The 53,610-nt window shown below is 74.3% G+C and carries 54 protein-coding genes (1 of these 54 running past the window's edge); 21 read left to right on the forward strand and 33 right to left on the reverse strand.

Features of this window, described 5'->3' with window-relative positions; genetic code table 11:
* Positions 1–327: the 3' end of a polynucleotide kinase-phosphatase gene (locus GA0070558_RS20205; RefSeq protein ID WP_091282607.1), read on the forward strand. Its footprint begins 2,196 nt before the window's first position; the window shows 327 of its 2,523 coding nt (coding positions 2,197–2,523); the start codon falls outside the window, past its left edge; the stop codon is at positions 325–327.
* A 97-nt stretch (positions 328–424) separates the two neighbouring features.
* Complete coding sequence (locus GA0070558_RS20210; protein ID WP_091282610.1) at positions 425–1,300, forward strand: DedA family protein; 876 nt, start codon at positions 425–427, stop codon at positions 1,298–1,300.
* A gap of 182 nt (positions 1,301–1,482) precedes the next feature.
* Here GA0070558_RS20210 and GA0070558_RS20215 read toward each other — a convergent pair whose 3' ends face one another.
* The 15 genes from GA0070558_RS20215 to GA0070558_RS20285 all read right to left on the reverse strand — a co-directional run bounded on the left by GA0070558_RS20215 (position 1,483) and on the right by GA0070558_RS20285 (position 14,893).
* Positions 1,483–1,860, reverse strand: coding sequence for an ArsR/SmtB family transcription factor (locus GA0070558_RS20215; protein WP_007073957.1), 378 nt, complete (start codon positions 1,858–1,860; stop codon positions 1,483–1,485).
* 57 nt (positions 1,861–1,917) lie between these two features.
* Entirely contained in the window at positions 1,918–2,457 is a 540-nt protein-coding gene (gene pyrE / locus GA0070558_RS20220; protein WP_091282749.1) for an orotate phosphoribosyltransferase, read from the reverse strand.
* A 168-nt stretch (positions 2,458–2,625) separates the two neighbouring features.
* Positions 2,626–3,411, reverse strand: a complete 786-nt coding sequence (locus GA0070558_RS20225; RefSeq protein WP_091282613.1) for an SDR family NAD(P)-dependent oxidoreductase — start codon at positions 3,409–3,411, stop codon at positions 2,626–2,628.
* A gap of 33 nt (positions 3,412–3,444) precedes the next feature.
* On the reverse strand, positions 3,445–4,056 hold the full coding sequence (locus tag GA0070558_RS20230) for a hypothetical protein (RefSeq protein WP_091282616.1): 612 nt from the start codon (positions 4,054–4,056) through the stop codon (positions 3,445–3,447).
* 111 nt (positions 4,057–4,167) lie between these two features.
* Complete coding sequence (locus GA0070558_RS20235) at positions 4,168–5,052, reverse strand: hypothetical protein (RefSeq protein ID WP_091282619.1); 885 nt, start codon at positions 5,050–5,052, stop codon at positions 4,168–4,170.
* Positions 5,053–5,109: 57 nt separating this feature from the next.
* On the reverse strand, positions 5,110–6,093 hold the full coding sequence (locus GA0070558_RS20240) for a hypothetical protein (protein WP_091282622.1): 984 nt from the start codon (positions 6,091–6,093) through the stop codon (positions 5,110–5,112).
* A gap of 40 nt (positions 6,094–6,133) precedes the next feature.
* The gene (locus GA0070558_RS20245) at positions 6,134–7,732 is read right to left on the reverse strand and encodes a polyamine aminopropyltransferase (protein WP_256092036.1); all 1,599 of its coding nucleotides are present in this window, start codon (positions 7,730–7,732) and stop codon (positions 6,134–6,136) included.
* Positions 7,729–8,511 carry a hypothetical protein gene (locus GA0070558_RS20250; RefSeq protein ID WP_256092037.1) on the reverse strand — a complete coding sequence of 261 codons (783 nt, stop codon included), beginning with the start codon at positions 8,509–8,511 and terminating at the stop codon, positions 7,729–7,731. The genes GA0070558_RS20245 and GA0070558_RS20250 overlap by 4 nt, the downstream gene beginning before the upstream one ends.
* Entirely contained in the window at positions 8,511–8,933 is a 423-nt protein-coding gene (locus GA0070558_RS20255; protein WP_043961148.1) for a DUF350 domain-containing protein, read from the reverse strand. The genes GA0070558_RS20250 and GA0070558_RS20255 overlap by 1 nt, the downstream gene beginning before the upstream one ends.
* A 34-nt stretch (positions 8,934–8,967) precedes the next feature.
* Entirely contained in the window at positions 8,968–9,393 is a 426-nt protein-coding gene (locus GA0070558_RS20260; protein WP_091282625.1) for a DUF4247 domain-containing protein, read from the reverse strand.
* Positions 9,390–9,893: a DUF2617 family protein gene (locus GA0070558_RS20265; protein WP_091282628.1), complete on the reverse strand. Its 504-nt coding sequence runs from the start codon at positions 9,891–9,893 to the stop codon at positions 9,390–9,392. Before GA0070558_RS20265 ends, GA0070558_RS20260 begins: the two co-directional genes overlap by 4 nt.
* A gap of 4 nt (positions 9,894–9,897) precedes the next feature.
* Positions 9,898–10,530, reverse strand: a complete 633-nt coding sequence (locus tag GA0070558_RS20270; RefSeq protein ID WP_091282632.1) for a DUF4178 domain-containing protein — start codon at positions 10,528–10,530, stop codon at positions 9,898–9,900.
* An 88-nt stretch (positions 10,531–10,618) separates the two neighbouring features.
* Positions 10,619–10,990 (reverse strand): hypothetical protein, encoded by a 372-nt coding sequence (locus GA0070558_RS20275; RefSeq protein ID WP_091282635.1) that lies wholly within the window; start codon positions 10,988–10,990, stop codon positions 10,619–10,621.
* 82 nt (positions 10,991–11,072) lie between these two features.
* Positions 11,073–13,664 carry an ATP-dependent chaperone ClpB gene (gene clpB, locus GA0070558_RS20280; RefSeq protein WP_091282638.1) on the reverse strand — a complete coding sequence of 864 codons (2,592 nt, stop codon included), beginning with the start codon at positions 13,662–13,664 and terminating at the stop codon, positions 11,073–11,075.
* 131 nt (positions 13,665–13,795) lie between these two features.
* A complete protein-coding gene (locus GA0070558_RS20285) occupies positions 13,796–14,893 on the reverse strand; it encodes a hypothetical protein (protein WP_141722268.1) in 1,098 nt (365 codons plus the stop codon).
* A 31-nt stretch (positions 14,894–14,924) separates the two neighbouring features.
* On the opposite strand from GA0070558_RS20285, the gene GA0070558_RS20290 reads away from it, so the two are divergent.
* The 3 genes from GA0070558_RS20290 (at position 14,925) to GA0070558_RS20300 (ending at position 17,264) form a co-directional block, all read left to right on the forward strand.
* Positions 14,925–15,425 carry a cation:proton antiporter regulatory subunit gene (locus GA0070558_RS20290; RefSeq protein ID WP_043961139.1) on the forward strand — a complete coding sequence of 167 codons (501 nt, stop codon included), beginning with the start codon at positions 14,925–14,927 and terminating at the stop codon, positions 15,423–15,425.
* Between the two features lie 7 nt (positions 15,426–15,432).
* Complete coding sequence (locus GA0070558_RS20295) at positions 15,433–16,641, forward strand: cation:proton antiporter (protein WP_043961138.1); 1,209 nt, start codon at positions 15,433–15,435, stop codon at positions 16,639–16,641.
* A 191-nt stretch (positions 16,642–16,832) separates the two neighbouring features.
* On the forward strand, positions 16,833–17,264 hold the full coding sequence (locus GA0070558_RS20300; protein ID WP_074475634.1) for a hypothetical protein: 432 nt from the start codon (positions 16,833–16,835) through the stop codon (positions 17,262–17,264).
* A gap of 13 nt (positions 17,265–17,277) precedes the next feature.
* Here GA0070558_RS20300 and GA0070558_RS20305 read toward each other — a convergent pair whose 3' ends face one another.
* The 5 genes from GA0070558_RS20305 to dnaK form a co-directional block, all read right to left on the reverse strand.
* The gene (locus GA0070558_RS20305) at positions 17,278–17,553 is read right to left on the reverse strand and encodes a hypothetical protein (RefSeq protein ID WP_077935469.1); all 276 of its coding nucleotides are present in this window, start codon (positions 17,551–17,553) and stop codon (positions 17,278–17,280) included.
* A 137-nt stretch (positions 17,554–17,690) separates the two neighbouring features.
* Positions 17,691–18,125 carry a heat shock protein transcriptional repressor HspR gene (locus GA0070558_RS20310; RefSeq protein ID WP_043961133.1) on the reverse strand — a complete coding sequence of 145 codons (435 nt, stop codon included), beginning with the start codon at positions 18,123–18,125 and terminating at the stop codon, positions 17,691–17,693.
* Positions 18,126–18,157: 32 nt separating this feature from the next.
* Entirely contained in the window at positions 18,158–19,345 is a 1,188-nt protein-coding gene (gene dnaJ / locus GA0070558_RS20315) for a molecular chaperone DnaJ (RefSeq protein ID WP_091282643.1), read from the reverse strand.
* Between the two features lie 79 nt (positions 19,346–19,424).
* A complete protein-coding gene (gene grpE / locus GA0070558_RS20320; protein WP_091282647.1) occupies positions 19,425–20,156 on the reverse strand; it encodes a nucleotide exchange factor GrpE in 732 nt (243 codons plus the stop codon).
* Between the two features lie 47 nt (positions 20,157–20,203).
* The gene (gene dnaK, locus GA0070558_RS20325) at positions 20,204–22,060 is read right to left on the reverse strand and encodes a molecular chaperone DnaK (RefSeq protein WP_077935467.1); all 1,857 of its coding nucleotides are present in this window, start codon (positions 22,058–22,060) and stop codon (positions 20,204–20,206) included.
* Positions 22,061–22,272: 212 nt separating this feature from the next.
* Between dnaK and GA0070558_RS20330 the strand changes: the two genes are divergently transcribed.
* Genes GA0070558_RS20330 through GA0070558_RS20340 form a run of 3 tightly spaced genes read left to right on the forward strand, consistent with a single transcriptional unit; the run spans position 22,273 to position 27,090 of the window.
* Positions 22,273–24,120 (forward strand): GTPase domain-containing protein, encoded by a 1,848-nt coding sequence (locus tag GA0070558_RS20330; RefSeq protein WP_091282650.1) that lies wholly within the window; start codon positions 22,273–22,275, stop codon positions 24,118–24,120.
* A complete protein-coding gene (locus GA0070558_RS20335) occupies positions 24,117–25,814 on the forward strand; it encodes a GTPase (protein ID WP_077935465.1) in 1,698 nt (565 codons plus the stop codon). Before GA0070558_RS20330 ends, GA0070558_RS20335 begins: the two co-directional genes overlap by 4 nt.
* Before the next feature lie 55 nt (positions 25,815–25,869).
* Entirely contained in the window at positions 25,870–27,090 is a 1,221-nt protein-coding gene (locus GA0070558_RS20340; RefSeq protein ID WP_077935464.1) for a hypothetical protein, read from the forward strand.
* Positions 27,091–27,174: 84 nt separating this feature from the next.
* Here the strand turns inward: GA0070558_RS20340 and GA0070558_RS20345 are convergent, their stop codons facing one another.
* The gene (locus GA0070558_RS20345; RefSeq protein WP_141722269.1) at positions 27,175–27,762 is read right to left on the reverse strand and encodes a phosphatase PAP2 family protein; all 588 of its coding nucleotides are present in this window, start codon (positions 27,760–27,762) and stop codon (positions 27,175–27,177) included.
* A 211-nt stretch (positions 27,763–27,973) separates the two neighbouring features.
* Complete coding sequence (locus GA0070558_RS20350; RefSeq protein ID WP_141722270.1) at positions 27,974–28,885, reverse strand: hypothetical protein; 912 nt, start codon at positions 28,883–28,885, stop codon at positions 27,974–27,976.
* A 511-nt stretch (positions 28,886–29,396) separates the two neighbouring features.
* On the opposite strand from GA0070558_RS20350, the gene pdhA reads away from it, so the two are divergent.
* The 6 genes from pdhA to GA0070558_RS20375 all read left to right on the forward strand — a co-directional run bounded on the left by pdhA (position 29,397) and on the right by GA0070558_RS20375 (position 38,807).
* The gene (gene pdhA / locus GA0070558_RS20355) at positions 29,397–30,584 is read left to right on the forward strand and encodes a pyruvate dehydrogenase (acetyl-transferring) E1 component subunit alpha (protein WP_091282658.1); all 1,188 of its coding nucleotides are present in this window, start codon (positions 29,397–29,399) and stop codon (positions 30,582–30,584) included.
* Entirely contained in the window at positions 30,584–31,573 is a 990-nt protein-coding gene (locus GA0070558_RS20360) for an alpha-ketoacid dehydrogenase subunit beta (protein WP_091282661.1), read from the forward strand. Before pdhA ends, GA0070558_RS20360 begins: the two co-directional genes overlap by 1 nt.
* Positions 31,570–33,072, forward strand: coding sequence for a dihydrolipoamide acetyltransferase family protein (locus GA0070558_RS20365; RefSeq protein ID WP_176734284.1), 1,503 nt, complete (start codon positions 31,570–31,572; stop codon positions 33,070–33,072). The genes GA0070558_RS20360 and GA0070558_RS20365 overlap by 4 nt, the downstream gene beginning before the upstream one ends.
* A 221-nt stretch (positions 33,073–33,293) precedes the next feature.
* On the forward strand, positions 33,294–33,431 hold the full coding sequence (locus GA0070558_RS33480; RefSeq protein WP_165823299.1) for a hypothetical protein: 138 nt from the start codon (positions 33,294–33,296) through the stop codon (positions 33,429–33,431).
* A gap of 343 nt (positions 33,432–33,774) precedes the next feature.
* Positions 33,775–36,855, forward strand: a complete 3,081-nt coding sequence (locus tag GA0070558_RS20370; protein ID WP_176734285.1) for a hypothetical protein — start codon at positions 33,775–33,777, stop codon at positions 36,853–36,855.
* A 119-nt stretch (positions 36,856–36,974) separates the two neighbouring features.
* Positions 36,975–38,807, forward strand: a complete 1,833-nt coding sequence (locus tag GA0070558_RS20375; protein ID WP_091282759.1) for an NHL domain-containing thioredoxin family protein — start codon at positions 36,975–36,977, stop codon at positions 38,805–38,807.
* A gap of 127 nt (positions 38,808–38,934) precedes the next feature.
* Here the strand turns inward: GA0070558_RS20375 and GA0070558_RS20380 are convergent, their stop codons facing one another.
* The 3 genes from GA0070558_RS20380 to GA0070558_RS20390 are packed head-to-tail and all read right to left on the reverse strand — an operon-like array spanning position 38,935 to position 41,274.
* Positions 38,935–39,684, reverse strand: coding sequence for a LamB/YcsF family protein (locus tag GA0070558_RS20380; RefSeq protein ID WP_091282664.1), 750 nt, complete (start codon positions 39,682–39,684; stop codon positions 38,935–38,937).
* Positions 39,668–40,636, reverse strand: a complete 969-nt coding sequence (locus GA0070558_RS20385; protein ID WP_256092038.1) for a 5-oxoprolinase subunit C family protein — start codon at positions 40,634–40,636, stop codon at positions 39,668–39,670. The genes GA0070558_RS20380 and GA0070558_RS20385 overlap by 17 nt, the downstream gene beginning before the upstream one ends.
* Entirely contained in the window at positions 40,633–41,274 is a 642-nt protein-coding gene (locus tag GA0070558_RS20390; protein WP_091282667.1) for a 5-oxoprolinase subunit B family protein, read from the reverse strand. Before GA0070558_RS20390 ends, GA0070558_RS20385 begins: the two co-directional genes overlap by 4 nt.
* A 106-nt stretch (positions 41,275–41,380) precedes the next feature.
* On the opposite strand from GA0070558_RS20390, the gene trhA reads away from it, so the two are divergent.
* The gene (trhA, locus tag GA0070558_RS20395) at positions 41,381–42,058 is read left to right on the forward strand and encodes a PAQR family membrane homeostasis protein TrhA (protein WP_091282670.1); all 678 of its coding nucleotides are present in this window, start codon (positions 41,381–41,383) and stop codon (positions 42,056–42,058) included.
* A gap of 115 nt (positions 42,059–42,173) precedes the next feature.
* Here the strand turns inward: trhA and GA0070558_RS20400 are convergent, their stop codons facing one another.
* Complete coding sequence (locus GA0070558_RS20400; RefSeq protein ID WP_077935456.1) at positions 42,174–42,461, reverse strand: DUF6458 family protein; 288 nt, start codon at positions 42,459–42,461, stop codon at positions 42,174–42,176.
* Positions 42,462–42,577: 116 nt separating this feature from the next.
* Between GA0070558_RS20400 and GA0070558_RS20405 the strand changes: the two genes are divergently transcribed.
* Positions 42,578–43,108: a SixA phosphatase family protein gene (locus tag GA0070558_RS20405; RefSeq protein WP_091282675.1), complete on the forward strand. Its 531-nt coding sequence runs from the start codon at positions 42,578–42,580 to the stop codon at positions 43,106–43,108.
* Positions 43,109–43,284: 176 nt separating this feature from the next.
* On the opposite strand, the gene GA0070558_RS20410 is transcribed toward GA0070558_RS20405, so the two are convergent.
* The 4 genes from GA0070558_RS20410 to GA0070558_RS20425 all read right to left on the reverse strand — a co-directional run bounded on the left by GA0070558_RS20410 (position 43,285) and on the right by GA0070558_RS20425 (position 47,741).
* On the reverse strand, positions 43,285–43,554 hold the full coding sequence (locus tag GA0070558_RS20410; RefSeq protein WP_091282679.1) for a DUF6458 family protein: 270 nt from the start codon (positions 43,552–43,554) through the stop codon (positions 43,285–43,287).
* A 250-nt stretch (positions 43,555–43,804) separates the two neighbouring features.
* Complete coding sequence (locus GA0070558_RS20415) at positions 43,805–45,661, reverse strand: acyl-CoA dehydrogenase (RefSeq protein ID WP_091282683.1); 1,857 nt, start codon at positions 45,659–45,661, stop codon at positions 43,805–43,807.
* Positions 45,662–45,847: 186 nt separating this feature from the next.
* Complete coding sequence (locus GA0070558_RS20420; RefSeq protein ID WP_091282687.1) at positions 45,848–46,975, reverse strand: PP2C family protein-serine/threonine phosphatase; 1,128 nt, start codon at positions 46,973–46,975, stop codon at positions 45,848–45,850.
* A gap of 121 nt (positions 46,976–47,096) precedes the next feature.
* Entirely contained in the window at positions 47,097–47,741 is a 645-nt protein-coding gene (locus GA0070558_RS20425; protein WP_091282695.1) for a septal ring lytic transglycosylase RlpA family protein, read from the reverse strand.
* A 230-nt stretch (positions 47,742–47,971) separates the two neighbouring features.
* On the opposite strand from GA0070558_RS20425, the gene GA0070558_RS20430 reads away from it, so the two are divergent.
* Entirely contained in the window at positions 47,972–48,532 is a 561-nt protein-coding gene (locus GA0070558_RS20430; RefSeq protein WP_091282763.1) for a phosphoribosyltransferase family protein, read from the forward strand.
* A gap of 34 nt (positions 48,533–48,566) precedes the next feature.
* Positions 48,567–49,637: a questin oxidase family protein gene (locus tag GA0070558_RS20435; RefSeq protein ID WP_091282698.1), complete on the forward strand. Its 1,071-nt coding sequence runs from the start codon at positions 48,567–48,569 to the stop codon at positions 49,635–49,637.
* A 76-nt stretch (positions 49,638–49,713) separates the two neighbouring features.
* On the opposite strand, the gene GA0070558_RS20440 is transcribed toward GA0070558_RS20435, so the two are convergent.
* Entirely contained in the window at positions 49,714–50,247 is a 534-nt protein-coding gene (locus GA0070558_RS20440; RefSeq protein ID WP_091282701.1) for an alpha/beta fold hydrolase, read from the reverse strand.
* A 196-nt stretch (positions 50,248–50,443) separates the two neighbouring features.
* Here GA0070558_RS20440 and GA0070558_RS20445 point away from each other — a divergent pair, with 196 nt between their 5' ends.
* Positions 50,444–50,845: an ASCH domain-containing protein gene (locus GA0070558_RS20445; protein WP_091282705.1), complete on the forward strand. Its 402-nt coding sequence runs from the start codon at positions 50,444–50,446 to the stop codon at positions 50,843–50,845.
* A gap of 54 nt (positions 50,846–50,899) precedes the next feature.
* On the opposite strand, the gene GA0070558_RS20450 is transcribed toward GA0070558_RS20445, so the two are convergent.
* Positions 50,900–51,811, reverse strand: coding sequence for an LLM class flavin-dependent oxidoreductase (locus GA0070558_RS20450; protein ID WP_077935445.1), 912 nt, complete (start codon positions 51,809–51,811; stop codon positions 50,900–50,902).
* Positions 51,812–52,003: 192 nt separating this feature from the next.
* On the opposite strand from GA0070558_RS20450, the gene GA0070558_RS20455 reads away from it, so the two are divergent.
* On the forward strand, positions 52,004–52,648 hold the full coding sequence (locus tag GA0070558_RS20455) for a class I SAM-dependent methyltransferase family protein (protein WP_091282709.1): 645 nt from the start codon (positions 52,004–52,006) through the stop codon (positions 52,646–52,648).
* Between the two features lie 97 nt (positions 52,649–52,745).
* On the opposite strand, the gene GA0070558_RS20460 is transcribed toward GA0070558_RS20455, so the two are convergent.
* Positions 52,746–52,997: a bacteriocin immunity protein gene (locus GA0070558_RS20460; protein WP_091282765.1), complete on the reverse strand. Its 252-nt coding sequence runs from the start codon at positions 52,995–52,997 to the stop codon at positions 52,746–52,748.
* 385 nt (positions 52,998–53,382) lie between these two features.
* Here GA0070558_RS20460 and GA0070558_RS20465 point away from each other — a divergent pair.
* Positions 53,383–53,610: transposase domain-containing protein (locus GA0070558_RS20465; protein WP_176734286.1), on the forward strand; the 228-nt coding region annotated here is incomplete at its 3' end.

The raw sequence follows: 53,610 nt of genomic DNA on the forward strand, positions 1-53,610 counted from the left end.
GCCGCCGGCGGGGAGGGCATGGTCGTCAAGCCGTACGCGGGGCTGGCCGCCCGGTCGCCGAAGGGGTCGCTGCTCCAGCCGGGCATCAAGTGCCGGGGCCGGGAGTACCTGCGGATCATCTACGGTCCCGGGTACACCGAGCCGGAGCAGTTGGCCGCGCTGCGCCGCCGGTCGCTGGGGCGCAAGCGGGGGCTGGCCCTGCGCGAGCACGCGCTCGGGCTGGCGGCCCTGGCCGCGCTGGCGGACGGCGCTCCGCTGTGGCGTCGCCACGAGCTGGTCTTCGCCGTCCTGGCCTGCGAGTCGGAGCCGGTCGACCCGCGCCTGTGAGGCGGGACCGGGCTGGTCGCCCCCGCCCGGTGCGGGCGGCGGCCGGCCCGGTCCGGGGCGGCGCGGAGCGCGACCGGTTCCGGGTTCGGTACCCTGTGTGGCCGTGGACACAGCAGAGAAGGCACGGGCGGTCTCCGAGACCGTCGCCCTGAACCCGCTCGATCCGAAGGATCTACTCCAGACCTTCGGGCTGATCGGTGTCTGGGTGATCCTGTTCGCCGAGACCGGGCTGCTCGTCGGCTTCTTCTTCCCGGGCGACTCGCTGCTGTTCCTGGCCGGCGTCGCCGCCTCGCCGGTGGCGGACGCGATCTTCGGCGACGGCACCCGGCTCTCCCTGGTCGGGCTGCTGATCGGCGGCCCGATCTGCGCGATCGTCGGTGCGCAGCTCGGGCACTGGCTCGGCGCGCGGTACGGCCGCCGCATGTTCGAGCGCCCCAACTCGCGGCTGTTCAAGCGGGAGTACGTGGAGAAGGCCGAGCACTACTTCCGGAAGTTCGGCCCGGCCAAGGCCGTGGTGCTGGCCCGGTTCATCCCGATCGTCCGCACGTTCCTCAACCCGGTGGCCGGCGTGCTCGGCATGCCGGCGAAGCAGTTCTTCCTGTGGAACGTCGTCGGGGCGATCCTGTGGGTGGACGGCATCCTGCTGATCGGCTACCTGCTGGCCGAGCAGATCTACAACGCGATCGGCGACAAGATCGACCGGTACATCCTGCCGGTGGTCGCGCTGATCATCCTGATCTCGGTGCTGCCGATCTTCTTCGAGTTCCTCCGCGACCGGCGGGCCCGCAAGCGGGGCGAGGTCATGACGGTGATCGCCGCGGCCAGCGCGGCCGGTGCGGTGGAGGCCGTCCGGGACGCGGTCGAGCACCACCACCACGACCACCACGGTCAGGCCCCGCACGGGCAGCAGCAGTTCCCGCAGCAGCCGCCGCAGGACGGCGGTCGGTGGCCGGAGCGCGGCGAGGGCCACTGACGAAGAAGGCGTACGTCGATGGCCGGTCCCGTTTCGACGGGACCGGCCATCGTTCAAGCCGCAATGAAGTAACGAGGCGACTGCCGGTTACCCGGGCAGGCGTCACCGTCCGGTGGTGGCGCCACCCCTTGCACGCCACCCGATGCCGTCCTGAGGCGGGACGGCCGGAACGGAAAACCTCGTCAGCGGGCCTTCTTGGTGGCCCGCTTACGCGGCGGGGTCAGCAGATCCGCGATCGTGGCGATCGCGGTCGGCACCAACCGGTAGTACGCCCAGACCCCGCGCTTCTCCCGCTCCAGCAAGCCGGCCTCGGTGAGGATACGCAGGTGGTGGCTGACCGTCGGCTGGGAGAGGCCGAGCGGCGCGGTCAGGTCGCACACGCACGCTTCGCCCTCGGGGGCCGACTGGATCAGGCTGAGCAGCCGCAGCCGAGCAGGGTCGGCAAGGGCCTTGAGGACCCCCGCCAGCCGCTCGGCGTCGGCGCGTTCGATCGGCTCGCCGGCAAGCGGCGAGATCTGAGGCATGGTCATTTCAGCCAACGCAGTTCCCACGTATTCCATCCTTCCACCAGCAGCATCGATCCGCCTGCATATCAGCAAGAACGAATCGGCAAACTTTTAGGCCACAAGGCCGAGGTCAGCCAACGTATAGGCCGCCCGATACGGCAGTCCGGCGGCTTCCACCGCGTCGCCGGCGCCACGATCAACAATAACCGCCACACCCACTACTTCGGCTCCGGCCTCGCGCAGCGCCTCTACTGCGGTCAGCACGCTGCCACCGGTCGTCGACGTGTCCTCGACCGCCAGTACCCGTCGTCCGGCCACGTCCGGCCCCTCGATGCGGCGTTGCAGACCATGAGCCTTACCCGCCTTACGGACAACGAAAGCGTCGAGCGACCGGTCGGTCGCCGACGCGGCGTGCAACATGGAGAGCGCCACCGGATCGGCGCCCAGGGTCAGGCCACCGACGGCGTCGCACTCCCAGTCGGCGGTCAGGTCGAGCAGCACCCGACCGACCAACGGAGCGGCCTGGTGATGGAGCGTGACACGTCGCAGATCGACATACCAGTCCGCCTCCCGACCGGAGGAGAGCACCACCCGCCCGTGGACCACAGCCAGGTCGATGATGAATTTACGCAGGTCGTCGTGGTCCCCCATGGCGATAGAGGGTACTGCGCAAGTCTGGGAGGTGCGTGTGGGGTCCACCCCGGTCAGCCCGACGGGCGACCGATGGTTGGCGATATTCGGCTACTCTGTGCGATCGATTCGCCGGGCCGGGTCGGCCGAACCGCCGAAGGGGACGGTCTGCCGCCGCTGCGCCGCAGGTCAGCCGGGGCGACGGTCGTCGCGGCCCCGGGTGTCCCGGGCGAACCGGCGCAGCAGCCCCCGGGGGGCGTGCCGCACCGCCGCGACGGCCAGCTTGTAACGCCGTGACGGAACGCTGACCGTGTGGCCTTTCCGCAGGTCACGCAGGGCTTCATCGACGACCTGCTCGGCGGTCAGCCACATCAGGCGGGGCGTGCCGGACATGTCGATCCCGATCCGCTCGTGCGCGCCGGTGCGGGTGTAACCAGGGCAGAGGGCCATCACGCGTACTCCACGCGGGCGGGTCGCGAGGTCGACGGACTCGCTGAAGGCCGTCACCCACGCCTTGCTCGCCGGATACGTCGATCCCGGCATCACGGGACCGAAGCCGGCGACCGAAGAGACATTTATCACTGCCCCGTCGCCCCGCCGGATCATCGGGCCGACCGCCGCGCGGGTCAACCGCAGCACCGCGTGCACGTTCAGCCCCAGCAGGCGGGACTCATCGGCCATCGAGGACCGCAGGAACGGCTGGTTGAGGCTGATCCCGGCGTTGTTGACGAGCAGGTCCACCTGCTCGTCGCCGGCCAGCCGCCGTTCCACGTCGGCGCAGCCGTCGGCGGTGGACAGGTCCGCCGGGATCACCTCGACGGGGTGGCCGTACCGGCCCGTCAGCTCGGCGGCCTTCTCCGCCAGCCGGGCGGCGTCGCGTGCCACCAGCACCAGGGCCCAGCCGTCGGCGGCGAGCCGGCGGGCGAACTCCGCGCCGATGCCCGCCGTCGCGCCGGTGACCAGCGCACGGCGCATGGCGGGGACCTGCTCTGGCGTCACGGACGATCCTCAGCGGGGCGGGTGGTGCGGGGCGGCGGTCGGTGCCGGCGCGGGGTGCCGCCGGCGGAACCAGGCGCTGGCGCTCGGCGAGACCAGCAACGCGGCTACCACAAGGTAACCGAGCGCCTGGCCGACCGAAAGCGCGGCGTTGGCCGCGAGCCAGAACTCCGGGTACGCGTCGCCGACGAGCCCCAGCAGCTCGGCGGCGGACCGGTCGCCGGCGGACAGTCGCAGCGGCACGGCCCGCTGCCCGACCAGCGCGGCCACCGCGCAGCAGCCGAACAACGCGCCCAGCCCGCAGACCACCCAGGCCGCCACCCGGGCCCCGGGCCGGCCGGCGAGCAGCCCGGCCGCCAGGCCGACCAGCACGACGCCCACCAGCACCGTCACCACCGCCGAGGCGATCGTCGTGCCACGCAGCAGGAGGACCACGTCGTCGACCTCCGCCGCACCGGCCGAGGCGCCGGCCGCCGCCGACCGGAACCGCCCGACGGTGCCGCCGAGGACGAGCAGCGCGGCGACCGCCGAGGCCACGGCGCCGGCGGCCATCAGCAGCAGCACCGCCGCCGCCAGCCCGACGGCCGCGGGGCGACGGGCCGGCACCTGATCGGGGTACGACACGACGAGTCCCTCCGGTAGGCGTCCGGTTGGAACCTACTCGGAGGGACCGTCGGTGTCGCCGTTATCCGGCGCGCCCCGCCCGGCTGGTCGCGGGCGGGGCGGCATCGATGCTCAGTCCGACGACGAGGAGGAAGAGCCCGAGTCCGACGAACCGCCGGACGACCAGCCCGAGTCCGACGAGCCGCTGGAGGGCGACGGCCCGGGGTCGCCACCCTGCCCCGGCCCGGACGGGTCCGGCCGGTCGGACGGGGACGGCCCCGGCTGGTCCGGGTAGGGCGACTGGTCCGGGGTGGACGAGCTGTGGGTCCCGTGCGGGTACGTCGGGTGGCCGGGTTGGTAGCCGGGGGCGGCCGGGTAACCCGGGGTCTGCGGGTAGCCGGGCTGCTGCGGGTACGCCGGGTAGGCGGCACCCGGGACCGGCGGCTCCCAGCCCTGCTTCGGCTTGCGGAAGAACTCGTTCGCCTTCGGCAGGGCCAGCAGGATCAGCGCGGCCAGCACGGCGAGCAGGCCCGCGACCCCGAGCAGCAGGCTGACCGGGGTGTACCAGGAGGGCAGCGCCGCGGTCAGGCTGCGCTCGATCTCCTCGGCGCTCGGCGCGTCCCCGCCGGCCGACGGCCCGCCCATCGAGCCGGCCGCGCCGTTGATCATGCTGCCGCCGACGCAGCAGAGCAGGATGCCGCCGAGCACCCAGGTGGTGATGCGGCTGCCGTTGCTGCCCCGGTTGTTGAAGATCGCCAGTACGACGAGGACCAGGGCGAGGACCAGCATCAGCACGGCGCTGCCGATGGCGAAGCCGACGACGAAGGTGCCCAGCCCCTCGGCCCCGCTCGCGGTGCCCGCGAACGCGTCCTCGAAGCCCTGCCGGAGCTTGCCGGCCACGGCGATCGTCGTGACGAGGTTGAGCAGCTGGAGCAGAGCGAAGAACATGAGCAGGTAACTGGAGATCGTCACGATGCCCGGACGGGCCCGCGACGGCGTGCTGTGGGTATCGACCATGACTTCTCCCTTCTAGATCACGACGTCACGGTATCGTCCGGAGTCCCGTGCCGCCCGTCAGCCGGCCCGGGACAGCCGGCGGTGCTCGGCCGTCACCACGGCGAGCAGGAACAGGTCGAAGGCCAGCGCGGCGACCGCCCCGAACTGGTTGACGGTGAAGTTGAAGATCTGCCCGAACAGCAGGTCGACCAGGATCGCCAGCTTGAACAGCCGGAACGCGCCGATCCGGTCCCGCCGCAGCCGGACGGCCGCCGCGATGCTGAGCACCGCCGTGGCCAGCGCGGACGCCGAGACGCCGAGCACCGCGCCCCACTCCCGCTCCTCGTCCAGCGCCCCGGTGACGCCGTCGGCCGCCACCCCGACCACGGTCAGCGCCGGCTCCACCACCAGGTAGAGCACCACGAAGCGGACCACCCACCGCTGGTCGGTCAGCCCGACGGCGACCCGGCGGACGCGGGCCAGCCACGGCTGCCAGAACCGGGGCGGCGGCGGTTCCCGGCGGGGCACCGCGTCGAGCAGCGCGGCCACGGCGGCCTCAGTCTCCGCGCCGGAGCCCCGGGCCAGCCGCAGCACCTGCGCCCGACGCCGGTCGGTGAGCCCGTCGATCAGGCCGCCGGCCACGGCGTCCAGGGCGTTCGCGGTCCGCTCCTCGGGGATCAGCCGGGTCCGCTCCCGGACCGCCTGCGTGATGACCACGAGCACCGCGAAGACGGCGTAGATGATGCCGGCGGCGGGGGCGTAGAAGTAGTCGGTGCGGGCCGTGACGAACTTGCCCACCTCGTCGATGAACAGGCCGAACCCGATCCCGCCGAGGATCGCGCCGGTCATCCGGGCCGCGCCGCCGAGGAAGACCAGTGCCACGCCGAGGCCGACGGCCAGCAGCAGGCCGCCCCAGAGCACGTGCGCGATGTGCAGGCCGCCGCCGCCGAGCTGGGGATAGCCGGTGGCCCGCAGCAGCACCCGGGTCAGCAGCACGGCGGCCACCCCGGACAGCACGAACGCCTGGAGGTACGCCGCCGCGGCCAGCGCCCGGGGCGGCATCCAGTGACGACGCGACGGTCCGCGCAGCATGGTCCCGACGCTAGTAGCCGCGCCACTCGACGCGGGCGTACTCCAGCACCCTGGGCCGCAGCAGCGTGGAGGCGGGCACGTCGAGCCGGCCCCGGTCGGCGGGGAAGTTGGCGGCCGACGCCAGCGTGCCGGCGGTGAGGAAGCGCAGCCGGGGGGCGTCGGCGGGCAGCGCCAGCGCGGGCGGGGCGGCCCCCGGGGCGGCGAGCACGAACCCCCAGTCGCCGAAGCTGGGCACGTCGACGTGGTACGGCACCGTGGCGAAGCCGGCCTCGCGCACCGACGCCTCGATCGACCAGTACGACCGGGGCGCGAAGTACGGCGAGCCGGACTGCACGACGAGCCGCCCGCCGTCAGCGAGGACCGCCCGGACCAGCGCGTAGAACTCGACGGTGTAGAGCTTGGCGGTGGCCGTCTCGTCGGGATCGGGCAGGTCGGCGACGACCACGTCGAACCGTTCGGTGGCGGAGCGCAGCCAGCCGAACGCGTCGACGTTGACCACCCGCACCCGGGGGTCGGCGAACGCGTCGCCGTTCAGCTCGCGCAGCTGCGGCTCGCTGCGGGCCAGCGCCACCACGGCCGGGTCGAGGTCGACGACGGTCACCCGCCGCACGTCGGGGTAGCGCAGGATCTCCCGCACCGCGAGCCCGTCGCCGGCGCCGAGCACCAGCACCTCGCCGCGCGGGCCGTTCAGCGCGGGGTGCACGAGCGCCTCGTGGTAGCGGTACTCGTCGACCGAGCTGAACTGGAGGTCGCCGTTGAGGAACAGCCGCAGGTCGGTGTCGGCGTGCCCGACCTCCCGCACCGAGCGGGTCAGCACGATCTCCTGGTAGCGGCTGCGCTCGGCGTGCACCACCGGGTCGCGGTAGAGCTGCTGGCGGGCGGTCACCTCGAAGTCGGCGGCGGTGACCCAGGCGTACCCCAAACAGAGCGCGACCACGACGGAGCCGGCGCCGACGGCGACGCGCGCCCGGCGGCTCAGCTCCGCCCGGAACACGGTGCAGACCAGCGCCACGCCGGCCACCGCGTTCACCGCGCCGACCACCAGCGCGCCCTTGAGCTGCCCGAAGACCGGGATCAGCAGGAACGGGAAGGCCAGCCCGCCGAGCAGCGCGCCGACGTAGTCGGCGGCGAACAGGTCGGCCACGGCGCTGCCGGCGGACTGCTGGCGGATGCGTTGCAGCATGACCATCAGCAGCGGGATCTCCGCGCCGATGAGCAGCCCGAGCACGAACGCGGTGCCGACCAGCGCCGGGCCGTACAGGTCGAGCCACGCGAACGCGGCGTAGAGGCCGAGCACCGACAGCCCGCCGAGCAGGGCGAGGACCAGCTCGACCACGGCGAACGCGGCGGCGGCCCGGGGCTGCAACGGCTTCGCGGCGAGCGCGCCGACGCCCATCGCGAAGACCATCACGCCGAGCACGATCGACGCCTGACCGACGGCGTCGCCGATCAGGTAGCTGCCGAGCGCGACCAGGGCCAGCTCGTAGACCAGGCCGCAGGCGGCGCAGACGAAGACCGCGACCAGCACCGCCGAGCGGGCCAGCCGCCAGCGCGGCCGGGCGGCGGCGGGGGCCTCGCCGTCGACCGCCGCCGGCACCTCGGTGGTCACGCCTTCCCCGGGGTACGCCCGGCGGACGCCGCCGCGCGCTGCCGGCTGCGCTGCACGAACCCGACGGTGAACAGCAGCGCGGTGACCAGCAGCAGCCCGCCGGTGGCGAGCAGCCAGCCCCAGCGGTCCCGCCAGAAGTCGCTGCCGGCGTCGGGCAGCGGGGCGGCGGTCGCGCCGGGCCGCGCGGTGGGGGCGGCGGCGGGGGGCACCACGCCGGTCTCGGCGAGCAGCAGCGGCAGCGCGACGGCGGCCCGGCAGACCGCCCAGCCGGGGTCGTCGACGAACACGTCCTCCACGAGGCCGAAGCGGGCGAGACCGGTCTCGACGGCGTACAGGTCGGCGCGGTCGATGTCGGGCGAGCCGTTCACGTCGATGAGCGCGTAGTCGCTGCTCTCGCTGCTCTCCGACGTGTAGCGGACGTCGGCGGTCACCTCGACCCAGCGCGGGCAGGCCGGGTCGTCGACCACGGGGACCCCGTCACCGAGGTTGGAGCCGACGCTGATCGGGTCGGAGGTGAACCGGCTCTCCAGCCGCCAGCCGTAGCAGATGCCCTGGCTGCTGGCGGCCTGGGCGAGGATCGGCACGGTGTCGGCCCGCTCGTCGACCCCTGGGGCGGGGACAGTGGTGCCGCCGGAGTCGCCGTTGGTCACGCTGATGCCGATGCAGCCGCCGACGAGGATGACGGTCACCAGCGCGACGACCCAGCCGCTGGCCGCCGACGACTTCTTCGCCGCCGGCTGGCCGGGCCGCCCGCCACCCGGGTGCTTGCCCGCGGTCATCAGCTGATCGCGGCGGCGATGATCGCACCGGTGGCCAGGTGCACGACGGCGGACACCCACACGGCGGGGTGCGGCTCAGGATCGACCAGCAGCTCGCCGAGCCGCCCCGGGGTCACGGCGTCGAGCAGCAGGAATGCGGCGGCCATGATGACCAGGCCGACGATCCCGTAGGCCGCCGCGCCGACGAGGCCGAGCACGAAGTCGTCCTCGCTGGCGACGATCGCGGCGACCACGATGGTGCCGACGCCGAGCAGGTTCGACGAGAGCAGCAGGGCGGCGTTGCGGTTGCGCTCGGTCCAGATCAGCTCGTGCAGCTTGCCGGGGGTGGCCACGTCGACCAGCCCGTAGCCGATGCCCATCAGGACGACGCCGACCACGCCGTAGGCGAGGGTGACCAGCAGATCGGTGACGAGGTTCTGCAAGGGGGACACTCCAGGGTGAGGGGCGTTCGTCGGGCTACTTGCCGGCGCCGGGGCCGCCGCCCCGGACGGTGCTGCCGCGTCCCCAGCCCCAGTGCGACCCGACGGTCGAGTGGTAACGGGGGTAGGCGGTGGTGAGGCGTTCGAGCAGGATCACCGAGCCGGCGGCGATCGGCAGGATCACCACCGAGTCGTCGTCGTAGCGCAGGTAGACGCCGCTGCCGTCGACGTACTGGTCGGCCGGCTGCCAGGCGTCGGTGACCTCCTTGGCGACCTGGCTGGGCGTCTTCGTCGAGGTGTACGCCACGGCGTCCCGGCCGATGTCGCGGCTGGCCGCCCGGTTGTACCGGTCCTGCACGTAGCCGCGCGGGGAGAAGTTGCCGTAGAAGATCGCGAAGGCGGCGAGCAGCGCGCCGACCACGGCGACCGCCGCTCCCACCACGAACCAGCGTCGGTACGTCACAGCGCCACCACCGTCTCGGTCAGGACCAGCTCGTTGGTCTGGGGGTACGCGTGCCAGGTGCGCCAGCCGACCGCCCCGTCCGGCGGGTCGGCGCGCACGGCGAGGGCGGTCACCGCGTCGGCGTCGCCGGGGAACACCCCGACCAGCGCGTACGGGTCGCCGGCCAACTCGGCGCGGAGCGCGGCGACCCGGGTGCTCAGCTCCGCCCCGGCCGGGCGCAGCACGGTGGCGGTGAACCGGTAGCCGTTCGCCTCGTCCAGCCGGGTCGCGGGCAGCTCGGGCGGGCGGCCGGGGAGGCAGGCGACGGTCTCGGTCAGCTCGATGCCGGCCGCGCGCAGCACCACCTGGTGTGACGCGCCGAGCAGCCGCAGCCGCAGCCGGATCCCGGCGGGCAGGTCGAGGTCGAGCACGTGCAGCGCGGGGCGTTCGCCGTCGCCGAGGGCGAGGCTGAGGTCGGCGGCGCTGGTGTCGACGTACGGGGCGTCGAGGGTGACCAGCACGGGGTCAGCTCACCTTCGCCGGGCCGGACTGCGGGTAGATCATCACGTCGGAGCGGTGCAGCTCGTCGCCCCGGGCCACCTCCCACGCGGCGTTGCCGTACGCCTCGAAGGAGAGCCGCAGCTTCCCCGGGCCCCGGTAGTCGTGGTAGCGCATCGCGCCGGACGGGTCGAGGCCCGTGCTGCCGGTGGCGTTGAACCGCGCGTGCCCGGCCTCCTTGCTGACGTACCGGTGACCGTCGAGGTCGATGCTCGGCGCGCCCGGGGTGATGGTGAGCGCCGGATCGGTCGTCCAGAGCACCATGATCACGTCAGGGTCCTCCTCGACGGAGAGCCAGAGCTGGCCACCGGCCGCGTCGTCGAGCAGGTGCTCCGACCAGGTCCAGCTGCCCTCCCTGAGCAGCACCGAGCCGCGCACCCCGTACGAGGTGCCGCGGATCTCGACGATGTCGCCGGGGCTCAGCCGGCGCGGGTCGCCCCGCAGCGCGTCGGCGTCGCGGTCCCGGAACGGGTCCACCGGGCCGGGCCGCCCGCCCGTGCGCCTACGGGAACGTTGCATCGCCACCACGGCGACGACGACACCGGCCACCGCGATGAGGCAGCCCGCCGCCGTCACCAGATACGCCACCGAACCGTTCAACCCGATCGCCTCCCCCAGTCGCGTCGGCGGAGACGGTAACAACCCCGCGCACGTGGCGAAACCCGAGCAGAGTTGAGTAATGACTCAGTTACGAACCGTCCTCAGGTCGGTTGAGCTGCGTGTTCGCGTACTCGCCCAGCTTGGTCCGGCCCATGAGGCAGCCGGCGAAGGTGACGAACTCGGCCTCGGAGCCGCGCAGCGCCTCCCAGGCGGCGCGGGCGGCGGCCGGGTCGACCCGCCCCAGCAGGGTCGCCGCGTACGCCCGGCCGGCCGGCGAGCCGTGCGCCAGCAGCCAGTCGACCTTCCGCCGGGCCCGCTCCGGGTGCGCGTCGAGCTGCCGCTCGACCTCGAAGTACGCCTCGGTCTCCGGCAGCACCGTGCCGGCGAAGCCGACCCCGCCGAAGGCGAGGGTGTCGGTGCCCGCCAGCTCCCGCACGGCCGCATCGAGCCGATCGCCCATCCTCAACCCCCTCGAAAGGAAGGGCCCCCTGTTAACGCAAAACGTTGTACAGGGGGCCCCTATTAACATTCACGCCAGCGGGTCAGGCCGCGGCGACCGTCAGCCCGTCCTTGCCGTCGGCCAGGTCGACCTGGACCGTGTCGCCGTCGCGGATCGCGCCGGAGAGCAGCGCCCGGGCGAGCTGGTCGCCGATGGCCGACTGCACCAGCCGGCGCAGCGGGCGGGCACCGTAGATCGGGTCGTACCCGTGCTCGGCGAGCCACCCCCGGGCGGCCTCGCTGACGTCCAGCGTCAGCCGGCGGTCGGCGAGTCGCTTCCGCATCCGCATCAGCTGGATGTCGACGATGGCCCGCAGGTCGTCGCCCAGCAGCGCGGCGAAGACCACGATGTCGTCGAGCCGGTTGAGGAACTCCGGCTTGAAGTGCGACCGGACCACCGCGAGGACGCCCTCCCGGCGCTGCTCCTCGGCCAGCGTCAGGTCGCTGATCACCGACGACCCGAGGTTGGAGGTGAGGATCAGGATCGCGTTGCGGAAGTCCACCGTGCGCCCCTGGCCGTCGGTGAGCCGACCGTCGTCGAGCACCTGGAGCAGCACGTCGAAGACGTCGGGGTGGGCCTTCTCGACCTCGTCGAGCAGGATCACCGAGTACGGCCGGCGGCGCACCGCCTCGGTGAGCTGGCCGCCCTCCTCGTAGCCGACGTAGCCGGGCGGGGCACCGACGAGCCGGGCGACGGAGTGCTTCTCGCCGTACTCGCTCATGTCGATGCGGACCATGGCCCGCTCGTCGTCGAAGAGGAACTCGGCGAGCGCCTTGGCCAGCTCGGTCTTGCCGACGCCGGTCGGGCCGAGGAAGAGGAAGCTGCCGGTGGGGCGGTCCGGGTCGGCGACCCCGGCCCGGGCGCGGCGCACCGCGTCGGAGACGGCCGAGACGGCCTCGGCCTGGCCGACCACGCGCGCGCCCAGCGACTCCTCCATCCGCAGCAGCTTGGCGGTCTCGCCTTCGAGGAGCCGGCCGGCGGGGATGCCCGTCCAGGAGGCGACCACGGCGGCGATGTCGTCCGCGCCGACCTCCTCCTTGAGCATCGCGCCGTCGGCCTGGAGCCGGGCCAGCTCCTCCTCGGCCTTCGCCAGGTCGGCCTTGAGGGCGGGGATGCGCCCGTAGCGCAGCTCGGCGGCCCGTTCCAGCTCGCCGTCGCGCTCGGCCCGCTCGGCCTCGCCGCCGAGCCGCTCCAACTCCTCCTTGGCGGTGGAGAGCTTGGTGATGTGGCTCTTCTCGGTCTGCCAGCGCTCGGAGAGGGCGGTGAGCTGCTCGCGCTTGTCGGCCAGCTCCTTGCGCAGCCGGTCGAGGCGCTCGGCGGAGGCGGCGTCGGGCTCCTTGGCCAGCGCCATCTCCTCGATCTCCAGCCGGCGCACGGCCCGCTCGATCTCGTCGACCTCGACCGGCCGGGAGTCGATCTCCATGCGCAGCCGGGACGCGGACTCGTCGACCAGGTCGATCGCCTTGTCCGGCAGGAACCGGTCGGTGATGTAGCGGTCGGAGAGGGCGGCGGCGGCGACCAGCGCGGCGTCGGTGATGCGTACGCCGTGGTGCACCTCGTAGCGTTCCTTGAGCCCGCGCAGGATGCCGATGGTGTCCTCGATGGTCGGCTCGCCGACCAGCACCGGCTGGAAGCGGCGCTCCAGGGCCGGGTCCTTCTCGATGTGCTCGCGGTATTCGTCGAGGGTGGTCGCGCCGACCATCCGCAGCTCGCCGCGCGCGAGCATCGGCTTGAGCATGTTGCCGGCGTCCATCGAGCCCTCGCCCTTGCCCGCGCCGACGACGGTGTGCAGCTCATCGAGGAAGGTGATGACCTGGCCGTTGGAGTTCTTGATCTCCTCCAGCACGGACTTGAGGCGCTCCTCGAACTGGCCCCGGTATTGTGCGCCGGCCACCATCGCGCCGAGGTCGAGGGAGACCAGCTTCTTGTCACGCAGCGACTCGGGCACGTCGCCGGCCACGATCCGCTGGGCGAGGCCCTCGACGATCGCGGTCTTGCCGACGCCGGGCTCGCCGATCAGCACCGGGTTGTTCTTGGTACGCCGGGACAGCACCTGGATGACCCGGCGGATCTCGGAGTCCCGGCCGATCACGGGGTCGATCTTGCCGTCGCGGGCGCTGGCGGTCAGGTCGACGCCGTACTTGGCCAGCGCCTGGTAGGTCTGCTCCGGGTCGGCGGTGGTGACCCGCCGGTCCCCGCCCCGGACGGTCGGGAAGGCGGCGACCAGGCTCTCCTCGGTCGCGCCGGCGTTGCGCAGCGCGGTGGCGACCGCGCCGCCCACCCGGGCCAGGCCGGCGAGCAGGTGCTCGGTCGAGGTGTACTCGTCGCCGAGCGGCCGGGCGATCTGCTCGGCGGCGCCGATGGCGTTGACGAACTCGCGGGCCAGCGTGGGCTCGGCGATGCTGGAGCCCCGGGCGGCCGGCAGGGCGTCGACGGCGCGCTGGGCGGCCCGGCGCAGCTCGGCGGGGTCGGCCCCGGCGGCGCGCAGCAGGCCGGCGGCGGTCGACCCCTCGGTGTCCAGCAGCGACAGCAGCAGGTGCCAGGGCTCCACGGTGGCGTGACCGCGCTGGTTCGCCAGCGCGACGGCACCGGTGATGGTTTCGCGGCTCTTGGTGGTGAGACGTTCCGTGTTCATGGGCTCCCCCGGATCGGCGTGTCCACTAGGAAGGACACAACCAGAGTTGAGCCTATTCCGCTCAACCTTGCGACTGTGACCTGCGTCACTCAAGAGTCGGCCGGGCGGCGGGCGCGGGGCGGCGCGGCCGGTCAGGCCGGGGCCAGCACCACGCGCACCCAGCGGCGGTTGCCGACCGGCCCGGTGGCCAGCAACACCTCGTCGGGGGCACGGCCCACCAGCGTGCCGTCGGCCAGCAGGGTCAGGTAGTGCTTGGGGGCGACCGGCCAGTCGAGCCGGTCGTACCGTCCGTCGGCCACCACGCCCGCGCCGTCCGGGCCGTTGACGGCGAACCGGCCGGTGGTCAGCGGCACCACGGAGTCCGCCCGCGCGGGATGCCCCGCGGCGGGCACCGCCACCCACCGGCCCAGATACCGCCAGAGCGCCGGGAAGCCGCTCCGGTCCGGCGGCCAGCCGACCAGCCGCGCCTCGCCGTCCGGCCCGACCATCGGCCGCAGCACCCCGACCTCGCCGTCGGGCACCGGCACGGGGGTCGACTGCCAGGTGCGCCCCCGGTCCGTCGAGACCGCCGCGTACGGCTTCCCGCCGTCGACGCCGGCCACCACCAGCAGGCCGCGGGCCTCGACGACGCCGTGCGGCGCCGGCACGGGCGGCTTGGCGGGCAGGGGTGTCGCCCGCAGCCCCGCCCAGCGGACCACCCGACCGGTGGGGTAGTCGATCTGGAACCGGCCCTGGGCGGCCCGCCAGGCGACGGGCTCCTGGTCCCCGTTCGTGTGCGCGAAGGTGCGCCCGCCGTCGGTGGAGGTGTAGTAGCCGTGCGGCTCGGCGAGCAGTCTCAGCACGCCCGGGGCGGCGTAGAGCTGCTGGTTCTCGGCGACCGGGCGGGGGTGGGTGAGCCGCCGCCAGGAGCGGCCGCCGTCGACCGTGGCGTAGAGCACCGCCGGGCACTCCCGCGCCGTCCGGGCCGGGCAGGTGGAGAAGAGGGCGTACGCCTGCTCGGCGGTGACGAACTCGACGTACGGGCGCTCGTACCCCTTGCCGACCGGGACCCGGACGTCGCGCAACTCGACGGCGAGGGCCGGGGGCGACGGCGACGGCTCGATCACGGTCGGTCGGGGCGACGGCGCGGTGCGGTCCGGCGGCGGGCGACGGACGTCGCCGATCGAACAGCCGGTCAGCAGGGGCGCGAGCAGCAGCGCGACCATTCTGCGGCCGAACCGACGAGTCATCGGCCTACCCCCCAACCGGTAGCCTGACGCCGTGCGAGTACGTGTCGAACAGACTGCCCTACCCGGGATCGGAATGCGTCACGACCTGTTGACGGAATCCGGACGCCGGCTCGGTGTGGTTTCCCACCGCAATGGCCGCCGTGACCTTGTCCTCTATGACCCCGATGATCCCGATTCCTGCCAGCACGACATACCGCTGACAGACGACGAGGCGGAGGCGCTCGCGGACATCCTCGGCGCGTCGCTGATGCTCGGCCAGCTCTCCGGGCTGCGCGAGCAGGCGGCCGGGCTGCTCACCGAGCAGATCGCCATCCCGGCCGGCTCCAAGTACGTCCACCGGCGGCTCGGCGACACGAAGGCCCGCACCCGGACCAGCGCCTCGATCGTCGCGGTGCTGCGCCAGGGCGAGGTGATCGTCTCGCCCGACCCGGCCTTCCGCTTCGACGCCGGTGACGTGGTGGTCGTGGTCGGCACCCGCAAGGGGCTCGACGGCGTGACCGCCATCCTCGCCGACAGCGACCCGGACGGCTGAGGCGCGGATGCACGAGGAAACCACGATATTGCTCATCGAGGTCGGTGCGCTGCTGTTCCTGCTCGGGCTGCTGGGGCGGCTCGGGCGGCGGATCGGCCTCTCCCCCATTCCCCTCTACCTGCTCGCCGGGCTCGTCTTCGGCCACGGCGGCGTGCTGCCGCTGACCGCCAGCGAGGAGTTCTTCGCCGTCGGGGCGGAGATCGGCGTGATCCTGCTGCTGGTCATGCTCGGCCTGGAATACTCGGCCGGCGAACTGGTCGGCAACCTGCGCTCGGCGGCCCCCGCCGGCCTGATCGACGGCGTGTTCAACGCGCTGCCCGGCGCGGCCTTCGCCTTCCTGCTCGGCTGGGACTGGGTGGCCGCGATCGTGCTGGCCGGCATCACCTGGGTCTCCTCCTCCGGCGTGATCGCCAAGGTGCTGGCCGACCTGGGCCGGCTCGGTAACCGGGAGACCCCGGTGGTCCTGTCGGTGCTGGTCATCGAGGACCTGGCGATGGCGCTCTACCTGCCGCTGCTCACCGCCGTGCTGGCCGGCACCGGCCTGCTCGGCGGCGGCATCGCGCTCGGCGTCGCCGTCGGCACCGTCGTGCTGGTGCTGGTGGTGGCGATCCGGTACGGCCACCTGATCTCCTCCGCCCTGTCGGCGAAGGACCCGGAGGCGCTGCTGCTCGGCGTGCTCGGGCTCACCCTGCTGGTCGCCGGCATCGCGGCGAAGCTCCAGGTGTCGGCGGCGGTCGGCGCGTTCCTCGTCGGCATCGCGCTGTCCGGCCCCGTGGCGCACCACGCCACCGAGATGCTCTCCCCGCTGCGGGACCTGTTCGCCGCGGTGTTCTTCGTCTTCTTCGGCCTGGTCACCGACCCCCGGGACATCCCGCCCGTGCTGCTGCCGGCGCTCGCGCTGGCCGTGGTCACGATGGGGACGAAGACGCTGACCGGATACCTGGCCGCCCGACGGGTGGGGATCAAGGAACCCGGCCGGTGGCGGGCCGGGCTGGCCCTGGTCCCGCGCGGCGAGTTCTCCATCGTCATCGCCGGGCTCGCCGTGGCCGCCGGCAGCGTCGAGCCGAAGCTGGCCGCGTTGGCCACCGCGTACGTGCTGATCACGGTGGTGACCGGGCCGATGCTGGCACGGCTGCCCGACTTCGCCTGGTTCAAGGTGTGGCTGCGCCAGCGGGCCGTCGCCCAACGCGCCGAGCCGCTGGTCACCACTGACTGAGTCGACACTCAGTTTCGCCCGCCGGGGCGGGGCCGGCCGTACGGCCGGCCCCGCCCCGCGTCCATCGGATGCCGAATTGTGCTGGGAGCCCCTTCCCCCTGGTCGGCGGACCGGGTTACCGTTTCGCCCCAGCAGCAAGGGTCCGTGGGAGGCCGGTCGGTCGCCCTCGGGCGCGAGCGGAAGGTTGGCCGGTGAGCGTGCAGGACTCGACGTTCCACGGCTTCGCCAACCCCGTCGACCCGTCCCCGGCGGAGTTGCGGGCGTGGGCGTACCACCCCGATTCGGTGCCGTTGACGTCGATGCCGCCGGACTGGGACCTGCTGGTCTCCGGGGACCACCTGGTGCAGACGCTCTTCGAGTTGGCGATGGACCCGGCCTGCCCGGCCCGCCGGTTCGCGCTGCACTGCCTCTACATCTATGCCGCCGACGGCATCCGGACGAACTTCCGCGCCCACCCGAAGCGCCGCTTCCGCAAGCTGGTCGAGCAGTCGGAGCGGACCGGCGACGAGATGATGCGGACGTGGGCGCACAACAGCCGCGTGCTGCTGGCGCGCCCCCACCTGTTCGTCTACCGGGACTGGTGCGAGGGCGGCCTGGTCCGCGAGAACCGCCGCATCGGCTGACGCCGGGGCCGCCTCAGGCGGCCGTCCCGCCGCGCCCCTCGCCGCGCTGGTCCCGCCCGCCGCGCGCGTCCCGCGCATCCTGCCCGGAGCGCCGGTCGGCCTGCCCGGAGCCCTGGTCGGCCCGGCCCCGGTCGGTGCCGTGGTCGCCCCGGTCGGCGAACCGGCCCTCCCGGACCTTGTCCGTGAACCGGCCCTCGGTGATCTTGTCGAACCGCTGCCGGGCGGACTTGGCGACCCGGTCGAGCCGCTCCTCCGCCTGCTGCGCCACCTTCTTGGCCTGTTCCGACATGGCTCCCCCTCGCCAGCGCGGTGGGCCCGGATCGTGCGGGCCGGCCTGATTCGCAGGTTAGTGGAGCCGGCCCGGCCCGCGCCGGGGTTCCGGGAAGCGGACCGGGCCGACGATGCTCCGGCGGGGTGAGCGGCGGGTCAGCGGTCGCGCCGGGGACGCCAGACCACCAGGGCGGTGGAGGTGCGGTTGGTCGGCACCAGGTCGCTGCCCGGGAACCGGGCGAGGGACTCCAACTCCGCCACCCGCCGGTACGCGGCGTCCAGCTCGGCCTCCAGCCGCGCGATCCGCTGCTGGGCCTGCTCCAGCAGGCGTTCCAGGCCGATGATCCGCTTGACCCCGGCGAGGTTGACCCCCTCGTCCTGGCTGAGCCGCTGCACCTCGCGCAGCAACACCACGTCCCGGACGCTGTAGCGGCGCCCGCCGCCGGCCGCCCGGCCGGCCTGCACCAGGCCGAGCCGGTCGTACTGGCGCAGGGTCTGGGGGTGCATCCCCGCCATCCGCGCCGCGACCGAGATCATCAGCACCTTGGCCTCGTAGGCAGGGTCACCCGAGCCGACGTGCTCTCCCGCCATCCCCGCTCACCTCCGCACGCACTCCAGCACGCTCAACTGAACCGACGCACCCGGGCGTCGAGATGTTCCCGGGCGGCCGGCGGGGTCTGCTCGGCGAACGCCTCCAGCGCCGCCCGCGCCTCGTCGGACACCCCGGCCGGGACCACCACGTCGAGGGTGACCAGGAGGTCACCGGCCTTTCCGTCGCGGCGCACGACGCCCTTGCCCCGGGCGCGCAGCACCCGACCGCTGGGCGTGCCCGGCGGGACCCGCAGGGTCACCGTGCCGTCGAGCGTGGGCACCCGAAGGTCCGTGCCGAGCACGGCCTCCGGGAAGGTGATCGGCACGGTCAGGGTCAGGTCGTCCCCGGTACGCCCGAACAACTCGTCCGGCCGCACCTTCACGTGCACGTACAGGTCGCCGGCCGGGCCGCCGCGCTCGCCCGGCTCGCCGCGCCCGTTCAGCCGGATCCGCTGGCCGTCGGCCACCCCGGCGGGGAAGCGGACGTTCAGCGTGCGGGTCTTGGTGACCCCGCCGGTGCCGTGGCACTCCGGGCACTTCTCCTCGACGACCGTCCCCACGCCCTGGCAGTTGCGGCACGGCTCGGAGAAGCTGAACGACCCCTGGTTGCGGGTGGTCACCCCGGCACCGTGGCAGACCTGGCAGGTCACCGGCGAGGTGCCCGGCTTCGCCCCGCTGCCGGCGCACGTGTCGCAGATCCCCGGCGCGCGCAGGGTCAGCGGGAGGGTGACCCCGCGTACCGCGTCGCCGAAGTCGAGCGCCACCTCGGTCTCGATGTCCCGGCCCTTCGCCGGGCCGCGCGCGCGGGCCGGGCCGCCGGCACCGCCGCCGCCGGAGAAGATCGAGCTGAACAGGTCCTGGAAGCCGGCCCCGCCGAAGCGCCGGTCACCGCCGCCCGCCGCGCCGCCGAACAGGTCGGACACGTCGAACGGCTGCCCGCCGGGGCCGCCCGGCCCTCGGGCGTTGCGCCGGAACTGACCCGAGCCGAACAGCGAGCGCATCTCGTCGTACTCGCGGCGCTTGGCCTCGTCGCCGAGCACCGCGTACGCCTCGGAGACGTCCTTGAACCGCTCCTCGGCACCGGAGTCGCCCGGGTTGTGGTCCGGGTGCGACTCCCGGGCCCGTTTCCGGTACGACTTCTTGATCTCGTCCGAGGAGGCGGACTTCTGCACGCCCAGCGTGGCGTAGTAGTCCTTCTCGATCCAGTCCTTGGTACTCACCGGTCCACCCCCTTCCACGGGACGTACCCCGGACGTCCCGTCCGCCCGGTGCGGACGGACGGGACGACACGGGTCGGCACTACTCCGGGTCGGCGACCGCGACCATGGCCGGCCGCAGCAGCCGCTCGCCGAGCTGGTAGCCCCGGCGCATGACCTGCACGCAGGTCGGCTCGGTCACGTCGGCGGACCTCTGGTGGGCCACCGCCTCGTGCCGGGTCGGGTCGAACGGGTCGCCCTGCTCGCCGAACGCCGACAGGCCGAACTTGCCCAGCGCGGTGGTGAGCTGCTCGGCGACCGTGCCGAACGGGCCCACCAGGTCGCCGTGCTCGCGGGCGCGGTCCAGGTCGTCGAGGATCGGCAGCAGTGCGGCGAGCACCGAACCGGTCGCCTGCTCCTGGACGAGGCTGCGGTCCCGGTCCACCCGCTTGCGGTAGTTGGCGTACTCCGCCGTCACCCGTTGCAGGTCTCGGGTCCGCTCGTCCAGGTCGGCCCGCAGCGCCTCCAGCTCCGCGCCGAGCGGCGGGCCGGCGGGCGGCGCAGCGCCCTCGACCGGCTGCGCCGGGGCGTCGACCACGGGCGGCCCGTCCACCGACGCGGCCTCGACCTCGATCTCGTCGACCACGATCTCGGCGTCCTCGACCAGGCCCTCCGCCGGGGTGTCGGCCCCGGCGTCGGCCGCGGCGGGCACCTCGGACTTACTGATCTTGCGGTTGTCACGGATGACGACCCGCGGCTGCTCTTCGGCGGTCGCGGAGCCACCCGGCGTCGACCCGGACTCCACCGGGTCGGCGGCTCGTGGCTTCTCCGTCATGCGGTTACCTCATCCCTTGGCCGTCGATACGCGTCCGAGGCGGATCGTCACTTCTTGTCCTCGTCCACGATCTCCGCGTCGACCACGTCGTCGGCGCCGCCGGCCTTGGCGCCACCGGTCGCGCCGGCACCCGGGCCGGCCGCCCCCGGCTGCTCGCCCTGCTCGGCCTGCTGGGACGCGTAGAGCAGCGAGCCGGCCTGCTGGGAGACCTGCGCGAGCTTCTCGTGGGCCGCCTTGATCTTGTCGATGTCCTGGCCGCCGAGCGCGCCGCGCAGCTCGCCGAGCGCCTCGTTGAGCTGCTCCCGGTTCTCGCCCGGCAGCTTGTCGCCGCTCTCGGCGAGGAACTTCTCGGTCTGCCACTGGAGCGCCTCGGCGACGTTGCGGGTCTCCGCCTCCTCGCGGCGGCGCTTGTCGTCGTCGGCGTGCTCCTCGGCGTCGCGGCGCATCCGCTCGATGTCGTCCTTCGGCAGCGAGGAGCCGCCGGTGATCGTCATCTTCTGCTCCTTGCCGGTGCCCAGGTCCTTCGCGTGCACGTTCACGATGCCGTTGGCGTCGATGTCGAACGTGACCTCGATCTGCGGCACGCCGCGCGGCGCGGGCGGGAGGCCGGTCAGCTCGAAGGTGCCGAGCTTCTTGTTGTAGGCCGCGATCTCCCGCTCGCCCTGGAACACCTGGATCAGCACCGACGGCTGGTTGTCGTCGGCCGTGGTGAAGACCTCGGAGCGCTTGGTCGGGATGGTGGTGTTGCGCTCGATGAGCTTGGTGAAGATGCCGCCCTTGGTCTCGATGCCCAGGCTCAGCGGGGTCACGTCGAGCAGCAGGACGTCCTTGACCTCGCCCTTGAGCACGCCGGCCTGCAGGGCCGCGCCGACGGCGACGACCTCGTCGGGGTTGACGCCCTTGTTCGGGTCCCGGCCGGTGAGCTGCTTGACCAGGTCGGTGACGGCCGGCATCCGGGTGGAGCCGCCGACGAGGATGACGTGGTCGACGTCGGCGACCTTGATCCCGGCGTCCTTGACGGCCTGCTCGAACGGGCCCTTGCAGCGGTCCAGCAGGTCCTGCGTCATCCGCTGGAACTCGGCGCGGCTGAGCGTCACGTCCAGGTGCAGCGGGCCGGCGGAGCCGGCCGTGATGTACGGCAGGTTGATGTTGGTGGTGGTGGCCGCCGACAGCTCGATCTTGGCCTTCTCGGCCGCCTCGCGCAGCCGCTGGAGGGCCATCTTGTCCTGGGCCAGGTCGATGCCGTGCTCGCCCCGGAAGGTCTTCACCAGGTGGTCGATGATCCGCTGGTCCCAGTCGTCGCCGCCGAGCTGGTTGTCGCCGCTGGTCGACTTGACCTCGACGACGCCCTCGGCCAGCTCCAGCAGCGACACGTCGAAGGTGCCGCCGCCGAGGTCGAAGACCAGGACGGTCTGCTCCTTGGAGCCCTTGTCCAGCCCGTACGCCAGGGCCGCCGCGGTCGGCTCGTTCACGATCCGCAGCACGTTGAAGCCGGCGATCTCGCCGGCCTCCTTGGTGGCCTGACGCTGACCGTCGTTGAAGTAGGCCGGGACGGTGATCACCGCGTCGGTGATCTGCTCGCCCAGGTACGCCTCGGCGTCCCGCTTGAGCTTCATCAGCGTCCGGGCCGAGATCTCCTGCGGGGTGTACTTCTTGCCGTCGATGTCGACGGTCCAGTTGGTGCCGATCTCCCGCTTGACCGACCGGATGGTCCGGTCCGGGTTCGTCACCGCCTGGCGCTTGGCGACCTCGCCGACGAGGACCTCCCCGTTGCGGGCGAACGCGACGATCGACGGGGTCGTCCGCGAGCCCTCAGCGTTCGCGATGACGGTGGGCTCACCGCCCTCGAGAACGCTGACGCAGGAGTTCGTCGTGCCGAGGTCGATACCGACCGCACGTGCCATCTTCGCTTCCTCGCTTCTTACGTTGGAGGCTTCTCGCGTCGGAGCAGGTGGCGGGGGTTGTCCCGCCGCTCGCTCGCCACAAGTTGAGTGAACTTGACTCAATAGTGCCACGCGTACGGCGATCGTCAAGTCGAGTTGAGCCGACCCGACGCAACCTCGCGTTCGGGGGAGCCCGGTTGTCTTACCTTGCGTTGGTCGGGCACGCTTTAGCGGTGACGACGCACGGCGATCCCGCCATCGGAACCGGTTCGCCCGCCGTCGCCGCCCGTACCGGCACGGGGGATGCCGGGGAGGACCCGTCCGGCCCTTCCGGGGACGACCTGCCCGCCGCGCTCACCGCCCTGCGGGCCGCGATCGGCGCGGCCCGGTTTCCGCTCGCCCTGCCCTCGGCCGAGGCCGCCCGACAGATCGGCGCGAGCCTCACCGCGCAGCTCGACGACTATCTCCTGCCCCGGCTCGCCCGGCTCGACGCGCCGCTGCTCGTGGTCGTCGGCGGCTCCACCGGCGCCGGCAAGTCGACGCTGGTCAACAGCCTCGTCCAGGCCCGGGTCAGCGCCGCCGGGGTGCTCCGGCCGACCACCCGCTCGCCGGTGCTCGTCTGCAACCCCGCCGACTCCGGCTGGTTCCGCCAGGGCGAGCTGCTGCCCGGCCTCACCCGCACCAACGAGCCGAGCGAGGATCCGGGCACCCTCCAGCTCGTCACCGCCCCGGCGCTCCCCGCCGGGCTGGCCTTCCTCGACGCCCCCGACATCGACTCCGTGGTCGACGCCAACCGCGCGCTCGCCGGCCAGCTCCTCGCCGCCGCCGACCTCTGGCTCTTCGTCACCACCGCCGCCCGGTACGCCGACGCGGTCCCCTGGGAGCTGCTGCACACCGCCCGGGCCCGGGGGGTGGTGATCGCCATGGTGCTCGACCGGGTGCCGGCGGAGGCCACCGACGAGGTCGCCGCCCACCTGGCCGAGATGCTGGCCGAGCAGGGCCTCGGCGCGGCACCCCTGTTCGTCCTCCCGGAGACCTGGGTCGACGGCCAGGGCCTGCTGCCCGACAAGGTCACCGACCCGCTGGGCGGCTGGTTCTCCCGGCTCGCCGCCGACGCCGGGGCACGCGCCGCCGTCGTCCGGCAGACCCTGGACGGCGCGCTGGCCGCGCTGGTCCCGGCCGTCGCGGGCCTGGCCGACGCCGCCGACGAGCAGGGGGACGCCGCCGACGCCCTCGACGACCGGGTCGTCGCCGCCTACCAGGGCGCCGAGCGCGCCGTGGAGCAGGGGCTGCGCGACGGCCGGCTGCTGCGCGGCGAGGTGCTCGCCCGCTGGCAGGAGTTCGTCGGCACCGGCGAGTTCTTCCGCACCCTGGAGGCGCGGATCGGCCGGCTGCGGGACCGGCTCCTGGCGGCGGTGACCGGCCGGCCCGCCCCCGCCACCGAGCTGCGCGACGCCATCGAGTCGCAGCTCGTCACGCTGCTGCGCGGGGTCGCCGCCGAGGCGGCCGAGAACGCCTACACCGGGTGGCGGGCACACCCCGCCGGGGCGGCCCTGCTCGACCCGCCGCTCGCCCACCCGGGCACCGACTTCCCCGACCGCGCCGAACGCCTGGTCCGCGACTGGCAGCGCGGGGTGCTGGAGCTGGTCCGGTCCGAGGGCGCCGACCGGCGGTTCGTCGCCCGCACCGCCGCGTACGCGGTCAACGCCACCGGGCTGGCCGTGATGATCGCCGTGTTCGCCTCGACCGCGTTCATCCCGACCGGGCTGGAGGTCGCCACGGGGGCCGGCACCACGGTCGCCGGGCAGGCCGTACTCCAGGCGATCTTCGGCGACCAGGCCGTGCGTACGCTGGCCGCGAAGGCCCGGGGCGACCTGCTCGCGCGGGTCCGCGAGCTGCTCGACGCCGAAGCCACCCGGTTCCTGTCCCGCACGGCGACCGCCCGGCCGGCGGCGGACGCCGGAGACGCCCTGCGGACGGCCGCCGAGCAGGTCGAGCAGGCCCGGCACCGCAGCGGCCTCGTGGCGGCCGGCGCGGCGGCCCTGCCCCCGGCCCTGGCCCCGGAAGGCGGAACGCGGTGACCCCGAACCTCGTCGGCCGGGTGCGCGAGGCGCTGCGCGGCGACCAGCGGGTCGACCCGGACGCGCTGATCGCCCGCCTGGCGGCCGTCCGGCGGTTCCTCGAGGCGGCCGACGGCCAGCTCCCGGACACCCAGCTCGTGCCCGCGCACACCCTCGTCGAACGCGCCGGCACGCGGCTCGCGCTCTCCCGCGACCACACCGTCGTCGCCCTCGCCGGTGCCACCGGCAGCGGCAAGTCGAGCCTGTTCAACGCGCTCGCCCGGTTCGAGTTGTCCCCGGTCGGGGTGCGCCGCCCCACCACCGGCGTGGCGCACGCCTGCGTCTGGGGCCCGCTCGACGGCGCGACCCGGCTGCTCGACTGGACCGGCGTGCTGCCCCGGCACCGGTTCGTCCGGGAGAGCGCGCTCGACGGCGACGACGAGTCGGCCCTGCACGGGCTCGTCCTGCTCGACCTGCCCGACTTCGACTCGGTGCAGCGGTCGCACCGGCTGGAGGTCGACCGGCTGCTCGGCCTGGTCGACCTGGTGATCTGGGTCGTCGACCCGCAGAAGTACGCCGACCGGGTGGTCCACACCAGCTACCTGCGCGAGTTCCACCGGCACCGGGACGTGACACTGGTCGTGCTCAACCAGGCCGACCGGCTGCCCCCGGCCGAGCTGCCCCGCGTCCTGGCCGACCTGCGCCGGCTCCTCGACGCCGACGAGCTGGGCGGGGTGCCGCTGCTGACCACCACCGCCGTCGACCCGAACGGGATCACCGAGCTGCGGGCCACGCTGGAGCGCACCGTCGCCGAGCGGCAGGCCGCCCTGCGCCGCCTCGCCGGCGACGTCGACACGGTCGTCGCCGGGCTGGCGGAACTGGTCGCCGCCGAGCCCCCGACCGACGTGCCGGACACCGGCCCCTCCTCGGGGCTGACCCGGGCGCTGGCCGGCGCGGCCGGGGTGCCGGCGGTGGCGGAGGCGGTCGAGGGGGCCTACCGGCACCGGGCCGCCGCGAGCACCGGCTGGCCGCTGGTGCGCGGCTGGCGGCGGCTGCGCCCCGACCCGCTGCGCCGACTGCACCTGCCCGGCCCGCCCACCGGCGGCGGCGACGTCGTCGACCCGGCGGAGAGCCCGGTCGCCGCGACCTCCGTACCCGAACCGAGCGCCGCGCAGCGCTCGGCGCTGGGGCTGGCCGTGCGGGCGGTGGCCGACCGCGCCGGCACCGACCTGCCCGACCCGTGGGCGACCGCCGTGACCACGGCCGCCCGGTCCCGGCTCGGTGACCTCCCGGACGCCCTGGACCGCGCGGTGGCGCAGACCGACCTCGGGCTGGACCACCGGCCCGCCTGGTGGCGGATCGTCGGCGGGATGCAGTGGCTGGTCACCCTCGCGGCCGTGGCCGGCCTCGGCTGGCTCGCGCTCGGCTACGCGCTGCGCGCGCTCGGCCTGCCCGCCCTGGACTATCCGCGCGTCGGTGAGGCACCGCTGCCCACCGTGCTGCTGCTCGGCGGCCTGCTCGCCGGGCTGTTGGTGGCCGCGTCGACCAGGCCCGTGGTGCGGTGGGCGGCCCGCCGGGCGCGCGGCCGGGCCGAGAAGCGGCTCACCCTCGCCGTCGGCGCGGTCGGGCAGGAGCACGTGGTGGAGCCGGTGCGGGCGGTGCTGGCCCGCCACGGGCAGGCATGGCAGGCGCTGCGGGACGCCGCCCGCCGCTGACGACCGGCGTCTTTCTTCGCTGTTCGGGGACCGTCGGCGGGCGTAGGGTCGACGCATGGCCACGCCTCAGACCCCCTACGACGCGGTGCTGCACGCCGCACGCGACGTGACCAGGCTCGACACCGCTCTCGATGCCGAGATGCTCGGCGCGGCGCTGCTCGGCAGCGTCTACTCGGTCGCGGAGACCGACCGGGAGGCGGCCGTCCGGGAGTTCGTCACGGGCTTCCTCGCCGCCACCTCCCGCCGCCGCACGGCGGCGGCGAGGACCATCCGCTCCGTCTTCGCCGCCCTGGTGCCCGACGCCGAGGGCGCGGCGAAGGTCAACCCCGGCACCCAGGCCCCGGCCTGGTCCGCGCACCTCGGGCGGGTGCACCTCACCGGCACCTGGAGCTACGGCGACGTGTACGGCGACCAGACCTCCTACCTCGCCACGTTCGCCTACGACGACGCGGCCGGCGGCCCCGAGCACGCGCTGGTGGCCCTGGTCGACCACAACATCGGCATCACCAAGGACGTCTTCGTGGGCGGCCCGGCGGGACGCATCGTCGAGCAGGTCCGGGAGATGGTCGACGGCGACGAGCTGACGTGGTTCCGGGAGGAGGACCCGGCCCGGATGCACGGCGAGGTCGGCCGGCACCTGGCCGTCACCGACGACCTGGGCGAGCTGCCCGCCGAAGGGTCCCTCGCCACCGACCGGGCGCTGGCCGGTGCCCGGCTGGCGCTGCTGCCCCCGCCGACCGCCGGGGCCACCCGGGACGCCGAGCCCCTCTCCGGCGACCAGCGCACGGAACTGGTCCGGGCGTTCCTCGCCTCGCCCGAGGCCGCCCGCTACGACCTCGACCCGTCCGACGACGCGGGGCTGGCCTCGCTGCACTTCTGCCTCAGCCTGCTGCTCGACCACGCGGCGAGCTTCCCCGACGCCGACGCGCTGCGCTGGAGCCCCACGGTCGCCGAGCTGTTCCTGCTCGACTGGGTGCACCGGCGGGCCGTCCTCGACATGGACGACGCCGCGATGCTGCCCCGGGTGCTGCGCGGCTGGGCGGCCTACGCGGCCCGGCGCAAGGGGCTGCCGCAGGCGGCGGCGGAGCGTACCGACACGGCCGTCGAGGAGATGATCCCCGAGTTCGCCCGCCTCTACTCCACCGGCGAGCGCCGCAGCCCCGCCACGGCGGCGGTGGCCCAGCTGATGGCCGACGGGGTGGACCCGGACGACCCGGCCGCCCTCGACGCCTGGATCGAGGCGAACCGGCACCGGCTCGCCGACGACGGGGCCTGACCCGGCACGACCCCGACCGCGGCGCCTGACCCGGCTCGGCCCGGCCCTGGTCGAAGGGCCTGGCCGGGCCGGCAGGCGGTCCGCTCAGGTCAGCGCGCCGTAGACGGCTCCGGCCACCAGCCCGCCGACCGTCCCGCCGACCAGCACCTGGGGCAGGGTGTGGGCCCGCAACCGCACCCGGGACCAGCCGGCAAGCACCGGCACCGGCACGGCGGCCAACAGCGGCGGGCCGAAGGTGAGCACCAGCACCACCACCGCGCCGGCGGCCACGGCCGTGTGGATCGACATCTTCCACCAGTGGCTCACGGTCACCGCCACCACGAGCCCCACCACGCCGGCCGCCACCAGCGCCAGCAGCGGGCGGGGGGCACCGAACGCGGCGAGCAGGGCCCAGCCGACCGCCGCCGAGGCGAGCCCGAAGAGCAGCGGCGTCCGGCGCTGTTCCCGCACACCGACGTGGTGGTCGGTGAGTCGCCCGCGGCGTACCCCGCCGACGATGTACGCGAACGGAATCCCGCTGGCGAAGACGGTGGCAAGCAGCCCCCAGGCCAGCCCGTGCGCGCCGCCGTTCCCGCCGAACCAGCCGACCAGCATGGTCAACACGGTCACCAGGACGGCGGGCGCGGTCAGCTCGGTGATCAGGCGGGCGGCGCGCAGCCCCGGGCCGGGCATGACGTGGAGGCGCTCTTCTTCCGCTGGGGGACGATCCGGTCTGCTCAGCCCTGTCGCTCCCCGCCGTGCGGCCCCGGTCGCCGCTTACCGCCGGGCGGCCCCGGTCGCCGCTCGCCGACCTGCGGCCCCGGCCGTCGCTCGCCGGTCTGCGATCTCGGCCGGGTGCCCGGGCCATCGTCACGCGGGCCGGGCCGGCCGGCGGTGACCGGCCTCACCGGGTGGCGGGTGGGCGGTCGTCGCCCACGGCGGGGCCGACGGGCGAGCCGGTGGTGGGCTGCGGCGGCACGGCCGGAGTCTGCGGCGTCGGGCTGGGGTGGCTGGACGGGGTGGACGCCGGGCGGCGGTGTGTGGGCGGCCTGGGCACCGCCGTGGGCACGACCGGGGACACCGCAGGAGTGGTCGGGAACGCCGGGGGAGCGACCTGGGGCGCGGTGAGAGCGGTCTCGGGGACTGGTCCACCGGTCGTCGTCGGGTCGGGGCCGGCGGTGGGCTCCGCGCTCGCGGTCGGCTCGGTGCCCAACGACGGGCTCGGCACCTGGGCCGAGGCGGAGAGGGTCGCCGTCGGCTCGGTCGGCGGCGTGGTCGGAGGCATGGGTTCCCCGGTCGGCGCCGGGGCCGGGGAGGGGTGCGGCGTCGGGGTGGGGGTCGGGGTCACGGTGGGCGGCGGGGGCAGGGTAGGCACCCGGGGCGGCGGGCGGTGGACCGCCTCGGGATCCGACCGGTCGGAGGCGGCCGGCACGATCGGCGCGGGCGCGGGCGGCGGAAGGCCCGGACCGGGCAGCTCGGGCTGCGGCGCCGCGGCCGTGCCCGGCGGGGTCGAGGGGGCGGTCGCGGGCTGGCCGGTCGCCGGCACGATCACCGGCCCGACGGAACGCGTGGGGATGAACGGGGTGCTGCTGTCGGGGAGTGCGGTGCTGCCCACGGTGGCCGACCCGGTGCTGATGGCGGCGAGGATCGGCATGGAGGCGGTGCCGGCGAGCAGGGCGACCGTGAAGAGGTATCCGCGCCCGGGGGCACCGGAGCCGGGGGCGCGGTGCGCCCCGACGACCCGACGGTAGCTGCCCCCGGCCGCACGGTGCCGGCCGAGCAACGGCACGGTGGGACCCTCACCTGGCTGGGACACGCGCACTCCTCGTCCGTCGTCGATCATCGATGCGGGACGGGCGATCCCTCAGGGACCAAAACGGGCATAAACCCATGAAACGCCCGACCGGCATCATCAGCTTGACTCAGTGACGGCCAGTTCACCAGGAGCCACCGCGTGTCGACACACAAATTGTCCGGCCCGCCCCGGTCACTCACGATCCTCCGGGGACAGCGGGCCCCACCAGCCACAAACCCGACAGCGCCCGGAATCCGGGGCGGGCGTACTGTGGGCGCGCTCACCTCCTCTGCCATCATTTGGGGCACGACGGCAACGCAGCCGCGACCTCCGCGCACCCTGCGGCAGGCGCGGTACGACGCCGGCGCTCCCGAACCGGGTTCGCACGGAATCCGGCTCACGCCGCGCGGCAACCCTCACCGGGGCTAGGCGCGGCCGCCAGGAACCAGTCCGGCACCAGCCGGGCGGGTGCACACACTGCGCGGAGCGGGTCACCCCCGGTGCCGGCGCAGACCACGACAGGGAGAGACGGATGGCAAAGGGCGACCCCGGGGTCACCACCACCCGCGGCCGGCGAGCCGCACCCCGTGCCAAGCGAACGGCCGCGACGGCTGGCGGCGACCCGGAACTCGTGCAGCTGCTCACGCCCGCCGGAGAGCGCGTCGAGAGCGCGTTCGGGCCGGACGGCACGGAGTACCGCGTCGACTTCACCGACGAGGAGTACCGAGGGCTCTACCGCGACCTCGTCCTGGTCCGCAAGCTCGACGCCGAGGCCACCGCGTTGCAGCGGCAGGGCGAGCTGGGGCTGTGGGCCAGCCTGCTCGGCCAGGAGGCGGCACAGGTCGGCTCCGGGCGGGCGCTGCGCAGCCAGGACATGGCCTTCCCGACCTACCGCGAGCACGGCGTGCTCTATTGCCGTGGCATCGACCCGATCATGCCGCTCGGCCTGTTCCGGGGCGTCGACCAGGGTGGCTGGGACCCGAACGAGTTCAAGTTCAACATGTACACGATCGTCATCGGGGCGCAGACCCTGCATGCGACCGGGTACGCGATGGGCGTCCACATGGACGGCAAGACCGGCGGCGACGACGGCGAGGCGGTGATCGCCTACTTCGGCGACGGCGCGACCAGCCAGGGCGACGTGAACGAGGCGTTCGTCTGGGCCAGCGTCTTCAACGCCCCGCTGGTGTTCTTCTGCCAGAACAACCAGTACGCCATCTCCGAGCCCCTGGAGCGGCAGACCCGCGTCCCGCTCTACCAGCGGGCGCGCGGCTTCGGCTTCCCCGGCGTACGGGTGGACGGCAACGACGTGCTCGCCTCGTACGCGGTGACCCGGCACGCGCTGGACAACGCGCGGCACGGCCAGGGCCCGAGCCTGATCGAGGCGTACACCTACCGGATGGGGGCGCACACCACCTCCGACGACCCGACCCGCTACCGGATCGCCAGCGAGGTCGAGGCCTGGCAGGCCAAGGACCCGATCGCCCGGATGAAGGCGTTCCTGGAGAAGCAGAAGATCGCCGACGGGTCGTTCTTCGCCGAGGTCGACGAGCAGGCCCGAGCCGAGTCGGTGCACCTGCGCGAGCGGGTGCTCGCCATGCCCGACCCCGAGCCGGTGACGATGTTCGACCACGTCTACCCGCACGGGTCCCCGGAGCTCGACGAGCAGCGGGCGCAGTTCAGCCGCTACCTGGAGTCGTTCGAAGGGAGCGCCCACTGATGGCCACGGAGACGCTCACCCTCGGCAAGGCCCTCAACGCCGGCCTGCGCCGGGCCCTGGAGCACGACCAGAAGGTCGTCATCATGGGCGAGGACGTCGGCAAGCTCGGCGGCGTGTTCCGGATCACCGACGGCCTGCAGAAGGACTTCGGCGACCAGCGGGTGATCGACACCCCGCTGGCCGAGTCCGGCATCATCGGCACCGCGGTCGGCCTGGCCATCCGCGGCTTCCGCCCGGTCTGCGAGATCCAGTTCGACGGCTTCGTCTACCCCGCGTACGACCAGATCGTGTCGCAGGTGGCGAAGATGCACTACCGCTCGCAGGGCAAGGTGCGCATCCCGATGGTGATCCGCATCCCGTACGGGGGCGGCATCGGCGCGGTCGAGCACCACTCGGAGTCGCCGGAGGCGTACTTCGCGCACACCGCCGGCCTGAAGGTCGTGACCTGCGCCAACCCGCAGGACGCGTACTGGATGATCCAGCAGGCGGTCGCCTCGGACGACCCGATCGTCTTCCTGGAGCCGAAGCGGCGCTACTGGGAGAAGGGCCCGGTCGACCTGGAGGCCCCGCTGTCGGCGGCGTACCCGCTGCACTCGGCCCGGGTGGCGCGGGCCGGCACGGACGCCACCGTCCTGGCGTACGGGCCGATGGTGCGGACCTGCCTGGACGCGGCGGCCGCCGCGGCCGAGGACGGCCGGGAGCTGGAGGTCGTCGACCTGCGCACGCTCTCCCCGCTGGACCTCACCGCCGTGTACGAGTCGGTGCGGCGCACCGGCCGGTGCGTGGTGGTGCACGAGGCCCCGGGCAACCTGGGTCTGGGCGCGGAGATCGCCGCCCGGGTCACCGAGGAGTGCTTCTACTCGCTGGAGGCCCCGGTGCTGCGGGTGACCGGCTTCGACACCCCCTACCCGGCGTCCCGGGTGGAGGAGGAGTACCTGCCGGACCTCGACCGGGTGCTCGACGCCGTCGACCGCGCCTTCGGGTGGTGAGCGGGGTGTCGCGGATCAAGGAGTTCAACCTGCCCGACCTGGGCGAGGGGCTGACCGAGGGCGAGATCCTCGCCTGGCTGGTCAAAGAGGGCGACACGATCGAGCTGAACCAGCCGATCGTGGAGGTGGAGACGGCGAAGGCGGCCGTCGAGATTCCCGCGAAGTGGGCCGGCCAGGTGCGGTCGATCTTCCACCCGGAGGGGAGCACGGTCGAGGTCGGCACGCCGATCATCGCGATCGACACCGACCCGGGCGCGGGCCCGGTCGAGGCGTCGACGACGGGCGCGCCGGCCGCCGACCTGCCGACCCCGTCGGCGGCGTCCCTGGCCGCCGTCGAGATCGCGCCCGAGGAGGGCATGGTCGAGCCGGGGCTGATCGGCGGCGTGGCGCCGGGCGGGCGCACCGCCGTGCTGGTCGGCTACGGCCCGCGCAACGCGCCGGCCAAGCGCCGCCCGCGCAAGGGCGCGTCCCCGGAGCGGCCCGCCACCCCGGCGGCCTCCGTTCCGCCCGCGCCAGCCCCGGCGCCCGTCCCCGCGGCGGCACCGGTCACGGCAGCGGCACCGGTCACGGCGGCGACGACCGTGAACGGCAACGGGCGGCCCGGCGGGCTGGTGCTGGCCAAGCCGCCGGTGCGCAAGCTCGCCAAGGACCTCGGCGTGGACCTCGGCTCGCTGAGCGGGTCGGGGCCGCTGGGCTCGATCACCCGGGAGGACGTACAGCGGGCGGCGAGCGGGACCGCGACGGCGGCCGAGCCGCCGACGGTCGCGGCACCGGCCACGTCGGCCGCGGCCTTCGGCGCCGACCGCGAGCAGCGCATCCCGGTCAAGGGGGTACGCAGGCTCACCGCCGAGAACATGTCCCGCTCGGCCTTCACCGCGCCGCACGTGACGGAGTTCCTGACCGTCGACGTGACCCGGACGATGAAGGCCCTGGACCGGCTGCGGGGCCGGCGGGAGTGGCGCGACGTGCGGGTCTCGCCGCTGCTGCTGGTCGCCAAGGCGGTGCTGCTGGCGGTACGCCGGCACCCGATGGTCAACTCGACGTGGGCCGGCGACGAGATCGTCGTCAAGGAGTACGTCAACCTGGGCATCGCGGCGGCCACGGAGCGCGGCCTGATCGTGCCGAACATCAAGGACGCCGGCCGACTCACGCTGCGTGAGCTGGCGGACGCGCTGACCGACCTGGTGCAGACGGCGAAGGCCGGCCGGACCTCGCCGGCGGACATGTCCGGCGGCACGCTGACGATCACCAACGTCGGGGTGTTCGGGGTGGACACCGGCACGCCGATCCTGCCCCCGGGCGAGTCGGCGATCCTGGCGTTCGGCGCGGTCCGCGAGATGCCGTGGGTGCACAAGGGCAAGGTCCGCCCACGTCAGGTGACCACGCTGGGTCTCTCCTTCGATCACCGGATCATCGACGGCGAACTCGGCTCGAAGTTCCTCCGCGACATCGGGGACTTCCTGGCCGATCCGGAGGCAGCGCTGCTCGCCTGGACCTGACGGGTAACCGACACCAGCCACGGCCGGTGTGCCACGGGTGAACGCCCGGCACACCGGCCGTTGCCGTTGGAAGAAGAAAGCACCGTCACCCGACCTCGTTGACCTACGATCCTTAGGCAGGTGTCTCAGCTCACCTACTAATCGTTGGAAGTTCGGGGCTGGATGCGGTTCAATTGAGTCATCAAGGGGCCGACAACCGAATAGCCAGGAGGAGAACCCAGATGAGCATGATCGAGCGAATCCGCAACCGCCGCGACGCCAACCGCCGGGCCCGTGCCATCGAGCACGCCCTGCGCTCCGCCAACTCGCCCGCGGTCCGCGAGGAGCTTCTCGCCATCGCCCAGCGTCACATGAGCTGACGCCCCACACTTTTCTCACCCTCCTCCAGTTCGACGACCCGCCCGGTTCGCCCGGGCGGGTCGTCGGCGTTTCGGGCCTATTGACACCGGGATTCCGCCTCGCCGCACCGCCCGGTACGGTGGGGCTCGGTCGTCAACCGCCCGCCCGGACCCCGTCGTGCCGATAGAAGCTGCTCGACACCGTCCGACGACGCGGAGTGACGGCCGGTGCTCCCCGGATGCCGCGGGCGGCCACCGGATACGGTGCGGGGAGTCCCCACGGTCGGCACCGCCGGCCACACCGGCACCCACGCCGACGCACCGTCGGCATCGGCGGCCGACATGTGATGGAGGAGGCGCACCGATGACGTCCGAGGGCCCGCACCACCCCGGCCAGGAGCCGGACGAGGTGTCGCCGGGCGCCGGCGCACCGGCGCCGTACGGCGTCGCCAACCCGGACCTGGGCTGGGCACCCCCGCCCCCCGCGGCCCGGCCGAACCCGCCCGCTCCCGCCTGGGCGACCCAGAACGACCAGCCGCCGGCCCCCGCCTGGGGCCAGCCCCCGCAGAACGACCAGCCCCCGACCGCCGCCTGGGGAGCGCCTCCCCACGGCGACCAGCCGGCCACCGCCGCCTGGGGCACCGGGCCGCAGGGCGACCAGCCGGCGACCGCCAACTGGGGCGCGGCACCGGGTGACCAGCCGCCGACCGCCGCCTGGGGCCAGCCTCCGCAGAGTGACCAGCCGCCGACCGCCGCCTGGGGTGCCGCCCAGGTGCCGGCCCAGCAGCCGGAGCCGAACCGCCCGGCCGCCTGGGGCCCGCCGGCCGGCGCGGCGCAGCCCGCCTGGGAGCAGAACGAGCAGGCCGGGCCGGGCTGGCAGCAGAACGAGCAGGCACCGGGCTGGCAGCAGAACGAGCAGGCCGGCCCCGGCTGGGCCGCCGCCCCGGCCGCCACGAACGCACCGAACGGAGAGCCGGCCCAGCCGGCCTGGGCGACGCAGCCCGAGCAGCCGGCCCCGGCCTGGGCCGGCGCGGCCGACCCGCAGCCGCCGGCGCCGTGGGGCCAGGCCGAGTCCGGCGCCCGGGGTGCCGCCCGCGTGCCCGGCCAGGCGACGCCGCCCCAGGACTGGGCCACCACACAGGACGACGCCTCCCGCTCCGGCGGCTGGAACTCCGGCCAGCAGGGCGACGGCCCCGCCGGCCCCGACGCCTGGAACGCCGCGCCGCAGCAGGCCGACGGCCCCGCCGGCTCCGGTGGCTGGCCGCGGACCGAGCAACCCGACGCCCCTGGCCAGGCAGGTCAGGCAGCCTCGGCCGCCCCGTCCGAATTCGGCGGACCCGCCGCACAACCCACGTTCGACGGTGCACCCGGGCAGCCCGGATTCGGCGGCCCGGCCGAGCAGCCGCCGGCCGCGTGGGGCCAGGCCGAAGCCGCCGCCCGGGGTGCCGCCCGCGTGCCCGGCCAGGCGACCCCGCCCCAGGACTGGGCCACCACACAGGACGACGCCTCCCGCTCCGGCGGCTGGGCGACCGGCTCCCCCGCCTCCGCCCACGACAACCCCGCCCGCTCCGGCGGGTGGGCCGCCACGGCGGTCCGCTCCGACGACCAGCCGCAGCCGAACGCCTGGCCCGCCGCCGACGAGTCGGGGCAGCCCGGCACGTGGGGCGCGGCAGCCCCGCCGCAACGGCAGGACGACCGGCCGGAGGTCCCCGACTGGGCGGCGGCCGAGCCGACCTCCGTACCACCGGCGCGGGCCACCGCCACCGTCGGCACGGACGGGCCGCCCGCCTGGGGGACGCCCGGCGAGAGCCCGCAGCAGCGGCCCGGCGGCGACCGCTCGGACCGCCCGGTCATGCCGGACGTCGAGCCGTGGGCACCGGGCGAGGCGTGGGGGCGTACCGAGCCGGAGACCGCCGCGCCGCAGCAGGCCGGCAACGCCTGGGAGCCCGAGCGGTCCGAGGACCGTCCGCTTTACCAGCCCGCCCCCGGGCCGGGGATCTCGCCGGCCAACGCCGTGCCGCTGCCGCCGCAGGAGCAGCGCGTGCCCGGTGCCAGCCTGGCCGCCCTCCCGCCGGCCGACTACGCCCCGCCGGCCCAGTTCCCCCCGGCGGTCGAGCCCTCGCCGGCCGGCGAACCGTCGGGTCGTGAGGGCGCCCCGTCGCCGTACGCGCCCGAGTCGGGCGCCGGCTGGGGCCGTGCCGAGGAGCCGCACCCGCAGGGCACCCCGTTCGTGCCCGCCCCCCGGGTCTCGCCCGAGTCCGGGGCGGCCGCCCGGGCCGCCGTACCCCCGGCGGAGGCCGGAGAGGCCGCGGACGGCGCGGTGGGCAGCGTCTCGGCGAGCGCGTCCGTGCCCATGGCCAGCCGCGTGGTGCCCCCCACCGACCAGGCGCTGCACACCGGCGGCGCGCCCGCGCCGCAGCCCCGGGTGTACGGCCGGCCGGCCCGCCCGGAGCCGGCCGACGAGCCGGAGGCGGCAGACGAGAGCCCGTTCCGCCCCGAGCACAATCCGCCACCGTCCCGGTTCGACGAGCCGGGCCCGCAGGGGCGGTTCGACGAGCCGGGCCGCTTCGACGAGCCGGGCCCCCAGGGCCGCCCCGCCGAACCCGACCAGCAGCGCGGGTTCGACGGGCGCGACCAGCAGCGCGGGTTCGAGGGGCGCGACCAGCACCGCGGGTTCGACGACGTCGGGCCGCAGCAGCGGTTCGACGACCGCGGGCCGCAGGGCGGACCGCAGCGCTTCGACGCCCCGGACCGGCAGGCCGGCCAGCAGCACGGCTTCGGCGACAGCCCGGCGATCGGGGCGGCCGGCGCGCCCGCTCCGCCGGCCTTCCCGCCCGGGGTGCCGTCCTTCGTGGACCCGCCGGCCAGCAACCGGCCCGTCAACGGCGTCCGCCCGCACGAGGGCGACCGCCCGGGTGACCAGTTCGGCGGCCCGATGGGCGGGGCCACCGCCGTGCAGGGCGCGGTGCCGGGCCGCCCTCCCGCGCCGTACGGCGAGCCGACCCAGGTCGGCTTCCCGTCGCAGGGGCCGCAGTCCGGCCCTGCCTGGGGCGCGGAGCCGGAGGAGCAGGGCCGGTTCGACGCGTTCAAGCCGGAGGCGGACGCGCCGAAGGCCGAGGCTCCGCCGCCGAAGGTCCGCAACGGCCGGGTGCTGGCCGCCGTGCTGGTGGCCGCCGTGCTGATCCTCGCGGTGCCGCTGGGGCTGCTCATGCTGCTCGGCAAGGTGGGCGGCGACAACGCGAAGCCGTTCGACCCGGCCGTCGGCTCCTGCGTGAAGCAGTCAGGCGAATCCGCGACGTCGGCCACCTGCGGCGAGGCGGGATCGTTCACGATCGTGTCCAAGGTCGAGGCCAAGGAGAAGTGCGCCGACCCGGGCCAGCCGCACGTCGTCCTCCGTGGTGACGTGCCGAAGAAGGTGCTCTGCCTCAAGTCGGCCACCAAGTAGCGAACCCGGGGGCGGGGCCACGGACCACCGTGGCCCCGCCTTCGTCGTACGCCCGGGGTGTGACCAAGCCGCGCGGGGTGCCGGCCGGTCGGGGCCTCGCGGTCGGGCAGACTGGGGGCATGAGCGCACGAGTACGGGCTCCCGAGCTGCGCGGACGGGGCTGGCTGAACACCGGCGGGCGGGACCTGAAGCTGGCCGACCTGCGCGGCAAGATCACAATTGCCGACTTCTGGACCTTCTGCTGCATCAACTGCCTGCACGTGCTCGACGAGTTGCGCCCCCTGGAGGAGAAGTACGCTGACGTGCTGGTCGTCGTCGGCATCCACTCGCCGAAGTTCGAGCACGAGAAGGACCCGGCCGCCGTCGCCGCCGCCGTCGAGCGGTACGGCGTGCACCACCCCGTCCTCGACGACCCCGAGCTGGACATGTGGCAGCAGTACGCGGCCCGCGCCTGGCCGACCCTCGCCGTGATCGACCCCGAGGGGTACGTGGTGGCCACCATGGCCGGTGAGGGTCACGCCGAGGGGCTGGCCCGGCTGGTCGACGAGTTGGTCGCCACCCACGAGGCGAAGGGCACCCTGCACCGGGGCGACGGCCCGTACGTGCCGCCCGCCGAGCCGGAGACGGCCCTGCGCTTCCCCGGCAAGGCCCTCGCGCTCGACGGCGGGCACCTGCTCGTGTCGGACTCGGCCCGGCACTCCCTGGTGGAGCTGGCCCCCGACGGCGAGACGCTGGTGCGCCGGATCGGCGCGGGCGTCCGGGGGCGCGCGGACGGGCCGCCCGGCGTCGCCACCTTCTCCGAGCCGCAGGGGCTGTGCCGGCTGCCGGAGCACGTGGCCGAGGTGGCCGGTTACGACGTGGTCGTCGCCGACACCGTCAACCACCTGCTGCGCGGGGTGCGGCTGGCCACCGGCGAGGTGGTGACCGTGGCCGGCACGGGCCGGCAGTGGCGCTCGACGGTGGACGACCACGCCCACGACTCGCTCTCGGTCGACCTCTCCTCCCCGTGGGACGTGGCCTGGTACGACGACCGGGTGATCGTCGCGATGGCGGGCATCCACCAGCTCTGGTGGTTCGACCCGATCCGCCGCACGGCGGGCATGTACGCCGGCACCACCGTCGAGGCGCTGCGGGACGGGCCGCTGGCCGAGGCGTGGCTGGCCCAGCCGTCCGGCCTCTCGGTCTCGGCCGACGGCACCCGGCTCTGGGTCGCCGACAGCGAGACCAGCGCCATCCGGTACGTCGAGAACGGCGTCCTGGGCACCGCCGTCGGGCAGGGCCTGTTCGACTTCGGTCACGTCGACGGCCCGGCCGACCGGGCGCTGCTCCAGCACCCGCTGGGGGTGTGCGCGCTGCCGGACGGCTCGGTGCTGGTCGCCGACACGTACAACGGGGCGGTCCGCCGCTTCGACCCGGCCACCGGTCAGGTGTCGACGGTCGCCGACGGGCTCGCCGAGCCGAGCGACGTGGTGCTGACCGCCGACGGCGGGGTGCTGGTGGTCGAGTCGGCGGCGCACCGGCTGACCCGGCTGGCCCCGGGCGCGTTGTCGGCCGTGGGGGCGAGCACGGTCGACGGCCCGCGGCACCGCACCGAGCGGAAGCCGATGGAGGTGCCGGCGGGCGAGGTGACGCTGGACGTCGTCTTCACCCCGGCGCCGGGGCAGAAGCTGGACGAGACGTACGGGCCGTCGACGCGGCTGGTCGTCTCGGCGTCGCCGCCGGAGCTGCTGGCGGAGGGGGCGGGCACCGGCACGGAGCTGTCCCGCCGGTTGGTGGTCGACGGGTCGGTGGCCGGCGGGGTGCTCCAGGTGACCGCGCAGGCGGCGACGTGCGACGCCGACGTGGAGCACGCGGCCTGTCACCTGACCCGGCAGGACTGGGGGGTGCCGGTGCGGGTGGTCGAGGGCGGCCCGGCGCGGCTCCCGCTGGTCCTGCGCGGCCTGGACGCCTGACAGCCTGCGCCCCGCCGGCCGCCAGCGCCCCGCCGCCCGCCCCCGCGCGGCCGCGCGCGCGCCGGCGCTGGTTGCGTTAGGAAGGGGCCCTTCCTATACAGGATGCGTTAACAAGGTGCCCCTCCTTTCACGCGAACGGGGTGAGCGTCACCCCCGCGTCGAGGAGCGCGGCCCGCACCAGCTCGGCGGACGCCACCGCGCCCGGTGTGTCGCCGTGCAGGCAGATGGACTCGACGGGGCAGGGCACGACGGTGCCGTCGACGGCCACCACGGTCTGCTCGGTGGCCATCCGGACGGCGCGGGCGGCCACCTGCTCGGGGTCGGTGACCAGCGCGCCGAGGGCGGTGCGGGGCACCAGCGTGCCGTTGGGCAGGTAGCCCCGGTCGGCGAAGCCCTCGGCGACCACCCGCAGGCCGGCGCCGGTGGCGAGCTGGGCGAGCACCGAGCCGGGGGCGCAGAGCACCGGCAGGTCGCGGTCGTAGTCGTCGATGGCGGCGATCAGGGCGGCGGCCTGCGACTCGTCGACCGAGGCGGCGTGGTAGAGCGCCCCGTGCGGCTTGAGGTAGCGGACCCGGGTGCGGTACGCCCGGCAGAACGCGTCGAGCGCGCCGAGCTGGTAGGTGGTCTCGTCGCGCAGGTCCGCGAACGCGTACGCGATGTGTCGGCGGCCGAAGCCGGCGAGGTCGCGGTAGCCGACCTGGGCCCCGACGGCGACCCCGCGTTGGGCGGCGGCGGCGCAGACCCGGCGCATGGTGGACGGGTCGCCGCCGTGGAAGCCGCAGGCGACGTTGGCCGAGGTGATCAGGTCGAGCAGCGCCTCGTCGTCGCCGAGCCGCCAGATGCCGAATCCCTCGCCGAGGTCAGCGTTGAGGTCCATGGAACGTCACCGTAGTCCCCGGGCGGGCCTGCGCGAGCGGCGTCACGTCGTCCACCACCCCGACGACGGGGTAGCCGCCGGTGGTGGGATGGTCGGCGAGGAAGATCAGCGGCTGGCCGTCGGCGGGCACCTGCACCGCGCCGAGCACGAGGCCCTCGCTGGGCAGTTCCCCGGCGACCGCGCGGGGCAGCGGCGCGCCGGTCAGCCGCGCGCCGACCCGGTTGCTGACCGGGCTCACCGTGTACGCCGTGCCGAGCAGCCGGTCGAGCGCGGCGGGGGTGAACCAGTCGTCGCGGGGCCCGAGGCGCAGCCGGAGCCGCAGCGCGGCCGGGGTGGGCGGCCCGACGGTGACGTCGACGGGGGCGGGGTCGCCGGCCGGGTCGCCGAGGGGCAGGGTGTCGCCGTCGCGCAGCGGGGGCGGGCCGAGGCCGGAGAGGGTGTCGGTGGACCGGCTGCCGAGCACCGGCGGCACGGCGATCCCGCCGGCGACGGCGAGCCAGGTGCGCAGCCCGGAGCGGGCCGGGCCGATCCGCACGACCGCCCCGGCGGGCACGGCCAGGGGCCGGCCGACGTCTCCGGGCCGGTCGCCGAGGTGCACGCCGGGGTGCGGGCCGGTCCGCCGTGCGTCGCCGGTGTTCGGGTCGCCGATCGGCACGTCGCCCAGCCGCCCGTCGCCGATCCACACGTCGGCGTCCGCGCCGGTGAGCGCGACCGTGCCGGCCCGGGTGAGGCGCAGCACGCAGCCGGTGAGGGTGATCTCCAGGCCGGCGGCGTCCTCCGGGTTGCCGACGAGGCGGTTGGCCAGCCGCAGGGCCGCCGGGTCGAGCGCCCCCGACCGGGGCACGCCGAGGTGTGCCCAGCCGGGCCGGCCCTGGTCCTGCACGGTGGTGAACGCCCCGGCCCGGAGCACCTCCAGCCGGCGTGCCGGGCCGCCGGCGGGTGGGCGGGTCACGTGGTCGCCGCCAGTCGTACCGGGGTGCCGGGGGCGAGCCGGGCCGGCGGGTCGGCGGCCACGTCGAACAGCGTCAGCGCGGTCCGCCCGACGAGCAGCCAGCCGCCGGGCGACGCGCCGGGATAGATTCCGGCGTACGGGCCGGCGAGCGCGACCGAGCCGGCGGGGACCCGGGGGCGGGGGGTGGCGAGCCGGGGCACCGCCCACTGCGGCGGCAGCCCGGTCAGGTACGCGAACCCGGGCGCGAACCCGCAGAAGGCGACGCGGAACAGGGTGCCGGTGAGGCGGGCGACCACCTCGGGCACGTCCACGCCCCAGTGGCCGGCGACGACGGGCAGGTCGACCCCGTCGTACGTGACGGGCACCTCGACCTCGGCGGGCGTCGTGCCGTCGGCGGGGCTGGTGGCGGGCGTCGCAGGGCCGGCGGGTCGTGGGGTCCAGTGGGCGACGAGCGCGGCGGCCCGGTCGGGGTCGGGCACCCCGTCGAGCAGCACCGTACGGGCCGCCGGGACGATCTCGACGGCGGTCAGCTCGCCGGCGGCGCGGCGGCGCGTCAGCTCGGCCCGCCACGCCTCCACCTGGTCGGGGTCGTCGCAGTCGAGCAGCAGGGCGTGGGCGCCGACGGGCCGGATCCGCATCCCGTCATGATCCCCGATCGGCGGGCCCGACAGGGCCGCCGGACCCTGCCGCCCCGTGACGATCGGCACTACTTGACGGTAACCTACGGTGCCGTAACCTAGGTGCGTGACGACCTCCGCACCGCTTCGACTCAAGCCGGTCGACATCGGAAAGCCGCGGATGCGCGGCTGGCTGCACACCTACGCGTTCTTCGCCGCGCTCGTCTGCGGCATCGTGCTCTGCGCCATCGCCGCCAGCCGCCCCGGCTGGTCCCCGCTGGTCAGCTGCCTCGTCTACAGCCTGACCGTCTGCGGCCTCTTCGGCACCAGCGCGCTCTACCACCGTCGGGTGTGGTCCGAGCGCGGCTACCAGATCATGCGCCGGATGGACCACTCGATGATCTTCGTGTTCATCGCCGGCACGTACACACCGTTCTGCGTCCTGCTGCTGGACGCCCGGCAGGCGACCACCATGCTCGCCCTGGTCTGGGGCGGCGCGCTGGGCGGCGTGGCGCTGAAACTGGTCTGGCCGCACGCGCCGCGCTGGGTCTCCGCACCGCTCTACCTGGCCCTCGGCTGGGTGTCGGTGGCGATGCTGCCGCAGATCCTGCACTCCGGCGGCGTGACCGCGCTGGTGCTGCTCGCCGTCGGCGGCGCGATCTACAGCGTCGGCGCCGTCTTCTACGCGCTGCGCAGGCCCAATCCGTGGCCCACCGTCTTCGGCCACCACGAGTTCTTCCACGCCTGCACGCTGGTGGCGGCGATCTGCCACCACATCGCGATCTACTTCGCCCTGTTCGCCTGAGTCCGCACCCCGGTTCCCCCACCCTGATCCCCCGCCCCGGGCACGCGCCGGGGGCCCCGCGCCGTTGCGGGGCCCCCGGAGTCCTGGGCAGTCGTCGGCCATCGGGCCGGACCGGTCAGACCGTACGACCCGGGCGGCGCACCTCGCGGTACTCCTGGACCACGGGCTCGCCCTGCACCGGCACGACCCGGTCGGCGACCACGCGGTTCTGGTGCACCGGCGCGGCGACCACCGTGCGGCGGCCCCGGTTCCAGAAGTAGAGCGTGGTGAGCAGGCTGACGACGCCGGCGAGCATCAGCACCCAGCCGACGACGCCGAGATTCAGCCACCCCAGGTCGGCCTGCACGGCGAACGCGAAGATCGCACCCAGCGCGATGAGGAAGATGCTGGCACCAATGCCCATTTTCGTCGCCTCCTTGGCTGTCAGCTGGCGCTGCTACCCGCCGCGGCCATGGATGAGGTTGCGGCATCCATCGACATACCCAGGCGCTCCGATCGTCAATCGGGCAAGCTGGGCCCATGACGGACGTCGGAGGGACGGAACGGACGTTGGTGCTGCTGCGGCACGCCAAGGCGGAGGCACCGGGCAGCGGCCCGGACGTCCAGCGGCCGCTCACCGCGCGGGGGCACGCCGACTCGGCCGCCGCCGGTGCCTGGCTGGCCCGGCACGGCCTGCTCCCTGACGTGGTGCTCTGCTCGGCCGCCCGGCGCACCCGCCAGACCTGGCACGGGGTGCAGCTGGGCATGACCGGCGCGGCGGACGAGGCGGGGCCGGCCGGTCCCGCCCCGCAGGTGCGCTACGAGCCGGGCGCGTACGAGGCACGCCCGGCGGACCTGTTGGCGCTGGTGCGGTCGACCCCGGCGGAGGCGACGACGGTGCTGCTGGTCGCCCACAACCCGGGCATCTCGCTGCTCTCGGCGCTGCTCGACCCGGAACGCGCGGACCAGGAGGGCCTGCGCACCACCGACCTGGTGGTGCACCGCACCCGGCTCCCCTGGGCCGAGCTGCACCGCGCCGAAATCGTCGCCCGCCACACCGCCCGCGCCTGAGGCGCAAGGAAGGGCCCCCTGTTAACGCATTCCGTTGTACAGGGGACCCCTGTTAACACCTGCGAACGGCCGAGGTGCGACCGCGCCGGGCGGGCGGCCCGGCGGGCCGGCCCGGGCGGGCGGGCGGGCCGGTATGCGGCCGGTGTGCCGGTATGCGGCCGGTGTGCCGGTGGGCCTCAGGAGGGCGGTGCCGTGGGCGGCGGTGGATCGGGCGGAGGCGGCATCATGGCGGTCGGATGCGACAGCCTGTTCTCCTCCACGATCAGGGTGCGCGCCCGCTTGCGCCGGTCCTGCCAGAACCAGAGCGTGGTGAGCAGCACGGCCAACCCGGCCAGGATGAACACCCAGCCGACCGCGCGCAGGTCCACCCACCAGACGTTGGCCCGGATGGCGAAGGTCACGATCGCGCCGATGGCGATGAGGAAGATTCCACTACCAATGCCCATGTGCGCTGCACCCCCACGTGCGGTGGCTCTGGGCGTTCACTGACGACGTCCGGGCCTCGGTTACCCGCCCGGCCGGGCAAGTACCCGGGATGCGACCGGCGATAGGGGACACGCGGGACTATTCGGCACGGGTCGCCGAAGCGGGGCGGGACAGCGGCCGCCGACGAGACGGGGCGGGACGGCGACGGCCGGCGAGTTGGGGGACTCGCCGGCCGTCCGGGGGCCGCTGTGGTGCGTCAGCGGCTCAGGTTCAGAACGCCTCCTCCGGGAGGTCCATCAGCTCCAGGTCGGTGCTCTCGATGATCCGCCGGTCGGCGCCGAGCCGGGGCAGCACCTCGCGGGCGAAGAACTTCGCGGCGGCCACCTTGCCGGTGTAGAACGCCTTGTCGGCGGCGGAGACCTCACCGGCCAGGGCGCGCAGGGCGACGTCGGCCTGCCGCTGGAGCAGCCAGCCGACGACGAGGTCGCCGACCGCCAGCAGGAACCGGCGGCTGCTGAGGCCCACCTTGTAGAGCGCCCGGGCGTCGCCGCCCTGCGCCTCGCCGAGCCAGCCGGTCAGCACGCCGAGGATGGTCTGCACCTCGGCGAGCGCCTTGCCGAGCGCCTGCCGCTCCTGCTTGAGCTGGCCGTTGCCGCCCTCGGAGGTGATGAACTCCTGGATCTCGCCGGCGACCGTCATGAGGGCCTTGCCGTTGTCCCGAACGATCTTGCGGAAGATCAGGTCGAGGCTCTGGATCGCGGTGGTGCCCTCGTACAGGGTGTCGATCTTGGCGTCCCGGACGTACTGCTCCAGCGGGTAGTCCTGGAGGAAGCCGGAGCCGCCGAAGGTCTGCAGCGCCTCGTGACCCAGCATCTCGTACGCCCGCTCGGAGCCGACGCCCTTGACCAGCGGCAGCAGCAGGTCGTTGACCCGCTTGGCGATCTTCGTCGCCTGCTCGTCGCCGGCCGCCTCGGCGATGGCGACCTGGTCCTGCCAGGAGGCCGTGTAGCAGACCAGGGCGCGCAGGCCCTCGGCGTACGACTTCTGGAGCATCAGCGAGCGGCGCACGTCCGGGTGGTGGGTGATGGTGACCCGGGGCGCGGTCTTGTCGGCCTGCTGGATCAGGTCGGCGCCCTGCACGCGGTTCTTGGCGTACTCGAGGGCGTTGAGGTATCCGGTGGAGAGCGTGGCGATGGCCTTGGTGCCGACCATCATCCGGGCGTACTCGATGATCATGAACATCTGCCGGATGCCGTCGTGCTTCTCGCCGAGCAGCCAGCCCTTCGCCGGCACGCCGTGCTCGCCGAAGGTCATCTCGCAGGTGTTGGAGACCTTGATCCCCATCTTGTGCTCGACGTTGGTGGCGTAGACGCCGTTGCGCTCGCCCAGCTCGCCGGTCTCCGGGTCGAAGTGGAACTTCGGCACGACGAAGAGCGACAGGCCCTTGGTGCCGGGGCCGCCGACGCCCTCGACGCCGACCGGGCGGGCCAGCACGTAGTGCACGATGTTGTCGCTCAGGTCGTGCTCGCCGGAGGTGATGAAGCGCTTCACGCCCTCGATGTGCCACGAGCCGTCCGGCTGCGGGATCGCCCGGGTGCGGCCGGCGCCCACGTCCGAGCCCGCGTCGGGCTCGGTGAGCACCATCGTGGAGCCCCACTGCTTGTCGATGAAGAGCTTGGCCCACTTCTTCTGCTGCTCGGTGCCCTCGACGTGCAGCACGTGCGCGAAGGACGGGCCGGAGGCGTACATCCAGACGGGGGCGTTCGCGCCGAGCACCAGCTCGGCGAGGGACCACCAGAGGGCACGCGGGGCGTTGGTGCCGTCGAGCGCCGGCGGGAGGTCGAGCCGCCAGAACTCGGACTCCATGAACGCCCGGTAAGACTTCTTGAACGGCTCCGGCAGCGGCGCGGTGTGCGTGGCCGGGTCGAAGACCGGGGGGTTGCGGTCGCTGTCCGAGTAGCTTGCCGCGAGGTCCTCGCGGGCGAGGCGGTCCACCTCGGCGAGGAAGCTGCGCGCGGTGTCGACGTCGAGATCCGAGTACGGCTCCTGGCCGAACGCCCGGTCCGCCCCGAAGACCTCGAACAGGTTGAACTCAAGGTCCCGGAGGTTGCTCTTGTAGTGGGTCATGCTCGCTGGCCCCGCTTCCCGGACAGGTGTTACCGATCAGTAACCCCGACTGTATTACTCGCGGGTAGGCAGCGACAAGCTCAACGTGGAAGTGACGGCGATTACACACCCGCGCTTCGGCCGTCGAGGGGCGGGGGCCGGGCGGGCCGGGAGCAGCGAGGCGGAGCCGGACCGGCCGGCGAACACTCAGCCCTCGGCCGCGCCGACCTCCCAGCTCGGCACGGGGGCGGTCACCGCGCTGCTGTGGCCGGCGTACTCCATCAGGACCAGGGCGATGTCGTCGTCGAGCCGGCCGTGCACCCACTCGACCAGGGCGGTCTCCAGCGAAGCCAGCCCGTCGCCGACCGTGCCGTGGCCGAGCAGCCGCCAGGCGCGGTCGGCCGTCGGGAAGAACTCGCCGTCCCGGCGCGCCTCGCCCAGGCCGTCGGTGAACAGCAGCAGCCGGTCCCCCGGCTCCAGGCGCTCGACCCGGGGCCGGACGACCGGCATGAAGCCCAGCGGCGGCGCGGGCGCGGGCGGCTCGAGGGGGATCACCGCGCCCCGGCGCAGCAGCAGCGGCGACGGGTGGCCGCAGTTGACGATGGTGAGGGTGCCGCCCCGCTCCTCGACCAGGGCCGCGGTGACGAAGTCCTCGTCGCCGACGTTGCGGGCCACCGCCCGGTCCAGGTCGGCGACCACCGCCCGCAGGTCGGCCCGCTCGTACGCGACGTGCCGGTACGAGCCCAGCACGATACTGGCCAGCCGCACGGCGTCCAGCCCCTTGCCGCGCACGTCACCGATGATCATGCGGACGCCGTACGGGGTGTCGATCGCCTCGTACAGGTCGCCGCCGATCTCGGCGGTGGCGGTCGAGGAGATGTAGCGCCCCGCCACGGCCAGGGTCCCCACCTGCGGGCCCAGCGGACGCAGCACCGCCTGCTGGGCCACCGCCGCCAGCTTGGACAGCTCGGCGATCTGCTCCGCCTGCCGCTGCCGCACGGCGGCCACCGCCGCCGCGATGCCGGTGGCGAGCGCGATGCCGGCCACGTTGACGGCGGTGACCAGCGACGTCCGCGGCTCGGCGAGGGCGAAGGCGGAACCGATCGCGGTCGCGGCGGCCCCCACCCCGAGCACCACCCGCCAGGAGGCCAGTGCCGCGGCGAGGAACGGGGCGGCGACCATCAGCGCCACGTAGTGCGCCCAGCGGCCGTCCGCCAGCTCCACGCCGGAGATGATCGCGAGCAGGACGAGGGCCGCGCCGAGGCCGGCGCGGGATCCGGGGCTCAGCGGGCCACGGCCCGACTGGATGGCATGCATGCGTACGAGGGACAGCATGCCTGATGGACGTGAACCGGTGAATGAGCCTGGCCCGTCGGCCGAGGATGTTCTGCCCGGCCGGGTCTCCGGCGGCGGCCGGTCCGGCCCCGGTCGCACCGCCCCGCCCGAGGTCATCGGGTCAGCCCAGGACCTCGTACTTCACGGTCAGTGCGCCGACGTCGACGGAGGCGATGGCCGCGAACGCGGCCCGCGACAGGTCGAGGCAGCGGCCGTCGATGAAGGGGCCCCGGTCGTTGATCCGGACGGTGACCGACTTGCCGTTGGCCGGGTTCGTCACCCGGACCATGGTGTCGAACGGCAGGGTCTTGTGGGCGGCGGTCATGGCGCTCGGGTCGAAGTTCTCCCCGTTGGCGGTGAGCTGCCCCTCGTCGTAGAAGGACGCCCCGCACGAGCCGCTGTCGACGACGTTGCTGGTCGGGGTGGGCTTCTTGGTGGCGACCGCCTTCGTGGCGGCCGGCTTCGGCGCGGCGGTGCGCGGCCTGCTCCGCGAGGCGGCCTGGCTCCGGGTGGCCTTCGGGCTGGCCGTGACGGTCGGCGACGGGCTGGCGCTGGGCGGGACGCTCGCGCTGGGCGACGGCGCGGCCGTGGTGGTGGGGGGGCTCACCGGGACGTCGGCGACGGTCGGGTGCGGGGCCGCCTCGCCGGAGGTCAGGCTCACCGCGCCGACGGTGCCGCCGACGGCGAGCGCGACGCCGACCGCCGCGGTGGCCGCGATCCCGGCCGGCGAGGAGAACAATCGGGTACGGGAGTGCCTACCAACCACGGGCCCGGTCCTTTCGTCGTGGATAACGAAGTCGTTGTTCAGGACGAAGTCCTGGAGAACAAACCGGCCCGGACCGTAACGAGAGAAGCACTTCCGAAGTCAACGTGATCATGGCGCTATGTTCGTATTTGCTCGCATACGTGTGGCCGATCATCCGAGGCGGCGTGGCCCGCTCGGCCCCGGGCGGGCCGGACCCCACCGGGGCGTCGATCTGGCGCAGGATGGGCGGCATGCCCGCTGAGCTGAGCGAACGTCTCGTCGAGCTGTTCCGGTGGATCGACCCCGGCCCGCAGAGCACCCACCTGGTCAGCGACGTCTCCGGGTGGTGGCGGGACCCGGCGGTGCTGGCGGGGCTCGGGCCGGCCCTGGCCGCGCCGTTCCGGGACGCCCGACCGACCGTGGTGCTCGCCCCCGCCGTGACCGGGTTGCTGCTCGGCCCGCTCGCCGCGACCGCCCTCGGGGTCGGCTTCGCGCCGGCGCAAAAGGCGGGGGACGGGCGGCTGCCCGCCGGTGCGACGACCTGGGCGCAGAGCCCCCCGGACTTCCGGGGCCGCCGGGTCGACCTGGGCGTCCGGGACCGGCACCTCGGCCCCGGCGACCGGGTGCTGGTGGTCGACGACTGGGTGGCCACCGGCGCCCAACTGCACGCCCTGTACGCGATCTGCGCCGCCCGGGGCGCCGAGGTCCTCGGCACCTCCGCCGTGGTGCTCGACTGCCCGCCCGCGCTCGCCGCCGAGCTGCGGATACGCGGCCTGGTCGAGGGCGACCGGCTGACGCCATCCGAGGGTTGACCTCAAGCAAGCTTCAAGTCGCACGATCGGGGGCATGGACGACGGAATCCTGGATGAGGCGTACCGGCGGTTGCACCGCACCGGCCCGGAGTTCGAGGGCTGGCTCTCCAACCACGGCCCGATGGCGGTCGAGGCGTTGGTCCAGCACGGGCACGACGCCGAGGTGCACCGCTGGCTGGACGACTACCTGCGGCGGCTCGACGAGCTGCCGCGCGGCCTCCGGCCGATCGACGACTGGCGGGCCGCCCTCGGGGACCCGAAGCGCGCCGGCGACTGGCTCGCCCACTTCGACCGGGAGCTGCGCGAACGGCCCTGGCGGGACATTCTCGGCACCTGGTGGCCCCGGCTGCTGCCGGGCATCGCCGCCGGGGCCACCCACGGCGTCATCCGGGTCGGGCACGCCGTGCGGGCGCTGCGGGCCGACGAGACCAGCCCGGACCGGCGCACCGAACTCGGCCAAGCCCTCGCCTACTGGGCCGCGCGCTGGCAGCCGGTACCGGGCGCACCCCTGCTGCCGGCGGCACCTCCCACCGGGGAGGGCGGGGAAGGCGGGGTGGCCGGGGAGGGCGGGGAGACCGGGGTGGCGTCCGCGCTGGCCGGGCTGCCCCGCATCGCCGACCGCACCGGCGGCATCCGCGAACGGCTGGGCCGGCTGCCGGACGTACCCGCATGGGAGTCGTCGCTCGCGGCGCTGCGGCCCGCGCGGACCCCGGCCGAGGCGGAGCGGGGGCTCGCCGAACTGGTGCACCGGGCGAGCCTCGACTACCTCCGGTACGGGCACGCGGAACCCGTCATGCTGGTGCACGCGGTGACCGCGCCGACGGCGGTGCTGCGTACGCTGCCGGAGCTGGACCCCGGGCTCTGGGCCCCGAGCCTCGCCGCGGCCTGGTCCGCGACGGCGGCCGTCACCGCCGTGTACGCCTCCCCGGCCGGTGTCGCGCCGCCGGCCGTCGCCCCCGGCACCACGGCGGAGGTCTTCGCCCGCGCGGCCCGGCACGGCGACGAGCACGTGGTGAAGCTCGCCGACGCGGTGCTCGACGCCCACGCGGCGACGGGGGACGAGCAGGTGCTCGCCGCGGCCGGCTACGCGGCGCAGCTGATCTGAGCGGGGCGGCGCGGCTGATCTGAGCGGGGCGGCTCAGCTGAGCGGGGCGGCGCGGCGCGGCCGCGAGCAGCGCGGCTCAGCCGCCCGAGCCCGCTCCGCCGAGGAACTCCTCCACGGCGGTGCAGACCATGCCCAGCACATCCGCCGAGCGGGCCAGCGGACCGGGCACCAGCAGCGAGTGGTCGGCACCGTCGACCTCCAGCACGTGCGGGCTGAGCCGGCGGGCCTGGGTGCCGTCCCACAGGGCGTCGGCGGTGCCGCCCACCAGCAGGAACGGGGCGGTCGCGCGGGCCAGCGCCTCGGTGACGTCGGCACGGCGCAGCAGCGGGGTGAGCCACACCGCCGGCAGCCCCCGGTCGGCGGCGAACGGGGCGGCGAAGCTGCCCAGCGACTTGCCGACCAGCAGGTGCGCCGGCTCCGCCAACGCCGGGGCGACCTGCTCGGCCACCCAGGCTCCCGCCCTGTCCAGATCCAGGTCCCCCGGCGCCCGCCAGGTGATCTCGTCGACGTCGAAGCCGATCCGGCGCAGGGCCTCGCCGACGTACGCGAACACGGGCCCCCGGGTGTCGTAGCCCTGCCCCGGAATCAGCACCGCACGCCGGTCCGCCATCACCCGCTCCCTCCGCCAGCCCACCTGCCAGCCACCGTAACGCCCCGGGCACGCAGCGCGAAGCAGCGCCGCTCCGACACGGGGCGCGGGTGGCGCGGCGCGGGTAAGCGCAGCGAGGGCCAGGTCGGGCCGGGGCAGGTCGCCGCGCGCCCGAATCCGGCGGCGGAGCGCGGCCGGGCCGCGTAGCCTCGGCGGGATGTGGCCCCGGATCGACGGACTGCGCAGCCTCGCCCTCGGCACCCCCGGCGAGCTGCGGGCGAGACTCAACTCCCTGGTGCTGGCCGGGGCCAAGACGGCGACCGCCGGCCTGACCGACGAGTACGCCGAGGAGGGCGAGGAGCTGGAGCACGTCGGCGAGCGGCTCGCCCTCGTGGACGACCACGACGCGCCCGTCGGAGTCGTCAAGGTGACCGGCGTCGACGTGGTGCGCTTCGCCGACGTGCCGTGGGACTTCGCCCGCTCCGAAGGGGAGGGCGACCGGTCGATCGAGGAGTGGCGGGCCGGGCACGCCGCCTACTGGGCGCGGGTCGGCACCCCCGTCACCGACGACAGCCGGATCGTCTGCGTGCGGTTCCGGCTCGTCTCGACGCGGGGGTAAGGAAGGGCCCCCTGTTAACGCATACGGTCGAGAAGGGTCCCCTTCTCACACCCCTCACCCGGCGGCGGGCGGGCGGGGAGCCGGCGTCAGGCGGCGCAGCTCCGGCAGGAGGCGGGTGGCCGCGTCCACCAGGACGGCCTCGTCCCCGGCGTACCAGCTGCTGGCCCGGGGCCAGTGCGTCACCACGTCGGTGAAGCCGAGGGCGGCGGCCCGCCCGACCTGCTCGGCGAAGAAGTCCGCGCTGCGCAGCGAGAACGCCGGGGCGGAGTCGAGCGACAGGTAGCGGTCCAGAGTGGCCGGGTCGCGGCCGGCCTCGGCCAGCGCCCGGTCCATCCGGGTGGCGAGGTCGGCGACCGTCCCCCACCACTGCTCCACGTCGTCGCCGCCCGTGCCGGTGGTGACCCAGCCCTGCCCGAACCGGGCCACCAGCCGCATCGAGCGGGGGCCGTTGGCGGCCATCACGAACGGCACCCGGGGCGTCTGCACGCAGCCCGGGTTGTTGCGGGCGTCCACGGCGGCGAACCAGTCGCCGCGCCAGGTGGTGCCGTCCTCGCGCAGAATCAGGTCGAGCAGCTCGACGAACTCGGCGAGCCGGTCGACGCGCTGGCGGGGCGGCAGCGTCTCCCCGCCCAGCACGGCCGAGTCGAAGCCGATGCCGCCCGCGCCGACGCCGAGCAGGAACCGGCCGCCGGAGACGTCGTCGAGGGCGGTGATCTGCCGGGCGAAGGCCGCCGGGTGCCGGAAGTTGGGCGAGGCGACGAGGGTGCCCAGCCGGATCCGGGAGGTCACCGTGGCGGCGGCGGTCAGCGTGGTCATCGAGTCGAACCAGGGCCCGTCGACCAGGTCCCGCCAGCCCAGGTGGTCGTACGTCCAGGCGTGGTCGAAGCCCCACTCCTCCGCCTGCCGCCAGCGGCGCTGCGACTGCGACCAGCGCTGGTCCGGAAGGATCACGATGCCAATCCGCATGAGCGCCAGCGTACGTCCTGACCGGCCGGCGGCATCCCACCGAGGCAGCACCCCGCCGCACGCTCGGTCACCAATCGTCGGCGCATCCCGTCGTGCGAAGTGTCCGGTTCGTTCACCACCCACGACCATCGGGAGTCGCCGTGAACGTCGCACTCTGGGCCAATGGGGCGCAGGGCTGGCAGGCTCGACGCCATGACGACCGGGACCGACTGGCAGGCGTGGCACCAGCCCTACGCCGACGAAGACTCCCCGCTGTCCCGCCGGCTGCGGCTGGTGCGCGGGACGATCACCGCGTGGCTGGACGAGCGCCCCGGCGAGCCGCTGACGGTCGTCAGCGCCTGTGCGGGCCAGGGACACGACCTGGTCGGTGCGCTGGCTGGCCGGGCCGACGCGGCCCGCGTCCGCGCCACGCTGCTGGAGTACGACCCGGGCAACGTCGCCGCCGCCCGGGCAGCCGCCGCCGGGGCCGGCCTCGCGAACGTCGACATCCGGCGGGCGGACGCGGGCCGGCTCTCGTCGTACGCGCAGGCGGTGCCGGCCGACCTCGTGCTGATGGCGGGCGTCTTCGGCAACGTCGACGACCATGACGTACGCCGAACCGTGGCCGCCCTGCCGCAGCTGTGCGCGGCCGGTGCCACGGTGATCTGGACGCGGACCCGGCGCGCCCCCGACCTGACGCCGGCGCTGCGCGGCTGGCTGCGGGACGCCGGTTTCGCCGAGCGGGCGTTCTACGCGCCGGACGGCGTGCTCTTCTCGGTCGGCGTGCACCGGTTCACGGGCACGCCCCGACCGCTGGACACCTCCGGAGCGCTGTTCACGTTCGTCCGTCAACCATGATCGACTCCAGGCCGGCGACACGGCGGCATCCGACCCACCGTGATACCGCCATGTCGCCGACATGCCGCCAAGGACCGGGACCGGGACGAGAAGCGAGCTAGCCTGCCGGTGGCTCCGTCCACGGGGCCGCGCGCATCTCGAACGGCCGGTAGGCCAGGGCGCGGTCAACGACCTCGGCAGCCGTCAGCTCCGGCATGACGTTGAAGATCAGCTCAGAGACGTCCGGATAGACGAGATCTCGTTCGAGCCTGTCCAGCCAGTCGTTCAACTCGGCGTCGTCGGCATAGTCGAGCCGCATGATCCGCTCAACGAGGGCGACGGCCTCGTTGCGGGTCAGCTTCGCGGGCATGGCGACCAACTCCGAGCGGCTGACGACACGCCGCGTGATCGTTGACCTTGGAAACTCGAAGGCCCCGGCTCGGGACTCGGTCCTGACCAGGGCCTTCGTGCGTGGAGCGGGTGACGGGAATCGAACCCGCACTGTCAGCTTGGGAACCGTACAAGATCCGGTTGCGACACCTTCCGACCTTCGGCCAAACCGGTCACCGCTGGCCTGGAGTGCCACCCGCCGGCCTGATCTAATGGCCCGCCAATGGCCCGCCGGCCTGCAATCGGGCGAGTAGCCCGGACGCCTCAAGGGCCAATGCCGTTCAGATAAGGCGTTGGTGCTGGTCACGGCGGCTGGCTGAGGGCTGCGCTTGAGACCGGTACGGTTGCCGGTCGTGGTGTCCTCTGTGTCTGCGTCCGAGCCGTCGGGTCGGTTGATCGACTACATCGGGCTGGGGGTGTTGTCGGCCCGGTTCGATCGGGATCTCCTCGAGGAGGTGATCAACCGGACCGGGTGTCGGGAGAAACGGTCCCGCCGGTTGCCGGCGCACGTGATGATCCGCTACGTCATCGCGATGGGCTTGTTCTTCGACGAGTCCTACGACGAGGTGATGCGTCGACTCGTGGGCGGCCTG

The sequence above is a fragment of the Micromonospora haikouensis genome (assembly GCF_900091595.1).
In the GTDB taxonomy this organism is placed as follows: Bacteria; Actinomycetota; Actinomycetes; order Mycobacteriales; family Micromonosporaceae; genus Micromonospora; species Micromonospora haikouensis.

Coding starts and splice junctions, on each gene's coding strand:
- GA0070558_RS20215 (WP_007073957.1), bottom strand. CDS start 1,860: ATGGAATACGTGGGAACTGCGTTGGCTGAAATGACCATGCCTCAGATC.
- pyrE (WP_091282749.1), bottom strand. CDS start 2,457: ATGGGGGACCACGACGACCTGCGTAAATTCATCATCGACCTGGCTGTG.
- GA0070558_RS20225 (WP_091282613.1), bottom strand. CDS start 3,411: ATGCGCCGTGCGCTGGTCACCGGCGCGACGGCGGGCATCGGCGCGGAG.
- GA0070558_RS20235 (WP_091282619.1), bottom strand. CDS start 5,052: ATGGTCGATACCCACAGCACGCCGTCGCGGGCCCGTCCGGGCATCGTG.
- GA0070558_RS20240 (WP_091282622.1), bottom strand. CDS start 6,093: ATGCCGCCCCGGGCGCTGGCCGCGGCGGCGTACCTCCAGGCGTTCGTG.
- GA0070558_RS20250 (WP_256092037.1), bottom strand. CDS start 8,511: ATGACCGCGGGCAAGCACCCGGGTGGCGGGCGGCCCGGCCAGCCGGCG.
- GA0070558_RS20275 (WP_091282635.1), bottom strand. CDS start 10,990: ATGGGCGATCGGCTCGATGCGGCCGTGCGGGAGCTGGCGGGCACCGAC.
- clpB (WP_091282638.1), bottom strand. CDS start 13,664: ATGAACACGGAACGTCTCACCACCAAGAGCCGCGAAACCATCACCGGT.
- GA0070558_RS20285 (WP_141722268.1), bottom strand. CDS start 14,893: ATGACTCGTCGGTTCGGCCGCAGAATGGTCGCGCTGCTGCTCGCGCCC.
- GA0070558_RS20295 (WP_043961138.1), top strand. CDS start 15,433: ATGCACGAGGAAACCACGATATTGCTCATCGAGGTCGGTGCGCTGCTG.
- GA0070558_RS20305 (WP_077935469.1), bottom strand. CDS start 17,553: ATGTCGGAACAGGCCAAGAAGGTGGCGCAGCAGGCGGAGGAGCGGCTC.
- GA0070558_RS20310 (WP_043961133.1), bottom strand. CDS start 18,125: ATGGCGGGAGAGCACGTCGGCTCGGGTGACCCTGCCTACGAGGCCAAG.
- grpE (WP_091282647.1), bottom strand. CDS start 20,156: ATGACGGAGAAGCCACGAGCCGCCGACCCGGTGGAGTCCGGGTCGACG.
- dnaK (WP_077935467.1), bottom strand. CDS start 22,060: ATGGCACGTGCGGTCGGTATCGACCTCGGCACGACGAACTCCTGCGTC.
- GA0070558_RS20340 (WP_077935464.1), top strand. CDS start 25,870: ATGGCCACGCCTCAGACCCCCTACGACGCGGTGCTGCACGCCGCACGC.
- GA0070558_RS20345 (WP_141722269.1), bottom strand. CDS start 27,762: ATGCCCGGCCCGGGGCTGCGCGCCGCCCGCCTGATCACCGAGCTGACC.
- pdhA (WP_091282658.1), top strand. CDS start 29,397: ATGGCAAAGGGCGACCCCGGGGTCACCACCACCCGCGGCCGGCGAGCC.
- GA0070558_RS20360 (WP_091282661.1), top strand. CDS start 30,584: ATGGCCACGGAGACGCTCACCCTCGGCAAGGCCCTCAACGCCGGCCTG.
- GA0070558_RS33480 (WP_165823299.1), top strand. CDS start 33,294: ATGAGCATGATCGAGCGAATCCGCAACCGCCGCGACGCCAACCGCCGG.
- GA0070558_RS20370 (WP_176734285.1), top strand. CDS start 33,775: ATGACGTCCGAGGGCCCGCACCACCCCGGCCAGGAGCCGGACGAGGTG.
- GA0070558_RS20375 (WP_091282759.1), top strand. CDS start 36,975: ATGAGCGCACGAGTACGGGCTCCCGAGCTGCGCGGACGGGGCTGGCTG.
- GA0070558_RS20380 (WP_091282664.1), bottom strand. CDS start 39,684: ATGGACCTCAACGCTGACCTCGGCGAGGGATTCGGCATCTGGCGGCTC.
- GA0070558_RS20390 (WP_091282667.1), bottom strand. CDS start 41,274: ATGCGGATCCGGCCCGTCGGCGCCCACGCCCTGCTGCTCGACTGCGAC.
- GA0070558_RS20400 (WP_077935456.1), bottom strand. CDS start 42,461: ATGGGCATTGGTGCCAGCATCTTCCTCATCGCGCTGGGTGCGATCTTC.
- GA0070558_RS20405 (WP_091282675.1), top strand. CDS start 42,578: ATGACGGACGTCGGAGGGACGGAACGGACGTTGGTGCTGCTGCGGCAC.
- GA0070558_RS20410 (WP_091282679.1), bottom strand. CDS start 43,554: ATGGGCATTGGTAGTGGAATCTTCCTCATCGCCATCGGCGCGATCGTG.
- GA0070558_RS20415 (WP_091282683.1), bottom strand. CDS start 45,661: ATGACCCACTACAAGAGCAACCTCCGGGACCTTGAGTTCAACCTGTTC.
- GA0070558_RS20420 (WP_091282687.1), bottom strand. CDS start 46,975: ATGCTGTCCCTCGTACGCATGCATGCCATCCAGTCGGGCCGTGGCCCG.
- GA0070558_RS20430 (WP_091282763.1), top strand. CDS start 47,972: ATGCCCGCTGAGCTGAGCGAACGTCTCGTCGAGCTGTTCCGGTGGATC.
- GA0070558_RS20435 (WP_091282698.1), top strand. CDS start 48,567: ATGGACGACGGAATCCTGGATGAGGCGTACCGGCGGTTGCACCGCACC.
- GA0070558_RS20440 (WP_091282701.1), bottom strand. CDS start 50,247: ATGGCGGACCGGCGTGCGGTGCTGATTCCGGGGCAGGGCTACGACACC.
- GA0070558_RS20445 (WP_091282705.1), top strand. CDS start 50,444: ATGTGGCCCCGGATCGACGGACTGCGCAGCCTCGCCCTCGGCACCCCC.
- GA0070558_RS20450 (WP_077935445.1), bottom strand. CDS start 51,811: ATGCGGATTGGCATCGTGATCCTTCCGGACCAGCGCTGGTCGCAGTCG.
- GA0070558_RS20455 (WP_091282709.1), top strand. CDS start 52,004: ATGACGACCGGGACCGACTGGCAGGCGTGGCACCAGCCCTACGCCGAC.
- GA0070558_RS20460 (WP_091282765.1), bottom strand. CDS start 52,997: ATGCCCGCGAAGCTGACCCGCAACGAGGCCGTCGCCCTCGTTGAGCGG.